The organism is Bacillus sp. FSL K6-1006 (assembly GCF_038593175.1).
GTDB lineage: Bacteria > Bacillota > Bacilli > Bacillales > Bacillaceae > Bacillus > Bacillus safensis.
Window position 1 is genome coordinate 2,014,472 of record NZ_CP151970.1, and the last position, 57,671, is coordinate 2,072,142.

A 57,671-nucleotide genomic window follows, 5' to 3' on the forward strand; every position below is an offset into this window, starting at 1 on the left:
GAAAGAATGCTGGTAGTAAGTTAAATAAAGAAGGGCATCAGCATCCTTCATATATTGAAAGGCAATCTCTGTGTGACGTTTATTCATACTGCTGGCGCCTGGTGTATCAACAATCGTCAGTCCTTTATCTGTTAAAGGTGTACTTAAATAGACCGTCACTTCCTTCACCACACAAGAAACAGCCTCTTCAGCCACATATGGCTTTAATTCTTGCAGGGTGACATTGAGCGGCGTTTGTTTTTGAATCGAATCACGGAACGTTTCATGAGCGTTTAAAAAATGGTCAACAATGATGCGGTGATCCTGTTCAAGCACTCTTTTTTTCAGCGTCCGCTCGAGTTTCGCTTGAAACGTATCTCCCTTTTCTTCTGTTATAGAATAACCGAGAATTTGATCGAGCTCCTCTAATATTTCCTGCTCGGTTTTAAACACCACTTTCACACTTTCATGCGGATGGTCTTCTGTCGGCCGGGTCAGCTTATTGATCGTGGCCGTCGTTGGTGTAGGAGATGATGGCAGCACCTTTCTCCCAACAAGGGCATTGGCAAACGAAGATTTCCCCGAACTAAAAGCACCGAATAAGGCAAGTGTAAATTCCTTCGCTTGCAGCCGCTTTATTCGTTTTTCAAAGGACTTTCTTTGAGACCCAAGCGCGTTTAATGGCATTAAAATTTGAGAAAGCTGCTCAAACTGGTCAATCGACTGCGCTGTCGGGATATGCTGTGATTGTCGCATTTGATCAAGCTTTATCTGCTGCTGATTTTCATTTTCGCTTTCTTCGGTATGAGTTGATGCTTGATTCTGATTTAGCTCGTCATGCTGCATTCGGTGTTTTTTCACATAAAACCAATCTTCTTCGATCTGCTCATTTGTTCCGTTTTGCCATATATCCCATACATGCTCAATATCTTTTCTGATTTGATCATTTTTTTCCATGCATTGCTCCAGCGCTTGGAGCTCCTGTGCTGCCTGGACCCATTTTTCTTGGTGCTTTCCCTCTTCATTCATGAGCTGGGTTTTCAGCATCTCGGTCATTTGTTCAATCAATGGTATTGCTTTCTGTTTCGTCTGTCTTTTCAGTGCTTCACCCGCATCTTTTGCATATTGCAAAACGTATTCATTTGAAAATGTCGCACCGTGATGGATCACGTTTTCGAGCAGTGATTCTTCTACAGGTGTTTCAAATGCCATCACTTGATTTAATAGCTCTTCACCAAGCTGATGTTTCTTGACTTCTTTTTTGAGCAGCTCAGCAATATGCCAGTCTACTTCTGCTTTCATTCTTGCTTTGACATCTGCTAAGAACTCGTTCGCCCGCTTTTCTTTTTCCTGCTCGGTTTTATTTTTAGCGAACAGCAGACCTACCTTAAAGCCAGGTGCTTTCGATTCAATATAATCACTTGCGAGCTCCCTCATTTTAAATGGGGTTAGATTTGCATTTTTTAAAATGTTCTCGACTTCAGAAGACACTTCATCTTCTAACTGTTTTGCTCCATTTTCAATGAAGCTGCTTCTCGCTTCAAGTTCCTTCACTTCTTTTCTTTTTTCTTGAAGCTGTAAATCCAGATCCTCTTCCTGCAGCTCTTCTTTTAATGAGTCAATATGTTCTTTTAAAACATGCTCTATTTTCTGCTCGGTATAGGCGCGAAGCGATGCTTTCGGCAATGTTTGTAATTCTTGCAGTTTCTCGATTAAACGAATCATTTCGTTTCTTGGATGCGATTCATCGGTTACAGATGTAAAGTATAGATGTTCTTCTTCAATGCCTTCTTTTTGAAGCATATCAACTACTTGATTTTTGTAGTCTTCAAATGCTGTCTCATGCTCATCATGTCGATCGACTTGATTGACGATGAAATAAAGATTTGGCACTTTCTCTTTAATGGAGCGAATGAAACGAATGTTTTCCTCAGAATGAACATGGTTGTAATGAACGACATAAAAAAGAGCATCTGCTTGATGAAGAATAGACGCAGCAGATAAAAAGTGAGCATGATCCGTTGAATCAATTCCGGGCGTATCAATCACTGCTACCTTTTCTTCCAGTCCTCTATAGTCCCCGCTAATTTCCACCATTTCAATCTGTTCTCCATCCTTACAAAAACGCTGAACTGCTTCTTTATCATAAGAACCGCTCATTTTTGCAAAGCGGCCATCTGAGGTGTGAAGCTTTACTTCACTCTTCCCTTTCCTCACGACGACCAAGTTGGCACTTGTTGGAATTGGACTCGTTGGCAGGATGTGATCATGAAGCAGATGATTCACAAGAGATGACTTTCCAGCTGAATAGTGGCCGGTAAATGCGATATACACTTCTTCTTCTGCTTCCTTTTTGATAATCGATGCAAGTTTGGCTGCGCGTTCATGATCATCCCTTTTAAGAAGGCTTTGATATAAAGCACCTGTAGTTTGAACGAGCGAATCTCGAATAGACAAGTCTTCCATGACGATAAACCCCTTTGTTTTTAGAAAAGTCAGTTATGTATGTGATACCATTTTACACAAAATGAAGAGATTTTTCTTCTGATCTGAGGAAATAAAAAAAATCTGCTTCCCGATCAGTCGCAATTGACTGCGATCAGGAAGCAGATTTTTTAGAAACACCTTTTAATACGAAGCCAATTAATAGGCTGTATACACAGACCGTACCGAGTAAGAAAACCATTGTCATGTGATCACCGTCCATCCTTCGTGATTGAGAATGCTTATCATTAATGAAAGTGTATCACAATTGATAATGATTTTCAATATTAATTTAACAAATACTGATTGAGCGCTTTCTCTTCTGTTTGAATTCTCACAGCCATCATCCATGCATTTAAACATGTGAACAAAATGGCGGTAAAATAAGCATTAAACAAAAGCGGGATCAGCAAAAGCTCAATCGCCACCACGACATAGTTAGGATGCTTTAACCAGCGATAAGGTCCTTTTTTCACCATCATCGCATTTGGTACAACTAAAATCTTTGTATTCCAATACGTCCCAAGAGAACATAATGCCCAGTATCGAATCAACTGTGCGGCCAGCAGAAAAATGAGCACCACAAGAAAATAGGGCGACGGCGGCCTGTTTAACCCCCATACCTCAACCATAAGTGAGACAAAAAAGCCCGCATGCATAGCGACCATATAAGGATAATGACTTGCACCAAATTCAATGGCACCGATCGCTTTTACTTTCTTTTCATTTCTTTTAGCCACAAGCATTTCAATAAGCCGCTGACAAACGAAGAAACCGATGACGAGCCAAATGATCATGATAAGACCTCCTCCCATTTCATGAGCAGCAGCTCTGAGGAAAAGCCCGGACCAAGCGCTCCGCAAAGACCCATATCTCCCGCTTCAGCGGATTGATGTTCAAGATAATGTTTGATCACATACAAAACTGTGGCAGAGGACATATTCCCGTGTTGTTTAAGTACTTCTTTTGATGAAAAAAGCTGATCCTCTTGTAAGGATAGACTTTCAATATAGGCATCAATCACTTTTTTTCCTCCAGGATGGGCAAGAAAAACTGATAGGTCTTCTGCCGAATACCCTTGCTGCTCTAAAAATTGATCGACTTGCTCTTTTAACCAGCCTGAAATAATGGAAGGAATGTCACGGGAGAAAATAACCCGAAAGCCGTCACTTGTAAATTCCCAGCCCATCACATCCTCAGACTCTTTCATTGTGACGGATTGTGTACCAATCACTCTAGGAACTGTTTTTAGATCGGCGTATTCAGATACACCTTTTTCTCCAGTTAAGAGTACCGCTGCTGTCCCGTCTCCGAACAAAGATGTCCCGATTAAATTGCTTTTTGATTGATCTTGCGGCTGAAAGGTTAAACTGCACAGTTCACAGGCGACAACCAGCACCTTTGCTTCTGGAAATGCCCGTATGTATTCGTAAGCCCGGGACACCCCTGCCGCTCCGCCCCCGCACCCTAACCCCCAGATCGGCACTCGTTTCGTATAAGGCGAAAAAGGAAGAACGTTCATTAGTTTTGCATCAAGACTTGGTGTCGAAAGTCCGGTGCTTGAAATAAAAAACAATGCATCGATCTCTTCAAACGGAATCGGTTTTTTCAGGAACGCCTTCTCATGAAGACAGTGTATGACTGCTTCTTTTGCATGAGCCAATGCTTTTTCCAAATAGAGATTGTTTTTCTCCTCAAAAGAGTGGTGCGTCTGATACCATTCAATTGGCTGCACAAACTGTCTGCTCTCGATTTCTCCGTTTTGAAAAGCTCTCAGCAGCCGGTCGATATCTTTAAACGATCGTTTAAATTGGGATCTAGCAAAATCAGCCGCCTTTTTCTGATCCACATGATGTTTTGGCAGACTCGTTCCAACAGAAAGAATGTACGCCATCGGCTTCACCTCTTTTTTCGATTAATATCCCCTATCGAAAAAAGGATATACATGCCAAAACGTCACAATTCAGTCAAAATATTTTCCTCCGGCTAACTTTTTGTCTTGACGACAATTGATAAATATTGGATAATATAGGTGAAAACATGATGTAGTTTTCCTCCTTCACAGGTTCGTTCTAAGCCAAGCGAACCTGCTTTTTTTATGCAAAAAAACACCTCTAAAAGAGAAGTGTTCAGACCCTAGAACCCCCCTTTACTTATACAACACTTTCATACGGAATCTCCCTTTCGCTTCGAATTAATGGTCAAATCCGCTGCTATCTTAGCGTATAAATATTAACGTTTCGATCATTATTCAGAATGAAATGAATGGGTCAACTTTTTTGCTGATCAACACAAAGTAACAACCATAAATTTCTAATTCATTTGAATTTTCTATATAAAAAGGATTTTTTCCACTATATATTTAATCAATATGAGTACCAGGAAAAACAGTGAAAAAAGAAAGAATCTACAACATGGTTCGGCTCAAAATTTAATTGACTGGAGTGATTGTAATGAAAAAGGTTTCCAAAAAAAAGACACCCTACAACACGATACTTCTCTCAAAGGTAATTGGTTTAGTGCTTCTTACACTGTTTCTCTTTTTTATCTGGGATATGTCTAAACCCCATTTGCAGGCGACCAATGGGCAAGCAAAAAATGCTGCCAGCAGTGACTTCCGTGACACAAGCATCAGTCTGAAAGCAAAAGATCAGTCTACAAGAACATTGGATACACATTTTAAGACCAATCCAAACCAAGAGGCAACGAATAAAACGGTCTTTTTAACATTTGATGATGGTCCTTCTGCTACATCAAATCAGCTGTTAAATGTATTAAAAGCACATCACGTGAAGGCGACGTTCTTCATGCTTGGACCGCAAATCCAAGCACACCAATCAGCTGTGAAAAGACTTTATCAAGAAGGACATCAATTAGGTCTTCATGGCATGACGCATGATATAAACCTCTTTTATCAGAACAGCGAGTCTCCCGCAAATGAAATGAGAGAAGCTCAGCGTATTCTTGCCTCTGTTACAGGCGTCTACAGCCGTCTTGTAAGAACCCCCTTTGGCAGTGTTCCAAATTTAACATATCATCAAAAAGTACGTTTAAACCAAAATGGCTTTATTTACTGGGACTGGACGATTGATAGTCTTGACTGGAGATATAAAAACTCACAATATGTTCCAGAGGTATTGAATCAATTGCAAATGTTTGAGAAAAATAAACCATGGGAACCAAAAGTTATATTAATGCATGATCAACCCTCTACCACAAACTATTTAGATAGCCTGATTATACAGCTAAAAGCAAGGGGCTATACATTTGCAGTCATTAACGAAACAATGCCGCCGGTACAACATTAATAGTGCTAATCACAAAAAGCCCGTATCCAAAAGATGCGGGCTTTCAGCTTGTAGACAAACCCTCACACGCTCCTTCCTAGGATCCTAGGACTTCAAAGGTTTTTTATCAAGCTAAAAAGAAGACAAAGAGCTAAAATAAAAGGTCATTTTAGCTCTTTGTCCATAATCTGAACCCCCTCTCCAAGAGAGGGGTTTACATAACAGATTGCTTAGGTTCTTCTACCAGGTCATGCCCGGCTTCTTTTTTAAAAGGAATCATGTGATAAATAATATGAAGCAAAATAGCGGTAAAGCTTCCGGCCACAATGCCGTTACTTGTTAATAATTTAATCGAATCTGGCAGATGCTCAAACATTTGCGGTACGACAGTAACTCCTAAGCCGATTCCCACGGAGCAAGCGACGATCAGCAAGTTCTCCTGCTTTGCAAAGTCCACGCGCGAGAGCATTTTAATACCGTATGCAATGACCATGCCAAACATGGCAACCATTGCACCGCCAAGAACTGATTTTGGAATAATCGTCGTAAAGGCAGCGATTTTAGGAAAAAGACCAAATAACATGAGCAATGCCCCTGTGACGACAATGACTTGGTTTTTCTTGACGCCTGTTAACTGGATCAATCCAACATTTTGCGAGTAGGCTGTATACGGAAAAGCATTAAAGATTCCGCCTAATAACACAGCAATCCCCTCTGCCCGATAGCCTTTAGCCAAATCCTTCTCTTTTAATGACCGGTTTGTTAAATCACCTAATGCGAAATAAACGCCTGTTGATTCAACTAATGACACAATCGCAACTAACGTCATGGTCATGATTGGTGCAAATTCAAAGGTCGGCATCCCAAAATAAAATGGCTCAATCATACGGAAAACCTGAGCGTTTGCCACCTCAGCTGTTTCCACTTTCCCCATAAACGCAGCAACTGCTGTCCCAAGAAGAATACCGATTAAAATGGCGATCGCCTTCATAAATCCTTTCGTGAATCGATAGAGCAGTACAATGATAAACAGTACAAGGAAAGCGAGTCCTAGATTTTCAAAAGAACCATAGTCTGCACTTCCTTCTCCTCCTGCCATATTGTTCATTGCTACAGGAATGAGGGTGATACCAATAATGGTAACGACAGAACCAGTGACAACAGGCGGGAAAAATTTCACAAGCTTTCCAAAGAAAAATGAAAGAAGAATGATAATACATCCTGAAGCGATAATACTTCCATAGATAGACGAAATGCCATACTTAGAGCCAATCGCAATCATAGGCGAAACCGCAGTAAATGTACAGCCTAATACAACAGGCAGACCGATCCCAAAGAAGCGGTTTTTCCATACTTGAAGCAATGTGGCAGCCCCGCACATGAAAATATCCGCCGAGATTAAGTAAGTCAGCTGTGCAGGCGTGAGCCCGAGCGCATCTCCAACAATGAGCGGTACAAGAACAGCACCGGCATACATCGCCAGCACATGCTGAATACCCAGTGAGAGCGTTTTGACTTTTTTAGCGGCACTCATGATTGTACCTCCCGTACAAACGTGACTTTCCCTTCCTCAAGTGATTCAATACGTGCGAGCGACTCAACGCGGTAGCCCATTTGCACAAGCGCATTTCTTCCAGGCTGGAATGATTTTTCAATGACAATGCCAAATCCGGCTACTTTCGCCTTCGCCTGCTTTGCAATCGCAGCAAGTCCTTTCGCAGCTTCACCATTCGCTAAAAAGTCATCGATGATTAACACACAATCATTTTCACTAAGATGCGTATTTGAGACCGCAATCGTGCTTTCTACTTTTTTTGTAAAAGAGTACACACTGGCTGTTAACAGGTTATCCGTTAATGTGAGTGATTGACGTTTTCTTGCAAACACAACAGGTACTTGAAGAGCAAGCCCAGCCATCACAGCAGGTGCGATGCCAGAAGATTCAATTGTGATGATTTTTGTAATGCCATCATGCTGAAATAATCTAGCAAACTCTTGTCCGATCTCATGCATTAACACAGGATCAATTTGATGATTTAAAAAAGCATCTACCTTTAACACTTGATTTGACAGAACGATTCCTTCGTTCTCAATTTTTTGACGTAACAATTCCATCATTCTTCCCCCTAGCATAATTGGCAAACATTCAATTTTTGGCATAAAAAAAGCATTGCTGTCCATGAGGAGCAAGCAATGCGAAAACGATCAACGGATCTTCAGCTCAAACAAGAGCTGTTTCATTTTGCTCACTCATAGTCGGACCTTATCGGTGTCCGGTAGAAACTTGCGTGCCATCATCACGCGATTATATGAGTGTTATAGTGTTCAAATTATAACAAGATTTCAGACGCTTGGAAAGCACTTTTCTAGAAAAATACCGAACTTAAATAATAGATCAGAACAAAATGTTCGTTTTTAGAATATTCAAGCATCAAAAAAGCACCCCTCTCATGAAAGGGTGCCCTTCTTTTATGATAAATACAGTTTTGTATATTTATCTGTTAAGTAGTCGATTAAATATTGAACATTTAATTCTTCGCCTGTTGCATCTTGAATGATTTCAGATGGCTTTTTCCGTTTTCCATGCTGGTGAACATGTTCCGTCAGCCATTCTTTTATCGGTGCAAAAGACCCATTTTGAATAAGCTCATCAAAATTTGGTAAATCTTTGATCATTTGCTGCTTTAATTGCGCTGCATACATATAACCAAGGGCATATGAAGGGAAATAGCCAAAGCTTCCATCAGACCAGTGAACATCCTGCAAGATACCGAGTGCATCATTAGGAGGCGTAATGCCAAGATACGCTTGATATTTTTCATTCCAAAGTGCAGGCAGATCTTCAACTGCTACTTCTTCATTGAAAATCGCTTTCTCAATTTCATAGCGGATGATAATGTGAAGCGGATACGTCAGTTCATCGGCTTCAATTCGAATGTAAGTAGGCTTCGATTCATTCACTGCATGCACAAAGTCTTCTAAAGAAACATCTTTAAATTGCTCAGGAGAAGCTTCTTGCAGCTTTTGATAATACGTTTTCCAGAAATCTTCGTGTCTGCCGATAAAGTTCTCAAAGAAAAGAGACTGTGATTCATGGATTCCCATCGAAGTCCCATCACATAAAAGTGTTCCGCTCAGTGCTTCATCAATGTTTTGCTCATAGATCGCATGACCACATTCATGAATCGTTCCAAAGATCGCCATTCGAAAATCATGCTCATCATAACGGGTCGTCACACGTACATCGCCTCTGCTTAACGTTACAGCAAATGGATGAACTGTTGTATCCAGGCGGCCTGCGTCAAAGTCATATCCTAATTCTTTTAAGAAAAAGAGACTCAATTCCTTTTGTTTATCGATTGGGAAGCTTTTCGATAAAAATGAAGTATCCGGCTTATTAGGTGAGGCTTCGATTTTTTTCACAAGAGGAACAATAGCGTCACGAAGTGCACCAAACTTTTGATCAAGCTGTTCAACCGTCATATCTGGCTCATAGTTATTGAGCAGCACATCATAAGGCGTTTTTTTCACGCCCCAATATTGGATGAAACGCTTGTTAAAGTCAATAAGCTGTTTTAAGTATGGTGCAAAGAGTGAAAAGTCTGATTTCTCCCTTGCTTCTACCCAAACATGCTCCGCTTTTGATTGTAAAATCGAGTATTCTTTAAATTCTTCTTTCGGAATTTTACTGTTTTCATCATACTCTTTTTGTGATAATTCGAGCGCCTTCTGTGTATCTTTTGACAGCTCATCTCGGTGTTTGTTTAATGCGTGAAGAAGATCTCTCATTTCGTCAGAAGTCTTCATATTAAAAATATCACTTGATAATTGACCGATCGTTTCAGCTCTAAAATCCGCACTTTTTTTAGGTGCTTGTGTTCTAGAGTCCCAGTAAAGTAAATGGAGCGCCTCTGTATAATGGGCGATTTTCCCTAGTAATTGATAAAACGCTTTCTCAGTTGCTTCAAGACTCATGCGTTTGTTCCCCCAATCAATAAAATATGTATGTACGTTTCAAGGCTACTTCAATGAATGTTCTTTTGTCAATGAAAAAGGAGGATACACCGTGGTATCCTCCTCATTTGCAAGTTTTCAGCTATTTAAGATGTGATGATGGGCTTCACTGGCAGAACGGATTCAATTTTACTTTGAAGCTTAGTATCTTCTTTACGATCAAAGTAAATATGAATGCTTCCTGCGTCTTGGCTTGTCCGGATCAGTCTTCCGATACCTTGGCGTAAGCGAAGCAGCATATACGGAAGGTCAACTTCAGCATGTGCATCCTTTGCTTCATTCCGTTTCGCTTCAAATACCGGATCATGCGGCGGATAAGGAAGTCCCCAGATGATCACATTCGTTAATGATTGACCTGGAATATCAAGCCCTTCCCACAGATGAACAGAACATAACACGGATGTTTCATCTGCTTGGAACTTTTGAACAATCGTGCTGATTTCCTCGTCTCCCTCAAAATATACGTCAAACGGCAGTGATTCATTTGCTGCTTCAAGCTGTTTTCTAAAGAAATGAAGTTCATCAAATGAAGGGAAGAGAATCAGAGATCGTCCTCCATTTTCTTTCAGCTGAGTGATCACTTGCTGTGCTTTTGCCTCTTGCTCAGCGAGCTGCTGAATACCATGGAAATAAATCTTCATTTGTTCATCGTAATCATACGGCGAAGCGACACTCATTGATAAGTAATCTTTAATCCCAAGACTTTCAGCTAAATAATCAAAGGATTGATTCTCAGACAATGTAGCGGAAGAGAAAATATATGGTCTTTTTTGCGAGAATACTTTTTCGCCAAGCACCTCTGCAACCGTCTTCGGCATCACAACAAATGTTGTATCTAATTCCTGTTTTTCCAGCCAGCTAATGGCATTTTTTTGATAAAGCGATAAAGAATACGCCATTTGTTCAATGTATTCTTCCACAACAGATAATTCGTATTGATCGATTGTATACATCTCAGATTCAAACACGAGCGCTTCTCCGATTTTTTCAAGCAAGTCACACAATTCATTTGCAGAACGCTTCACCTCATCCACACGCCCAATTTCAAGCCGGTGCGAGCCTTTGACTTCTTTGGCATGTGTTTTTAAGAGATAAAAGAACTCATCGTTTGTTGCAAGTGCATCTTCAACAAGCTCTGCAAATTCTTCGCGTATGTCGTTTTGCAAAAGACGTTCCAAAAATGTTTCGAGCGTTGATTGCTTCACTCGGTACGTTAACGCTTTTTGTGCGGCAAACTCGAGAAGATGTCCCTCATCAAATACGACGGAGCTATGCTCAGGAAGCAGCGGAAGCTGGCCCTCACGTTTCCGGGATTCCTTCGTCCACACATGCTCCATGTAAAAATCATGTGAACAGATGATGAGGTCTGTCGCTTTCCGGTAATGATCTCTTGATAAATTCAAACCACAGCGATGACGCATATCGCACGTCAGACAGTCCTGAAACGAGTCATAGCCAATTCGTGACCATTCATCATTTGATAACTCCGGATACTCTTTTCGATCGCCATACGGATAAAAGGTTTGCATGCCATGTGATTCATGAACAAATGAAGGCAGTGATTCATAAATATCGAGCCACTTTTCATCATCTTCACGCTGCATCGTTTTCTCCAGCTTTTTTAAGCATAAATATTGATCATGCGATTTACTTAATCTCGCATCTATTTGAATATCAAGGTGATTAGCAATTTTATAGATATCACCTTCTTGTTTAACGAGCTGTTCAATTAACGTTTCGTCTGCACATGCAATAATCGCAGGCTTCCCTGTATACCTTGCATATGTGACGGCAAATAATAGATAGACGATGGTTTTGCCTGTGCCTACCCCAGCTTCGGCAAACATCACACTTTTTTCTTTAAAGGCTCTTTCTAGTTGAAAAGCCATAAATATTTGTTCATCTCGAAGATCAAAGCCCTTTTCTGGCAAAATGTCATAAAACACATCACCAATCCAGTTGCCCAGTTCTTCGTAAAAATTGTGTTCTTTTGATAATGAAAAAGGCAAACGAGATGCTGTCACCTGCTTCAACCCCCAACTTTTGAATCATTCAGACATTCAATAGTACCATTTACGCTGGGGAAAAACAATCTTTTTTTATGAGCGCAGGCGATGTTGATAGCTTTCCTTCATTAAAAATGCATGCTCAGAACGTTCTATGTATGCCTGAGCCAGCGCCAAATCTTCGATGGCTGCCGTAAGCTGAGCAGATTGTCCACCTTCATGCCCTTCTATTTCTTGAGCAGTCGAATTGAGTGCTTTTTGGATTAACTGAATTTGATCATAATGAATCATGAAGACACCTCTTTTTTTAAAATCAAGTTCAGTTTATTCCGCCACGCGAGGAGTTATACCTTTTCAGCATAAAAAAGCCGCACCTTTTTTCGGTGCGGCCATTTATTACGATTCGGTTGGTTGCTTTCTAGGCGGGCGTTTTCCCCAATATTGATAATAGTCTGTTTTAATAAATCCATTAAACAGCTTTCTCTTTTTCGTCGCTTTTCTTCCGAAGCACTCTTCGAATTTTTCGTGTGACGTTAAGATGTAAATGGACCATGTATCTAGGTTCTTAAACGCTTCACCCATTCCTTGATACATTTTTTCAACAGCTGGTTTATCACTCAGTCGTTCACCATAAGGAGGATTTCCAACAATCACACCGTACTCTTCTTTTGTTTGTAAGTCTTTTACTTGCATTTGTTTGAACTCAATCAGTTCACTCAGTCCTGCTTCTTCTGCATTCATTTTTGCGATGTCCACCATACGATGGTCGATGTCACTTGCGATAATGCGGAGCGGCTGATCATAGTTTGCTTTTTCTTCAACTTCCACACGCGCTTTGTTCCATACGTCTTCACCGATCCATTCCCATGATTCAGACGCAAAATCCCGGTTAAATCCTGGGGCAATGTTTTGTCCTATCATCGCTGCTTCAATGGCGATTGTTCCTGATCCGCAGAAAGGATCAACAAACGGACGGTCAGGTGTCCAGTTCGTTAATAAGACGAGCGCAGCAGCAAGCGTTTCTTTAATAGGTGCTCCGCCTTGATCCATGCGGTATCCGCGTTTATGAAGACCTACACCAGATGTATCAAGCGTAAGAACCGCTTTATCTTTTAAAAGAGCGATCTCGATTTTATATTCAGGTCCCGTCTCTTCAAGCCATTCAGACTGAATGTTGTAGGAGGATTTAAGCTTTTGAGCGATGGCTTTTTTGACGATGCGCTGGCAGTCAGGCACACTGGCAAGCTGAGATTTCACAGATTTCCCGATGACAGGAAACGTACTGTTTTTTGGTAAAAAAGCGGCCCAGTCAATCGCTTTCGTTTGTTCAAAAAGCTCATCAAATGTTTTTGCCGAAAATTCAGCAACTTGTACCTTGATCCGGTCTGCTGTACGCAGCCAAAGGTTTGCACGGCAAATGGCAAGAGCATCCCCCTTGAAAATCACTTTTCCGTTGTCGACTGTGCACTCATAGCCAAGGTCTCTTACTTCTTTTGCAACAATTGCTTCAATTCCCATTGGAGCTGTTGCGATGAGTGTATAGGTTTTCATTGATTTATCACCTGTTTTCTCGTCCTTTTATGTATTCAAGATAAAAGCTCTCCATATGTTGAAATAGGAGAGCTTTGTTTCATCATGTTTATGATAACGGATTTAACGTTCTGTAAGCCATGTTTTGTTCCATCGTACTGCAAACGGCAAATGCCTCGTACTCAGGTGGTAATCATCTATCTACAGAATTCTCTGTCCTTCTCTCCGTTTGGTTCCTTTGAGAAAGTTCCCCTACCAAGTTTGGGTTTCTCGCTCGAGGGGTTTACCGCGTTCCACTCTCACCATTTCTAGTGAGACTTCGTCACTGTGGCACTTTCAAAGATACTTTGCCATATCCTAAAAAGGACGTAGGCATTTTTCCTGCCGTCAGCCTTTCCCAGGCTGCCCTGGCTTATTTTTTCGCCAGGCACGAACACTACGGGCATCTCAGCACCGTGCGAGCATGGACTTTCCTCTGCAATGCCCTAAATAGCATTACAGCGATTACCCGAACGTTAATCAATAAGCGTTATTATAAACGACAATGACATCTGACACAAGCTTTTTCAGCAAGACTCAATCATAAAGTTTGCTGCCGAAAACGTGTTTCTCAAGGTTCGATAGTCTTTTTAAAATATCAAAGTTTGTTGTATTAGACTGTGCAGGCTGTCTTTTCCCTTGTTCAACAGCTTCTTCAAGCTGTTTTGACAAGTGGAGGTTTTCTTGTTGAAGTTTTTCGATTTCTTGGTTGAATGTCTCATAGTCTTTAATGACCATATCTAAAAATTTATCGACTTCTTCTTGTTTGTACCCTCTGACACCTGTTTTAAATTCTTTTTCTAAAATTTCTTTCGCAGAAAGCTTTACTTTATCAGCAAGCATCTTTTTCACCTCATATCGTGAATTCATAGTATATTTTTTCAGAAATACGTGACGTTGTCAAATTTTCTCTTGCTTTTAATCAAAAAACGGATCTTCCGCCTCAACCTGCGCTCTTAGATCATCCATCGTGATGTACATAATGGGGTAATCGGTATAGGCTTCCGCCTCCCTGATCATATACTTCGGCGATCCCTCATGCTCGGGATCATATAAGACGAGAAGACCATCTGTTTTTTCAATAAAAAAGCGATTCTTTTGTTTAAATTGTGCCGGACTTTCGTACGGTCTATGCGTGACACTTTCTACAAAATCGGCCTGTGCAAGAATTCCTTCATACAACTCTTTGTTTTGTTCATTCCAGCGCTCTTCCTGTTCATAAAATGGCGTAATGACTGCAAGTTTTAACGCTGGATATTCCTCCTGAAGCTCAAACACCACTTCAGCTGTCCAAATTTCTGCCCCAAGCTGTCCTGATATGAGCACCCATTCCAGACCTTCTTCGATAAGGGCTGTCAGCCTTTTTTGAAGCTCCGCTTTTATGTATTGAAGTGCAGGCTCGTCTTGTTTGAATATCCCAAGCTCAAACGGCTTGTACCCTGTGACAGCAATAATTTTCATTTTTTCACCTGCTTTTAAAAAATGGGACTTATAAAAGTCCCATTCACTTTATCTGTTACAGCAAGGTCCACCGCAGTTAAAGTGTTGATGTGTTGTCGGGTCCACCTGAGAAAACGTATGCGGGAAGTAGTGAACATGTTTGAAATTATGGTGGTGAACATTTGTCACATGCTGCGGGTGGATATGCGGCACAATTGTTGTTGACTCGCTGTGTGTACAGCAATGATTCGTCGGATGAACAATTGGCTGTGTAACATTCGGATGGCAATGATGATGATGGTACATGTAGCATTCCCCTCTCCTTTATTTTCTTACATTATCAATGTATGAATTAAGAGGTGTACATGTACTAATGCATTAACCTATTTTAAAAGTTGGCAAGAAAAATATCTTTATAGTTTGAAAACACAAAAGCGACCAAAATGACCACAAGAAAAAACAAGTAGAAAAGACCCTTATACATGCTATACGCTCCTCATTCAATATCTAACGTTATTTTACAGGATTCGCGGACTTTCTACAATAAAAGTGCTAAACAATTTTTATTTTCGGCCGAGAGCCGAACGTTGTCATTTTTTGCGCTTTCCCGGGTAATAATATTTCATTGCCCAGCTTTTCTCAATAGCCGTTTTTTTCGCTTCTCAAGCTCTTTTGTGTCTCGCTCGCTTAACGATGAGAAAGATAATAAAGATTCCGTGATGGAAAGAGCTGACCTTGCATCTTTTTGGCGATGCTCTTTACACTTCGCAAGCTCTATACCCGCTTTTAATGCCAAATGGACATCACTTGATTCAAATAATGTTTCCCAAATTCGAACTGCTTTATCCCACTCGTTTAGCCGTTTATATTGTAATGAGAGATCAAAAGCCGCCTGATTGGCATGTTCAAAATCAGCACCTGTTAATTCCCGCAAATGCTTCGTAGCTTCCTGTACATCACGATGCGCAAGATGCCACCTAGCCAGCGCGTATTTCTCATCATGCTCCTTTACCGCATCCATAGATAGAATTTTTTTGGATAGATGGATGTAAAGGCTGATTAACGAAAGGACGTCTAATTCATTATGAGTCAAAATTCCTTCGATGAGCTTCGGTTTTTGTTCCTTTAAAAAGTGAAAATAGATCATCGGTGCCAAAAAACCCGGTGTGTCTCCTTCCCGGTGAACGTGCAGCTCTTCTTTTTCAACCACAGACAGTGCCATTCGTTCATATTTATGCTTCCACAATCGTCTTGACCCATGCAGAAGATCAAAGTGGCCAAACTCTGGAAGCGCAGGGATTTGATCTCGCAGCAAAGTATGTCTCGTTTTCACTTGCGGCCAATCGAATGATTTTCCATTATATGTAACGAGTGATTCTACGTTCACTTCATCGAGAAAGCTTTTATAAAGAGCCGCTTCATTTCCCGGATTTGTGAGCAGGTGCTGTTTCACCACTACTTTGTCAGCAAAAACCCGCGCATGTCCTAGCAAGAAGATCATATTTCCCGTTCCGCCAGATAATCCAGTTGTTTCTGTATCAAAGAAAAACAGTTCATGCGGCTTGTAACCTTTAGCCGATAAAGAATGCTGGATGCTGCTTTTGTTCCATGCCTCGATGACCTTTGGCAGTTCCGCAAACGAGTAGAGTCCATGCTTATCATCTAATGAATAGGTGACTTCTCGAATGAGACAAAAGGAATCCTCAAAGTGATAAGGAGCTGCATCCAATTGCTCCCATTCCTTTAAAAATGGAATGTTTTCGGCCGTCACAGGCTGAGGCTGCCCTTCCACTGTTTTTTGACGTTTTTCGTTTGGCTGGTTGTGCGATAGGTGCTTCTTCATTCGATTTAATTTCCCTTTTAAAGACATGAGTAGGTATCTTCCTCCTTCCTCTTAAAATGCAGACATCAATTCAACAATGCTGCTTTTTCCGCTCACCTCTTTCATTTCCATGCCAATGCAGGATGGACAGCCGTTCTCACAGCGGCACCGCTCTATCAGCTGAATGGCTGCACCTGCTATTTCATCGAAACGAGCTTGGACTTCTTTGCTTAAGCCGATTCCGCCAGGGTAGTGGTCATATAAAAAGACTGTCGGTTTACCGGTATGTGCCGCTTTAATTTGTGAAACAACATGAATATCTGAGCGGTCACACATCACAAAAGCAGGTACAATGTGCTGAAGAACATTTGCGATGCCAAGCAGGAGCTGTTCAAGTGTCTTCTCTTCAAATCTCCGCTCTGCCTCGTGTAATTCAAACCAAGCCGCACTCGTATGAATTTCTTCTTCCGGTAGGTGAATTGGACCAGAGCCGATATTTTCACCGGTACTGAGCCGGATTTTTTTGAAAATTGTTGGCATTGCGTTGACAGTCACATCACCGTAGTGAACAGATACCGCTTCTTTCTCTGTTGTTTGATCGATTTCCAGCACCTTGAGCTGAACAGCTAAATTAGCATCTGTATAGTATTCTACATCCACTTGTTTCACATAAGCCTTCAAATGCTCGTAATCTAACTTTTCTACTTGATATTGAACCCCTTCATGTAAATAAATTGCTTCATCATGCAGCAATGTCATTGCACTGAATCGATCCATCTCTCCAATAATCCGGACATTCGCTACGTCGGATTGATCCACAATCACCACATTTTCCTGGCTTGCAGATCTCAGGCTGATCCCATGCGCTGGGAACGATTGATCCGACCAATAATACCGGTTCCCGCTAAAATGAAGAACCCCTTCCTCATGTAAGTATTGCAAAATGTCTTCTACTTCCATGTCGCCAAACTGTTCATCCGTCCGAAATGGCAGCTCGTAGGAAGCACATTTTAGATGATCCACTAAAATAATGAGATTTTCAGGATTGATTCTGGCTGCTTCAGGCGGTCTATTAAAGAAATATTCAGGGTGTCTGACAATATATTGATCAAGGGGTGAGGAGCTTGCCACCATGATAATAAGCGCCTCCTCATGACGCCTTCCAGCACGTCCTGCCTGCTGCCATGTACTCGCTACACTGCCAGGATACCCCGTCATAATGCATACCTTTAGCTGACCTATATCTACCCCTAATTCTAGTGCGTTCGTGCTGACGACACCTAGAATGTCTCCTTCTCTTAACCCCTTTTCAATCACGCGCCGCTCTTTTGGCAAATAGCCTCCGCGATACCCGCGAATCGATTTTGGACCGATTTCTTTTTTCACAAGCTCTTGAATATGACTTAAAATCACTTCTACTCGTACCCTGCTTCTAGCAAAAACGATCGTTTGAATTTTTTCTTTTAAAAATGTTTTAGCCAATTGGTTGACGACAGTGGCAGCGCTTTGTCTAATATTTAATGGTTTATTCACCACTGGCGGGTTATAAAACACAAAATTCTTTTTACCGCTAGGCGCTCCGTTTCGTTCAATAAGATGCACTTTGCTCCCTGTGAGCTGCTGCGCCAGCTCTTTTGGATTCGCAATCGTTGCGGAAGTACAAATGAAAATTGGATCACTTCCATAAAATGCACAAATTCGCTTTAATCTTCGAATCACATTGGCCACATGACTGCCAAACACACCTCGATATGTATGAAGCTCATCAATGACAATATACTTCAAATTCTCAAATAAACTGACCCATTTCGTATGATGAGGCAAAATAGCTGAATGCAGCATATCTGGGTTTGTGATGACAATATGTCCTGCTTGTCTGACTCGCTGCCGAATGGCCGGAGAGGTGTCCCCGTCATATGTTTCACTATGAATCGGAACATCCATCTCGTGGATGATCTCGTTAAGTTCACTCTTTTGATCCTGTGCGAGCGCTTTTGTTGGGAATAAATAAAGAGAGCGGTTTGTCTGGTCTTCTGCAATCGACTGGAGAACAGGCAGATTGTAGCAAAGCGTTTTACCTGAAGCTGTTGGTGTAACCGTTACTACATGCTCACCATTCATTACTCGTTCAAAGGCTTCTTTTTGATGAATATACAGCTCTTTCACGCCTCGTTTTTCAAGCGCCTTTTTTAGCCTGTCGTCCACTCTTTCAGGAACGGGTGAGGTCTGTGCAGGCTTTGCTTCAATTTCATGCCAATGTTCTACCTGTTCGTCTTTCTTTAATTCTTCTATCAGTTCGTTCATTGTTTTCTTTTTCATATTGCGTCCACCTCTCATTCTAGTGTACCGAATATTTGTTTGCATGACTAGGCGGCAATTTTTTGATGCGGACTTATGAGCAAATACTTTGAACTGTTGTAACAGTATCTATTACACTTCTAAAGTGAAATGATTTTATCAAGGAAGAAGATGATCAGATTGAAAAACGAATTTAAGCCTTTATTTGAACCATTTACGTTTCCAGGAGGCGCCTCTATTGATGGCCGGTTAGTGGTTGCTCCAATGACACACTTCGGTTCTCATGACGACGGCACCATTTCAAAAGACGAAATTGACTTCATTACAGCTAGATCAAGTGAAATGGGTATGGTGATTACAGCATGTGCGAATGTGACTCCAGATGGGAAGGCATTTGAAGGACAGCCTTCTATCGCAAGAGATGAAGATATCCCTGGCCTGAAAAAACTGGCTTCATCTATCCAGGCAAAAGGAACAAAAGCCATTATTCAAATTCATCACGGCGGCTCTCAGGCTCTCCCTCATTTAGTTCCAAACGGTGATGTGGTTGCGCCAAATGATGTGTTTAAAGATGGAAAACAAATTGCACGCGCTTTAAAAGAAGAGGAAATTACGCAAATTATCGACTCCTTTAAAGAAGCAGCAAGACGAGCGGTTCAAGCAGGGTTTGACGGCGTGGAAATTCACGGGGCAAACGGTTATTTATTACAGCAATTTTACTCACCGCATAGCAATCAGCGTACAGATCAATGGGGAGGAAACGAAGAAAAACGTCTAGCTTTCCCTATTGCTGTTGTAGATGCAGTTAAAGAGGCCATCAAAGAGCATGCGGCTAAACCGTTTATCTTTGGATACCGGTTATCTCCTGAAGAGCCAGAAACTCCTGGTTTAACAATGACAGAGACGTTTACATTAGTGGATGTTCTCAAAACAAAAAGCCTCGATTATTTGCATATCTCTTTAATGGAGATTGGCTCTAAAGCAAGACGAGGCGCAGATTCTAATAAGACACGTATGGAACTGCTAAAAGAACGCTGCAGCGATGCTCTTCCGCTTATTGGAGTAGGCAGCGTCATTACAGCTGAAGATGCACTCCATGCTTACAATCAAGGAATTCCTCTCATCGCTGTCGCACGAGAGCTGATCGTCGACCCAGATTGGGCAAAGAAAATTAAAGAAGGCAGAGAACAAGAGATTGAAACCGTCATTAAACGCAGCCAAAAAGACAAGTATCTTATTCCAGAAGGATTGTGGTCTGTCATGGAAGCGAGTCAAGGCTGGGTTCCAATGGAGGATTAATGTCCTCACCTCAATAAAAAACTACCCTATCAATGGGTAGTTTTTTTCATGAACTATTTCATTTTCACTGTAAAGAGCTTGGACGTCTGCTTTTCTACAGAGCCTTTTGGTTCTTTATCAAGTCGTTCGATAAGGTCACCGTTCATAATCACAATCGGTGTCACTGTACTTGACGCTTTCTCTTCAATCAGTTCTAAATCACACGTAATAAGAGGATCCCCGATTTTCACCTTATCCCCTTCTTTCATGTGCGCTTCAAATCCTTCACCATTTAACCCAACTGTTTCAAGTCCGATATGAATCAGAAGCTCAAGCCCCGAGAGTGTTCGAATGCCAATTGCATGTTTTGTATGGAAGAGCTGAATGATTTCACCCTCTACTGGTGACACAATCGTCCCACTTTTTGGTTTTACTGCTACGCCGTCTCCCATCATCTTTTGAGAAAAGACGGGATCTGGTACATCAGTCATATCCATTAACTCTCCATCAACTGGAGAATAAATGACTTCTTCCTTTACATCATCTTGGTTTTTTCCGAAACCGAATAATTTTTTCAGCAATGTCAATTTGCTCCCTTCAAGCTTTGCTTCTTAAATCTATTTCGTGTATGAAACTTTACGCCCATACACCTTGCTTCATTCAACACTATTTAATCATAATTTTTTCCTCTCATCAATTGATAACCGCCTGAGCCCCCTCTGCATAGGCTGTAGATGAGAGGTGATTCAGATGAAACATGAAGGCGAAAAAAAACATGAAATGCTGGCAAATGAAGATATGCTATATGAAGCGATTGAACAATTTTTTGCATCCTCCCCGTTTCACGAGATATTAAATAGTGCAGAGGCACTCATGACCACATCGCATTCACTTGCATCCATTACGACCGGTGTGACAGAGGATGAACAGAATGTGTATATCGAGATTCAATTTCCAGACCATTTTGTCGAAGGAGACATTGCGCTAGAAGTAAAAGCCCAATATTTACACTTATCAGTACAGGAAAAAATCAAAACAGATACGACTTCTTCGTATTCAAGCTTTACCAAAACCATTTTAATGCCGGCAAAAATAGATGAAACGAAAATGAAGAGTGTGTGGAAAGATCAATCGCTTCATGTGTCTGCGCCAAAGCAAACAACCCAATAGATCAATCTATTGGGTTTTAGCTATGCTTTAAAAATGCTTGTAAATCCTTTCGCCAATGAGCCTACTTGATTCATTGTACTCATCATTTGGCCAGCTGTATCAAACATTTTGTTAAAATCGTATTGCCCATTCGTCTTTTTGAATTGTGACAGCACACTTTTAAATTGAGATGGCTGCTGTTTTTGCGGCCTTGGCAATGGATAAGGGTTCATAGGCGGCTGCATGGGCATCATGCCTGGAGGCGGCTGCATTTGGGGTGGATTCATCGCTTCTGGCGGCTGTAAAGGCGGCACGTTTTCTTGGTATCCATAAGGCGGCTGATAAACAGTAGATGGTGCCTGATTCATTCCCCCTCCACCTTGATACGGCGGCATGAAATAGTCTGGAGGCTGCGGAGGCTGCTGCTGCATCTCTGGATACGGAAAAGGCCTTTGCTTGAATTGATTGAATTCATAAGGCTGCTGGTTTGAATAAGGGAACATCTATCTCGCTCCTCTCGCTCTCAACACATATTGATGACACTCATATATTATGACCAAGAGCAGAAGATGTGCCTAAAGAAGCCATAAGAAAAACGCAGCATCATGTCTTTAGCTGCGCTTTTTGATTTCTTCTATTAAAATGTTCAGAGTGTAAACCACTGACTCAACTAAATTTTTTACACGGGGTGCGTGCTGTTTACCAAAATAAGATTGCAGGACAACCTCTTTTCCATTTTCTTTTACGGCTTCAAGCTGTTCTTGGTGTAAATATCTAGGATTGGCCTGCTCAATAAACGAGATGGCAGCGGTGAGCCACTCCTCCATTTTCTGATCAAATGTAACAACGGCCGGCTGAATATCCGTATAAAAATCATACGATGGGTACTCCTCTTCAGCCTTTCCCTTTTGGTACTGCTCATACGCTTCTTCGATCCATATTCTCAAGTTTTGTGTATGTTCAAGTAATGTTTGATTATCCAAAGTGTTCACCTCTATGAACCATCCTATCAAACGTTTACCTATTGCTCAAATAGAAAAGCTATCCGGCGTGATATGCCGGTCTTGCTGCCAGTTTATACTCGGCTGCATGAAGCTTCACTTCACAGTCCTTTACTTCTGATTCAAGCCGGTCAATCATTTGTTCTTGCTCTTCTATCGCTGCACGTTTCGTCTGCTTCACAGCAAGAGACAGTTCTTCCTCTACCGCATCAATTTTTCGCTCGATTTCCTCTAACAACTGCATAATGGATTCTTTTGATACAAATTCGCTCATCATCAGATTCCTCCTTTATCGTCTCTCGTTACATTCTCTTTTCTTTCTCACCCTCCTTCACACATGACAAAACTAGAAGCAAATCGCCAATCTAAGTGTAGATAAGCGCTATTTCTTCCTTTTCGACAGATGCTTGTCCTTCTTTGTATGATTGCGTCCGATTGTGTAAATTCTAAAGACAAAAGGAGGTAGATTTCATGAAAAAGCAGCCAGCACCAAAAGAGCAAAAGCCAAAAGGGAAAGAAAACAGTCCAGATCAGCTGGATAAAAAGCTCGGCGGTCCTAATCGTCCATCTACGTAAAAAAAGCAGGCACCCCCTGCTTTTTATTTATGCAAAAAATAGTGCTCTAATGAGAAAAGAAAACGAAGCTGTCTTTTTTTATGAAAATACCAGTCGGTCAGCTCAATCTGCTTTGGCAGCGGCTCTGCCTCAAATAAAGATGGACTCAATTTCTTTTGAAACCAATCTTCCCTTTGATCGTCTAATGAATGTGTCATCACCGGATAAACCGTCCGAAGAAAAGGTGTTGACCTTCTAGCGATCCCTAAAAAAGGTTCAAAATCAAACCGAGACCCCGTATGCGGAACGGTATGCAAAAAATGATAAAAATCCGAAAACAAATCGGCTCGAAATAATAGTTTCGCTAGTTTTTTACCTAATGTAATGCGATCCTTTACATTGGAAAACTTCCGTATGGTTAAGCCGTACAAATGCCCGTCCACCGTTGGAAAAACAACGGTTTGGAAATGTCCCCACTCGCTGAAAAGATATTGAATCGAGTGAAAAACATTCTTTTTCAGAAGAGGATTTTGTATAATAGGAGATTGTATAGTATATTGTTCATTTATGATGAGTGCATAAAGCAGACGCTCTGTGTCACGCTTTAGCCAGAAGCGTTCCCACTCAGCGCTCATAAAACGAGAAACGGAGAAATAAGGAAGCAGATGAAACAAAGGTTTACTGCATCGCTTAGACCATTCGTACAAAAGAAGCTGAGGGTAAGCATCCGAAAAGATCAGCCAATTCGCTCTTTCATATGCTGTGAAAAAAAGGTGCCCCTGCTGATCCGTTAAACCTGGATGGAAGAGCTCGCCTTTTAAATCCGTCATGGACCACCCAGCATTTCTCGAGACAAAGGAAGCGAGCAGCGACCATTTCATCTCTGGATGCCGGTCATAAAAGCGCTTGTAGGCATTTGTCCTCGTCAGGTTGTCTTTATTTTTTGCTTTCGTTTCACGCAAAATTTGCTGAGTGATGATATGCTCTTCTTGGGACAACATGGTGATCTCTCCAATACAAAATGCATTAAAAGGAGGCTGAAACTTGATGATTCGGTATCCAAACGGAAAATCGTATCAGCCCATACAACAAATTGGGACAAAAAAAAGAATCAGCGGCGAATCCTCTTATAGTAACCGCGGGATGACGCTTGAGGCTGATTTAAATGAAACAAACCAATACTATTTGGTCAACGGGATCGCAGTCATTCATAAAAAGCCTACCCCAGTTCAAATTGTGAATGTGGATTATCCAAAAAGAAGTGCTGCTGTCATTAAAGAAGCCTATTTTAAACAATCATCCACAACAGACTATAACGGGGTTTACAAAGGCCGCTATATCGATTTTGAAGCAAAGGAAACCAAAAGCACTACCTCGTTTCCGCTCAAAAATTTCCACGACCATCAAATTGAGCATATGAAACAGGTTGAAAAGCAAGGCGGTATTTGTTTCGTTATTATATCCGCTTTTGGCTCTGTTTATTATTTGCCCGCTTCAGATCTCTTTTTCTTCTGGGAGCGGCAGAAAAAAAACGGCCGTAAATCCATTAGCAAAGACGAATTAATGGAAGCTGGCCACATAATGACACTTGGATATTCGCCAAGAATTGATTATATTAAAGTAGTGGAGACACTTCATTTTTCGGATGAAAGCAATCAGCAATTACGTTCGAAAAAGGTTTAACACGAAAGGTTGAGATGTGATGTCTGATCAATTTACAAGTCGTGAACAGCGACGTAAAGCAAGTCAAGAAAACAATAAGAAGCAAAAGAACAAAAAAGGCAAAAAGAAAGCAGGTCTATTTAAAAAAATATTTTTATCTTTACTCGTGATCGGTCTACTTTGTTTAGTTGCCGGAATCACAACTTTTGCCGTTTTTGCATCAAGCGCTCCTTCTATTGATGATAGTAAGCTTAAAACACCATACTCTTCAAAGCTTTATGATAAAGACAAGAAAGTGTTTGCAGAAGTTGGTGCAGAAAAAAGAACGTATGTCTCGATAAAAGATATACCCGATGTAGTAAAAGACGCGTTTATTGCGACTGAAGATGCACGTTTTTATAAGCACCACGGGATTGATCCAATCCGTATTGGCGGTGCCCTTGTCGCAAACGTTGAGGACGGCTTTGGTGCTGAAGGCGGAAGTACCATTACACAGCAGGTTGTGAAAAACTCCCTCCTAAGCAATCAAAAGACGTTAAAACGGAAAGTACAGGAAGTATGGCTCTCGATTCAGCTTGAGCAAAAATACTCTAAAGATGAAATTTTAGAAATGTATTTAAACCGTATTTTCTTCTCTCCTTATGCTTATGGTGTTGGGAAAGCAGCTGAACAATTTTTCGGAGTCACAGATTTAAATAAACTAACCGTTGCACAGGCTGCTACACTTGCAGGTATGCCGCAGAGTCCTTCTGCCTATAACCCAGTGAAACACCCCGAGGCAGCGGAAAAACGCCGTAATATCGTTTTAAGCCTTATGAAAAAACAAGGCTACATTTCAGAAAAAGACTATGACGTTGCAAAAGCAACCCCTGTCAGCAAGACAGTTGTTTCAGCTAGTAAATATAAGAGCCAAAACTCTAGTAAGTACTCTGCCTACATTGAAGAAGTGATGGAAGAAGTACAGAAAAAAGCCAAAGTGGATGCATCAACTGATGGATTAAAAATCTATACATCACTTGATCGAAATGCACAGGATCATCTAACTGAAATCATCAATGGAGATTCAGTTGGATTTACGAAAGGGATGCAGGCGGGTGTGACTCTGCTTGATACGAAAAATGGTGAAATTCGCGCCATTGGCGGTGGACGTGATGTACCAGCCGGCGGCTTTAACTATGCGACGGATGCAAAACGCCAGCCAGGCTCCACAATCAAACCGATCTTAGATTACGGCCCAGTCATTGAAAACAAAAAATGGTCAACATATCAGCAAATTGATGATGCACCGTATACGTACTCAAACGGTACGCCGATTAATAACTTTGACAGAAGACACTTAGGGAAAATGTCGATGAGAAGTGCTTTGGCACAATCACGTAACATTCCTGCCCTAAAAGCTTTCCAAGAAGCTGGTACAGACAATGCCGTTCAATTCGCTAATAACTTAGGTATGGACTTACCTTCTGACATTCCAGAGTCCTACTCAATCGGTGGATTTGACGATGGTGTCTCCTCCCTTAAGATGGCTGGAGCATTTAGTGCATTCGGTAATAACGGATACTATAACGAACCGCATGCTGTCACGTCTGTTGAATTTAATGACGGGACAAAACTTGACCTTACGCCGGACTCAAAAGCAGCAATGAGTGATTATACAGCATTTATGATCACAGATATGCTGAAAACTGCTGTCCAATCTGGAACTGGTACACTTGCACAAGTACCGAACGTTCAAGTAGCTGGTAAAACAGGTACAACGAACTTTATAGAAAAAGATATTAAGACACACAATATCCCTTCTGGCGGTGCAAAAGATTCGTGGTTTGTCGGTTATACTCCGCAATACACAGCAGCCGTTTGGACGGGAATCGGTAATTCAAAAGATGCAGACGGCAAAGTATGGCTGAATGAAAACGAGCAGCGTGTTGCCAAAATTGTCTTCCAGCGATTGATTTCTCAAATTGATGATGGAAGCGGCTCATTTGAAAAACCAGACAGTGTCGTTGAAGCTACGGTTGAAAAAGGATCCGATCCTGCAAAATTAGCCGGACCGAATACACCAAGTGACAAGAAGACAACAGAATACTTTGTAAAAGGTACGGTTCCAACAAAAGTGTCTGACACTTTTGAGAAAAAAGAAGCCGATAAGCCTTCTGACTTAAAAGCGGTGTATGATGAAGAGAAAAAATCCATCACACTGACTTGGGGCTATTCTGACGACGCTGATGCTACATTTAATGTCAAGCAAGCGGTTGATAATGGCGGCTATAAAGAGATTCAAAACAGCTCTGCTAAAGAAGCGGTCATCTCTGATGTGAAGCCTGGCTCCACTTATAAATTCCAAGTGACAGCCACTGTAGATGATGTCACGAGTAAAGCGGCTTCTACCTTCCTCACCATTAAGGATGACGCAGATGAGGAAGAAAAAGCGGATGATGAGAATAAAGAAGAAGAAGAACCGCAGCAACCTGACGACGAACAGACAGACCAAACAGACGATAACAAAAATCAGCCCCCTGGCACTGATGAGCAAAAGCCTGATGACAAAAAAGATCAAGATAAGGATCAGGACCAAGGTGGAAATACAGAAAACGGAAATAATGGTTCTTCAGAAAATGGCTCAGACAGTACAAATGGGAACAGCAACTCGCAAACTGATAATAAAGATAAAAAGAAAGATGATGAGAAAGCCAACTCTCAAAGTTCCAATTCGCAATCAAATGCTACTTCTCGAAAAGAAGATGAATAATGAAAAAGCACTTGCCTCCTATGGCAAGTGCTTTTTTTAACGCTGCTGTTTGATTTTTTTAAGTGCTTCATATTTTCCATACTGCTTTTTTAATTCCCTGTATAGCTCGTCCAATTGAATAAAGCAGTGATATTGAGTTGGTTTTAGCAAGATGAACTCTAAACGTTCCGTCCAATTAATCGGAGCAACAGGAAATGTCTCTTGCTTGATATGTTCCCATTCAAACGTTTGGACACTCTCCCCTTTGATCCAGTAAAACATCGCAATCATACTGACGATTCCTTGCAGCATATCATCTTCTTCACAGCGGGATTTTCTTGTTTGGAAACGAGGAAGCATTTTTTCTTTTAATTCGTCCCACAGCTCAAACATCACAGGAACAAATTCTTCCGTTTCCTGCCATGGAAACTCGTCTGTTAAAACTTCTGAAGATAGATCATATGCGAGCGGATTGGCTCTCAGTATATCTACTCGATCACCTTTAATCTCTACCTTTTTTTCTTTTAGCTTTTCGACATATGAGGTGAAAACAGCTGCCCCGCTCATGCCAGCTTCACCAATCCTTTTTTCAGCCTCTTCTGCCCTTCTCTGCACATATCAAGAAGCGGACACGATTCGCACTGCGGCCGCTGCGCCTTACAATGATATCTCCCAAAAAAGATCAGGCGGTGATGCGTCACAGACCAATCTTCTTTTGGCACCTTTTTCATCAAGGTTTGCTCTACTTCAAGCACAGAATCTTTCCAGCGGCAGATGCCTAGACGTTTACTGACTCGTTCTACGTGTGTATCTACTGCTATTGCCGGTACACCAAAAGCGACCGAAACGACGACATTTGCTGTTTTCCGGCCAACCCCAGGAAGCTTAACAAGCTCATCCCGGTCCTTTGGTACTTCACCGCCATATTCTTCAATCAGCATTTTGCTCAACTTTTGAATGTTTTTAGCCTTATTTCGATACAGACCAATCGAGCGAATATCTTGCTGCAGTTCTTCAAGCGGTACACTTAAATAGTCTTCTGGTGTTTTATATTTTTGAAAAAGTGTTTTGGTGACCTTGTTTACAAGCACGTCTGTACATTGAGCAGAGAGTGCAACAGCAATCACAAGCTCAAATGGGTTGTCATGAACAAGCTCACACTCAGCCTCTGGAAACATATCTCCTATAATATCTAAACACTCATTGATTTGTTTTTTTGTTAACATGCCTTCTCCTTTATTGGTTATTGTTCCAGCCAATTATAAAAAGGAACTTGTCGTTTATAGGTGGACGTCTCTTCTTTTGAAGGCGGCGTTTTCTGCTGAGAACGGAAATGCTGGCTATGCTCTTTTGCTTCTTCCGCTGTTTTCAGCCCTTTCTTTTTCCACTCAAATAAAATTCGATCAATATAACGGAAATTTAATTTCCCTGATAAAACGGCTTCTCTTAGCGCTAGCCGAATCATCTCAGCATCATGATGGTCTTGATCCATCCAGATCGAAAGTGTTTCTCCTTCAAGAGGAGACAGCGGTCTGCCGAATTCATCTTCAAATAAAGCATATAAAGATTTTTCAGCCTGCACATGATGTTTTTGCGCTTCTTTCGCCTGTTTTGCTTCTAAAAAGTCATATAGCATGCCCCATAAAGGTTCTACTGAATAGCGGTCATGCTGAATACCAGACCTGTCTTCAAATGGCTGAATCGAGATAAATCCTTTTTGAATGAGATGCTGAACCATATACGCACACTCTTCCGCTGAAATGGTCATGCCTTGAGAAAGCTCTTCAAATGTTTGGAAGAAAACGCCTTGTTCTTCATTCATTTTAATTTTAAGCATCACCATCATCTGTGATTCATTCAGTCCTAACTGCTCATAATGAGCAATCAGCAAATTAGGCAAACTTGTCGACCCCATTTGCTGCATATTAATAAATTGCTGTCTATTCATCGGATACACCTCTTCATTTTAAGTATATCACGTTTTATTTCACGTGCCCCTCTAAAAAGACGTTTGAAAAAGCCTCCATTTGTTGGAGGCTTTCACGTCTTAAGGGTATAAACGGTTTAATAATCTTGGGAAAGGAATGGTTTCACGCACATGCGGCGCTCCGCTAATCCAAGCAACTGTACGTTCAAGTCCAAGACCAAAACCTGAATGCGGCACAGAACCGTATTGTCTTAATTCTGTATACCATTTGTAAGTTTCCTGATCAAGCCCATGTTCTTTCAATCTTGCTTCAAGAAGCTCTAAATCATGAACACGCTCAGAACCGCCAATAATCTCTCCGTAGCCTTCTGGTGCAATCAAGTCTGCACAAAGGACAACATCTTCACGATCCGGTGCTGGCTGCATATAAAACGGTTTTAATGATGTTGGGTAATGAGTGATAAACACTGGTTTATCATAGCTTTCGGCGATCGCTGTTTCGTGAGGCGCTCCGAAGTCATCTCCCCATTCGATATCATCAAATCCTTTTTCCTGCAAGAATTTAATCGCTTCATCGTAAGTGATGCGCGGGAATGGTGCTTTGATGTTTTCTAATTTCGCTGTATCACGGCCTAGTGTATGCAGCTCCACTTTACAGTTTTCAAGTACACTTTGAACAACATGAGACACATAATTTTCTTGATACTCAAGGTTTTCATTGAATTCGACAAAAGCCATCTCCGGCTCGATCATCCAAAACTCAATTAAATGACGTTTCGTTTTAGATTTTTCAGCTCTAAATGTTGGGCCAAATGAGAATACTTTTCCGAGTGCCATTGCCGCAGCTTCCATGTAAAGCTGGCCACTTTGAGAAAGGTATGCATCTTCATCAAAATATTTCGTAGCAAACAGTTCCGTTGTGCCTTCAGGTGCACTTCCAGTTAAAATTGGCGGATCTACTTTCACGAAACCTTCTTGATGGAAGTATTCATATGTAGCACGAATAATTTCGTTACGGATTTTCATAATGGCATGCTGTTTTTTAGAACGAAGCCATAAATGACGGTGATCCATTAAGAATTCTGTTCCATGCTCTTTTGGTGTAATTGGATAATCTGTCGCTTCATGAATCACTTCAATGGATTTCACTTGCAATTCAAAACCTAGCGGTGAACGCTCATCTTTTGTCACTTGACCTGTTACATAGACAGATGTTTCTTGAGTGACTGATTTCGCAAGCTTAAAGATTTCCTCTTCCACTTCTGCTTTTACTACGACTCCTTGAATAAAGCCTGTCCCGTCACGCAGCTGCAAAAATGCAATTTTTCCGCTTGAACGTTTATTGGCAATCCATGCGCCGATAGTTACTTCTTGATCGACGTGTTTGAACACTTGATTAATCGTTGTTTTCAACATAATTCCCTCCAAAGCCAGAAAGAAACTCACCTTTAGACAGGTGTGAATCTTTTTTCATACATTTTATTATAACCGTTCTAAATCAGCATGGTCAACGCAAGACAGGAGAAACTACGGTGTTAAATTTTTTTCCACGTGTCCTGTCGAGAAGTCGACATAGCTGAAGCTATATTGATTGTTCTCATTTAAGTATGTCACTTCCCAAAGAAGTACGTCACCTTCTCTCGCTAATTTGACTTCTTTTAGCTTAGAGACCGTGTTCTCCTTTTGAACGGCTTGTACTGCTTGATTCGAGGTAATGCCTTCTTTTGCTTTTTTTGCGATCACTTTTTCTTTTTTGCTGGCAGGAACCCAAACGTAGGTCGTTTCATTCTGTTTGTTTTTCCCTTCAACAATAAATTGTTTTTCTTTCCCGACAAAGGTTTCCACTTGCTCCACTTGTACGATATTTGCTTGTTCTTTTGCTCGTTCGATCGCTGCTTCATGCCCTTGTTCTCTTTGTCCCATGGCAATTTGATAAATCCACGTAAAGCTGATGGTGCCAATAAGCAGAACGAGAGCCACTACAGATGAAATAATCCAGACTATTTTTTTCATGTCAAGCTTCCCCTATGTGCGGTATATCGTAAATACCGCTTGATTTTGATCTTCTTGATCTAATGCTAATCCAAACATAAGATCTTCTCTTTTAAGCGTTCTGTTCAATAAGTCAACGATTTTGTACAGGTCTTCTGAATGCTTAATTTGAACAGTTGAAAGTACCTCTATTTTACTTTCCACTTCTAATTCCTCCTCGGTACGTAAATATTGTTAGTCATACTTTTCTGCACGGGAACCGATACTATTTTTACAACGGAACACAAAAAGCCGTTACGATAAATTAACTCCAAACCCACACCAGCTAAAGGCCGCTTATAACAGCGGCTTTTCGTTGTTAAGGTTTTCTATATACGCCTCAAGTGACTCTTTTGACATCTCGTGAACCGGCGCATGAGGGAGTGATTCTAAAAATAGTTTTCCATATGAAGCGGTTTTCACTCGGCGGTCTAAAATCAGCAATGTGCCTATGTCTTTTTCAGAACGCAGCAAGCGTCCAGCTCCTTGCTTAAAGGTTAACACAGCTTCTGGTAAAGCGACGGCTTTAAACGGATTTTTCCCTTGTTTTTTTGCTGCATCACATTTGGCTTCAATGAGCGGAGAATCAGGCGGCCGGAACGGAAGACGTGCCATGATGACTGTTGTCAGCTCTGAGCCCGGAAAATCAACACCTTCCCAAAAACTACCCGTACCAAGTAAAATGGCCTGCCTTGCTAATTTGAACATTTTCGTCAATTTTACGGGGCTTCCGCCTGTTAGACCTTGAGCAAAAAGGGCTGACTGCATCCCTTCTGTTTTTAGCTCTTCATAGACTGCTTTTAACATCTCATGTGAATTAAACAAAACCAATATTTTTGCATGCTGCTGCTTTTCCATGATCTTAATATATCGTGCGGCTTGCTTTACATAATCTCGTTCATCACGGTTTGTAATCGGCGGCATGTCTGCTGGAACAATGACCTTAAGCTGTTTTTCAAGTTCGAAAGGTGAATCAATTTGCACAAGATGAGGGTAAAAATCTTGCAGCCCAAACCGTTCCAAGCAATAATCAAAGCGGTGATTGATGGTGAGTGTCCCTGATGTGAGGACAACACTCTTTTTGTTCATAAAGAAACGATCAGCCAAAAGCTCCCCAGTATCTAACGGCTGTGCATGCATAAAGACTGCGTTTTTGGCACCTTTTGCATCAATTTCAATCCAAACCGTTTCATCGTTTTTCGGTTCAAAGATAAATCGGTACAGTGTACTGCAAAAGGTATGCATAAACGACATGACTTGGTCGTATTCCTCTGCTTCAAAGGCAAAGTGTTCTGTCAGCTGATTACTTTTTTGAAGAAGCTCATTTTTTTGCTGTTCATACAGCTTCTCACAAGCAATTAACAAGGAACAAAGCTTACTTGCCGTTTCTTTAATCCGTTTCCACTGAGCATGCTTTGAATGATGACGTACTCTATGAATGAGACGATTGATGTCGGCTTTTGGTTTTGTCCTTTTCACAAATGAATGGACGGTGCTAAAGAAAGCATCACTTTCCATTTGAAGCTGATTAAGATACTCATCCATTTCAATAAAGGTGTCTGTCTGTAACCCTGCATGATGAAATCTCTTTTTCAGTTTCTTTAACAATCCGCCTTGCAAGGAGCCAAGCTGTGTTAACTTCGCGTGAAGCTGGATATAAGACGCACTATCCCCTAGGGTTTCATTGGCTGTTTTCTCAAATTGATGGGCTTCGTCTATCACATATACGTCAGCATGCTGAAAGATAGACGATGCCTCCGTTTGTGATAAGAGCAGACGATGATTCGTTAAAATTAAATCAGCTGTTTTTGCCCTTTTTTTGGCGCGCTCATAAAAGCAATACTCTTTAAAACGGCGCTTTTTCGATGTAAACGGCATATGCACACAGGAAATGCGGTCTTTTATATTGGCAGCTCCTGACGGTAAATTCAGTTCAGATAAATCACCTGTTTCTGTTACAAGGAGCCACATTAAAATTTGCGCCTTCGTTAAGACGACATCATAGTTATCATCTTCCTCATGAAGCACATGCTCAAACTTATCTAAACAAATATAATGCGCCCGACCTTTAAATACACAGGCAGCAGGCTCAAACGGGAGCATTTGATTCAACATCGGCACATCGCGCTGAAGCATTTGCTGCTGCAAAAGTATGGAATATGTACTAATAATGACAGGTTTTCCTGATTTCCTCGCTTCTAGAGCAGCTGGGATGAGGTAAGCGAGCGTTTTCCCAATACCCGGTGCCGCCTCAATTAATGCATAGGCTCTTTCATGAAACACATCTCTCACTTTATTCATCATTGTAAGCTGGCCTTCTCTTACCTCATAGCCCTCTACCGTTTGCGGAAGCTTCTTTTTGATTTCCTCAAACAGCTGTTCATCATCTTCACCTACTGAATGTGTCGCCCTACTGATAGGATTGGTGACATCTTTTACAGCAAAAGAGCCGACTTCCACCAAAGAATCTTCCCGGCTAGCATGACTTGTTTCAAGCTGCTGAATTAAAAGTCCTATATCACTTAGGAGATAAGAGGATAATCTGCGCAGCTGCTTCAGCACAATTTTCGGTGTATGTTTTAATTGATGTAATAAAGTTAAAAATAACATGGCAGTAACTTCCGCATCACTATCCGCCCTATGCGGGTGGTCATGTGGAAGCATGAGCTCTTCACTTAATTCAGTGAGCTTATAACCTTCAAGCTCAGGATAAAGAATTCTAGAGATCTCAACTGTATCAATTGCTAGCACATCCAGCTCATGTTTCCCGCATGCTTTTAGTTCATCATTTAAAAAATTCAAGTCAAAATGAACATTGTGGGCAACAAAATAAGCACCCTGTATGAGATCATACACCTCTTGGGCAATGTCCTCAAAAAACACTGCATCGTCAACCATGTGCTGCTGAATGCCTGTCAGCTGTTCAATAAATCCAGGGATTGCTTTTCCCGGGTTCACATATTTTGAATACCGTTCGACAATTTGTCCATTTTCAATGACCACCGCAGCTATTTGAATGATTTTATCACCCTTTTTAGGTGAATTTCCGGTGGTTTCAATATCAACGACAACAAACCTTTGATCGGTCATAAAATGGACACCTCAATTCCTCGTTTCACCCTGAAGTGAAACACGCTCTGGACAAAATAGATGAAACAGAACAGCCTCTCTTCCTGAAACTGTTCTGTTTCCACGGAGTCTGCGTTATAAAATCGTTCTCGCAGGCTCTTGCCCAATCATTTGTTCAATTTGATTTTGTTTATTTAACACGACCACTTTTGGTGTATGTGTCTTAGCTTCTTCTTCTGACAGCATCCCATAAGCGATAATAATGACTTCATCCCCTGGCTGAACGAGTCTAGCCGCCGCCCCATTTAGACAAATGACACCGCTCTTTCTTTCGCCGGGAATAATATATGTTTCAAGTCTTGCGCCATTATGATTATTGACAATTTGTACTTTCTCATTTGCCATCATACCTGCCGCATCAAGTAAATCTTCGTCAATTGTAATACTTCCCACATAATGTAAGTTTGCTTCTGTTACCGTTGCTTTATGAAGCTTAGATGTCATAAAGGTTCTATACATGTTTTTCACCGCTTTCAGGAACATGGAAAATCACATTATCAATCAGTCTTGCCCGTGAAAATTTCACCGCAATCGCCATAATGACTTGACCTTTTAACTGCTCAAGCGGCTCAAGTTCTGGATATGAGTAGATCTCAATATAATCAATTTCTCCGCACGTCTGAACAAGTTCCTCTTCAATCAGCTGGTATACACGACTGACATCACGTTCACCTTTTTCAACAGCTGACCGTCCTTTTTTTAATGCGCGGTATAAAGCGGGTGCTTCTTGTCTTTCTTTTTCTGACAAGTACACATTCCTTGAGCTTTTCGCTAAACCGTCTTCTTCTCTGACTGTCGGTACAGATACAAGGTGAAGATCAAAGAAGAAATCCTTGATCATCGCATCGATCACAGCGACTTGCTGTGCATCCTTTAGTCCAAAGTAGACATTTGTTGGTGACACAAGATGAAACAGCTTTGTGAGCACAGTGACAACGCCGTCAAAATGTCCTGGACGTTTTTTTCCGCATAAGACATCCGTCCGCTTTTGAACCGTCATCGTAATAGATGGTTCATTTTGGTACATTTCCTTCACATCAGGTGTAAATAAAATATCCACCCCTGCTTGTTCTGCAAGACGCTGGTCTCTTTCCATATCCCTTGGATAGGATTCAAAGTCTTCATTTGGTCCGAATTGCAACGGATTGACAAAAATACTCATCACGACAATGTCATTTTGTCCTCTTGCCTCTTTCGCAAGCGTCAGATGTCCTTCATGAAGAAAGCCCATCGTTGGGACAAAGCCGATGGAATGCTGGTTTTCTTGATGCTGCTTAATTAATTCTTTTAGCTCGTGAATATGGGTGACAACGTTCATTTTTTGATTCCCCCATATAAGCCATCAAGGACCTCTTCTTTAATATGAAACGTGTGCATGTCCTCTGGAAATGTGCGTGCTTTTACTTCTTTCGTATATTGAATGAGCGCTTCTTCTAAAACAGTATCAATTTGCGCGTATTGTTTCACAAACTTAGGTGTTCTAGACACCCCGTATCCTACCACATCATGGTAAACGAGAACTTGTCCGTCTGCCTCAGCTCCTGCACCAATTCCGATCACAGGAATCTTCAGCATGTCGGTAATTCGTTTTGTCAGTTCGCCAGGTACGCATTCCAGCACAAGTGCGATCGCTCCGGCTTCCTCACATTTCAAGCTGTCTTCAATCAATTTTTGAGCACTTTCGTGGTCTTTTCCTTGCACTTTATACCCGCCAAGTACACCAACTGATTGAGGTGTGAGGCCTAAATGACTGACGACAGGAATTCCGCCTCTTGTTAAAGCTTGAATGGATTCAAATACTCCATCTCCGCCTTCTAGCTTTAAGGCATCGGCACCACTTTCTTGCATGATGCGTGCTGCATTTTTCATTGTTTCTTCTAACGAATAATGGTAAGACATAAATGGCATATCAGTCACAACAAATGTGTCTTTTGCGCCTCTTTTCACTGCTTTTGTGTGATGGATCATATCATCCATCGTGACTTGAACTGTGGAATCTAGTCCAAGTACAACCATCCCAAGTGAATCACCAACTAAGATCATGTCGACTTCCGCTTTTTCCGCTTGCTTTGCAGCTGGATAGTCGTATGCGGTCAGCATCACAATAGGTTCGTTTTGTTCTTTCATTTTGAAAAAATCTAGCTTTGTCTTCATTTGTTCCTCCTCATTCTGGAGAGGAGATGGCTTGCCTCACATCACATGCTTTGATTTCTCATGTGCGGCGAATCATCCCTCTGTCCAAGTCCCTTAGGATCAAGGCAGAAATTTATCGAATTTTTCTTCCTAACAGGTACAGTTCTTTGCAGATACTGCCCACACGAAGTATATCAAAAATGTGCCGGGTGTTCCACTCAAGTTGACTTGATCTCAATGTCTGCGGAGTAGATTTTTTGGATACCGTCCTCCGTTTCAAGCAATAAAACACCTTCTTCATTGATGCCAAGCGCCTTCCCCGTATATTGCCCATTGACGGTGCGGGCAACAATATGTTGACCGATCGTCATCGCAAACGATTCCCATAATTGTTTAATCGGCGCAAATCCTTGCTTCATGTAATCGTCATACCTTTTTTCAAAAGTGGACATCATCTGTTGTATGAGTGCAGCCCGATCCACTTTTTCATTCAGTTCCATCCGCAGACTTGTGGCGACATCCTTTAGTTCATCCGGGAAGTCATCAGCTGTTTGGTTCACATTAATGCCCGGCCCAATGATGACCGCATGAACCTGGTCAGCTTCTGCTTTTAATTCAGTCAGAATGCCAACGACCTTTTTTCCATTCAACAAAATATCGTTTGGCCATTTAATAGATGGATTGAGTCCTGTTTGCTGCGCAATCGCTTCTGCGATGGCTACAGAGGCCAAAAGCGTCATTTGCGGCGCTTTATGCAGCGGGATCTCAGGCCGGAGAATAAGACTCATCCAAATGCCTGTCCCATTTGGTGAATGCCACGTTCTTTGAAGACGCCCTTTTCCGTTTGTCTGATGATCGCTGACAACGATTGTGCCGTGGGGCGCACCTTCATTGACAAGATCATGGGCAATCAGCTGAGTGGAAGCGACTTCTTTCTGAAAGTAAATATGCCTGCCGAAGCTCTCTGTTTCCAGACCAAACAGAATTTCGTCCTCACTAATTTTGTCCGGTTTACGAAGCAGACGGTATCCTTTTCTTCTAACTGCTTCTACCTCATACCCCTCTTTTCGCAAGTCCTCCATATGCTTCCACACAGCTGTTCGGGAGCAGCCAAGCTCATCACAAATCTGCTGACTTGAGACAAAATCCTGGCTGGATTCTGTAAATAGTTCAATTAATCGTTTTCTAATTGCGGATCGCATGCTTTAAGCCACTCCTCTATGGCTTCTTTTCGGTTTTCTAAACGGTTTTGCAAAACGGCTTTTTTCACAAAATCAAGCTCCTCTGCAATCCATTTCCCAGACGGCTTTTGCCGAAAGGCCATTAAATCTTTTCCTGAAACAGCGAGGTCTTGGAGCTTTTTAATCGGAAGTGCATCATAAGAACGCTTCGCTGCCTCCAGCTCATCAAAGAAAATGCGGCGCTCATGTTTTAGCTGTGTAATCTTCAAACTAGATAAGAGCACGTGTTCACCAGCTTCAAACATGTTTTCCGCATCCCAGTCACAATCAACGTATTGACTAATAGCTACTGCGTCTTTCAAAAGCTTCGTTGACAGCTTCCATTCTTTTAAGAAGGCCGCAGCCTCCGCTTCATTTAAACCTAGCAAATGGATGCAAGCCCCCCATACCTCTTCTAGTCCATCCAGTAAGTAATATGGAAAGGCTTGAAAGGATTCATGAAGACGCTCCTCTTTGAGACCTGGCAATTCTTCATATAATTTGGTTGAAATGAGTACTTCAATGCCCTTCTCACAATGACGGCCTTTTAAAAGCTTCTCCATTTCAATCTTTTTGCGCTCAACTGATATGTTGGCAAGCAGATGCTTATCCTTTTTCATAGCTTCAGCTGTTTCATCAGCGAGTTCAAAGCCAAGCTGGCTTAAAAAACGGACAGCTCTCATCATGCGAAGCGCATCTTCTTGAAAGCGGCACGCAGGATCTCCTACGGTTTGAATTCGTTTCCGCTTAATATCCTGTTTTCCACCTACATGATCAATAATTTCCCCATTTATATCCATCGCCATCGCATTAATCGTTAAATCTCTTCTTAAAAGATCTTCCTTAAGCGACGTGATAAACGCCACTTCTTTCGGTCTGCGAAAATCTTCATATTCTGATTCCGTTCGAAACGTCGTGACCTCATAGCTGACACCATCATGCAACACAATGACAGTGCCATGCGCCTTACCGACATCTACTGTTTTTTCAAATAAGGACTCAACCTTATCAGGTGTTGCATCTGTCGCAATATCGATATCGCCGATTTCCCGTCCTAATAGAACATCTCTCACCGCTCCGCCGACAAAGTAAGCCTGATGCCCATGCTCGTGCAGTGTATGTAATATAGGGATCGCATGTGTGAATGGTTCATTCATCTTCATCATCACCTTCGATCAATTCTACGTAAAGCTTCTCATATTCACTCACAATCTTATCAGAGGAGAAATGAGCCTGAACACTAGACTGAGCTGCCGCTGACACTTTTTCATGAAGCGCTTCGTCTTTCAGCAGAGACACTGCGTGCTTTGCTGCTCCATCTATATCGCCGAGCGGGACAAGAAACCCTGTTTCTCCATGTGTAATGACCTCTGGAATACCGCCGACATCCGTACCGATACAAGGGACACCGCATGCCATTGCTTCAAGAAGCACAAGCCCAAAGCTCTCCTTCTCCGAAAGAAGCAGCTTCAAATCACTTATTGAATAAAGCTCCTCAACCTTCTCTTGCTTGCCTAAAAACAATACGCGGTCTGTCAGTCCTAATTTTTTCACGAGTTCACATACAACCGATTTCTCAGGACCATCACCAATGAGCAGCAGCTTTGCCTGCACCTGTTCAGAAATCTTTTGAAACACATGAATCACATCATGCACCCGTTTCACCTTTCGAAAGTTTGATACATGGATGATGACCTTTTCGTTCGGTAAAAGACCATAATGTGTCTTTAACAAATCGTGATCTTCACGCAAATACACCCGTTCATCAACAAAATTATGGATCGTATCAATTTTTTTATCTGGTTTGATGAGATCGTATGTCTGCGCAGCTAATGAATGCGACACCGCTGTTACGCGGTCCGATGATTCGATGGCGAACCGGATCACTTCTTTTAATGATGGATCATAGCCTAAAACCGTAATATCCGTTCCATGAAGCGTCGTAACGACTTTCACAGAGTGTCCAGTCATTTGTTTGGCTAGAAACGCACAGACAGCGTGCGGGACTGCATAATGCGCGTGAATAATATCAAGCTTTTCTCGTTTTGCGACTTCTGCCAATTTACTTGCCAGCGCAAGGTCATAAGGCGGATATTGAAAAACTGCATATTGATTCACATCCACCTCATGAAAATAAATATTCGGATATACTTTATTAAGCCTAAACGGAATGCTAGAGGTAATGAAATGAACATCGTGCCCTTTTTCAGCTAAACGTTTTCCAAGCTCCGTGGCGATAATGCCTGAGCCGCCGACACTTGGATAACAAGTAATTCCGATCTTCAGTTTTTTCATAATTACCCCCCAAGTAAGTCATCGTCCAACAAAAGTGGTTTCTTTGTGATAAACCCTTCTGCATAAGCTTTGTTGACTTCTCTTCCATACATAGACTCTCTCATTTTGACAAAATCAATATAACCGTTCACAAGAGGTGTCTCTACTGAGTTTGCCGATTTAACAAATTGGCTTTTATACGCGTGCAAGCTATCAATTTTTTGGTGCATTTCCTCAGAAATATCGATCACAAAATCTGGACGATGGTGCCCATTAATCATGTAATAATACATTTGGCTTATTTTATGCGCTGGCTGCTTGTATGAATCTTCAAATTTATGTATACCTGCAGAAAAAGCGGCCTCTTCTACAAGTGAGCCCGCATGGCCATGATCTGGATGCCGATCTTGGTGGTACGGAGCGAAAATCAGTTTCGGTTTGTATGTTCGAATCACGCCCGCAATTTCCTTCATCGCTTCGTCGTTTAGATAAAGCCCTCTATCTGGCAGTGTAAGCTGGATTCTCGCTCTGACACCTAAAATAGCGGCGGCGGCTTTTGCTTCTTCTTTGCGGCTCTCTACTGTTCCATTTGAAGATAATTCGGCCTGGGTCAAGTCGCAAATCCCGACGCGCGCCCCTTTTTTTACGTATTTTGCAATCGTTCCGCCCATTCCGATCTCTACATCATCGCTATGGGCACCGAATGCAAGGATATCAAGTCGTTTCATTTGTTCCTCCGTTTTTTGCTACATCTCGAAAATCAAACGTACCTTTATTTAAATTCCTGACTAAAATTTCAGCAGTTCCCATATTGGTGGCTAATGGAATGGTATACACATCGCAAAGCCGGATGAGTGCAGATACATCCGGTTCATGCGGCTGCGCAGTTAGCGGGTCTCTAAAAAAGAGCACAAGATCCATTGCATTATCAGCAATTAAAGCACCGATCTGCTGATCTCCCCCAAGTGGTCCTGATTGGAAACGATGAATGGGAAGCCCCGTCGCTTCTTTCACTCTCAAACCTGTTGTCCCTGTTGCGTAAAGTGTATGATCTGCCAAAATATCACGATACGCGGTGGCAAACTGAATCATGTCACTTTTTTTCTTATCATGAGCGATTAAAGCAATGTTCATCAGGAATCCACTCCTTATTAGTCGATGATATTTTCTAAACCATAAACGAGCTGATCAATGTGCATGACCTGCTCTACTGAAAGCTTCACGCCTGACATAAAGGATGCACGGTTATAAGAATCATGACGAATGGTGAGCGTCTGTCCGTCCATTCCAAACAGCACTTCTTGATGTGCAATCATACCAGGAAGTCTCACGCTGTGCAGACGGATACCATCATAATCGGCTCCTCGTGCCCCTTCGATTAATTCTTTCTCTTCTGGATGTCCCTGCTTTTTGCTTTCTCTTACTTCTGCAATCATTTCAGCCGTTTTTAAGCCCGTACCGCTTGGGGCATCTAGTTTTTTATCGTGGTGAAGCTCAATGATTTCAACGTCAGGGAAATAATTCGCGGCCATTTTGGCAAATTTCATCATTAAGACCGCACCGACAGCAAAGTTTGGTGCAATAATACAGCCTATGCCCTTTTCTTCTGTTAATTGCTGAAGCTCTTTTAGGTCATCTTCTGAAAATCCAGTTGTTCCTACGACTGGACGCACGCCATGTTCAAGTGCTTTTTTTGTATGTACTTTCCCGATTTCAGGTGTTGTCAGATCAATTAATACATCTGGTGCTGTTTCTGAAAGACACACATCAATATCCGTATAAATCGGTGCATTAGATGTCGTATGAATCACATCAGATAATTTTTTTCCTTCATGCGTGTGATCAAGTGCGGCCACCAGCTCAAAATGGCCTGTTTCTTCCGCCAGCTTCACAGCCTCTATCCCCATTCTTCCTCTTGCTCCAGCGATTACTACTTTGATGGTTTCGTTTGTCATCGTCTCTACTTCCCTTCTTTTTTCGTCCAGCGGTCTTTATCTCTTGTATTGAATTTATGCATCACACGATCATGTGCTTCTTCTAGTGAAATATCAAGTGAATTAGCGAGGCATGTTAACACAAACAAAACATCGCCAATTTCTTCTTCCATGCTTTTTTCTGTTTCCGTTGTTTTTTTCGGCTTTTCTCCATAGTAATGGTTAACCTCTCTTGCCAGCTCCCCTAATTCTTCTGTCAGGCGGGCCATCATCGCAAGCGGGCTGAAATAGCCTTCTTTAAATTGTCCTATGTAATCATCTACTTCTTGCTGCACGTGACGCAGCGTTTTTTCTTTCGTCATGAAGCTCATCCTCCTATCCATCTCTTACATGTTAGCGAAATCATAAATATTTGACAAATGTTTAAGACTCAGTTTGCTTGTTTCTCTCCCATACCATATAATATTATCGCTGTCTAAGCAAAAAAAGGAGTGGTCTCTTGCTAAAAGAAATTCGTCTTAAAAATATCGTATTTATTTTAATAGGATCTGCGATTTTTTCTTTCGGTCTTGTTCATTTTAATATGCAGAACAATTTGGCGGAAGGCGGATTTACAGGTATTACACTGCTTTTATATTTTCTATTTCACATTGACCCATCTATTTCAAACCTTGTCTTAAACATTCCGATCTTTTTTATAGGCTGGAAAATGCTTGGCAGAACGATGTTTACTTATACAATTGTAGGAACAGTGAGTCTTTCTGTCTTTCTTGCCATCTTCCAGCGCTTTCAAATACATATGCCTCTCCAGCACGATTTAGCCTTAGCCGCCCTCTTTGCAGGTGTATTTATCGGAACAGGCCTCGGGATCATCTTTAAATTCGGCGGTACAACAGGCGGTGTGGACATCATTGCAAGACTGATCAACAAGCATTATCAGGTGGCAATGGGACGAACGATGTTCATCTTCGACGCATGCGTCATTACCATCTCTCTGACCTACTTAAATTATAAAGAAGCGATGTATACACTTGTCGCAGTGTTTGTTGCTGCGAAGGTCATTGACTTCATGCAGGAAGGCGCTTACGCTGCCAAAGGCGCCATGATTATCTCTGAAAAAGATGACATCATTCAAAAGAAAATCACGGATGAAATGGAGCGCGGTGTCACCATCTTAAAAGGGGTCGGTTCCTATACGAAGCAGGAGCGCAACGTCCTTTATTGCGTCGTTCCGAAAAACGAGCTTGTCCACCTCAAAAGTGTCGTGACCTCAGTCGATCCTCATGCGTTTGTATCTGTCAGTGACGTGCATGATGTACTCGGTGAAGGCTTTACATTAGATGAACACAAAAAGCCGCTCAATCCACATTAAAAAAGAAGCACCAGTTTTGGGCTTCTTTTTTTATGATTTAGGATAATCAGCCTGACGTTTTTGTTTCTTTTCTTTTTCGGCACGATATTTCCGAAATCCAACATACGTTAACGTTAATAAAATGATACTCCCGGTTGTTAGGATGACCCATAAAAGCGATGGATCAGCTTCATCTTCATCGACGTGAGCAAACACACTCGATAAATCCTCTTCCAGCTTCGTGAGACGTTCAAGCTTTGTCCCACTTGATGCTTTTAAAAACTCACCTTGCTCAATTACTTCCATGTGCTGCTTAATTGTCTGCAGCTTTTCAGACGAAATATCAATGGTTAAACTTGGATAGATCATATCGTATAAAGAAACCAGCTCATTCCAAGTTTCATAAAATGTCGTCGATTCTGGATCTTTTACTTCTTTTTTCAAAGTAGGAAAAGACCCCATAATGGGCTTCTCCAGCGAACCCCAAAGAGGCTCAGAATCCGACTGGATCGCATCAAGCAGCATTCTAAATTGAGAGGCATAACGAAGCTTTTCGCGCTCATTCAATTCTTCTTGCGGCAGCCCTTTTATCATATCTTGATAGCCAAGTGTAATTTGCCGAATCTGCGTATTCGTCAAAGTTCCACGCCAATTCTCAGCTTTAAATGTCTTTTCAACATACAATGCGACTTGTAACGCCTCATCATATTTAGCTTGTCTCGTTAATTGAAAGATGGAATCTGATAGTTCCGTTAATTCTTGCAGCGTGTTAGCAGCTGTTTCCTCACCTTTGGCAACTGCTGGCTGTAATACGAGAAAAAATAATAGAATCATCGCGATTGGCTTTCGTTTCATGCAAGTCCCTCCTAGCCCTTCTCCTTACAGCGTATGAAGAAAAGGACAAGGTTAGACCAACATTGTTAAGGGAGTTCCAGCTTGACCGATTTTTTCGATAGAACGAGATAATACGAAACAAGAAGAACCGCAATACTTAGCCAAAACGTCACGTAGCCGATCTCGTTTGAGTAAGCAGACAGCATAGAATAACGGGGCATCATACCAAATACATAATCAATTACATCATTATGTAAGATCCAAATGCCTGCTACCACGAGATGACGCATTTGAAAACGATAATATGGCGCAAACAATACAGCCTGAACCGCCATCGCAAAGTGAGACCCAATCAGCATGTATCCTTCCCACGGAAAATCATCAACAGATAAAAGCACAAAGATATTCATTCCTACCGCCCATAACCCATATTTAATCAAGGTCACAAGAGCAAGTGCTTCAAAATAAGGAGCATTTCGTTTCATCAAAAACGCAAGTAATACAAATAAAAAGAAAAAGCTGGCCGTTGGACTGTCTGGTACAAAAGCTAAAAAGACAGCCGGTGTCTCTACGAGCTGCGGAATATACCAATAGTAGCCGTACACAGTGCCAAGGAAATTGATCATAAGCACCAGCACAAGCATGTAGCGCGTCGCTAGCAAATATTGAATCCATCTCATATGTCTCTTCACTCACGATCTGTTAAAATCAGAAAAAAGCTGACAGCGCCAGCTTTTTCTCTTTTGAGTATATCCTTGTACTTGCATTTAAACAACTGAATTATTTTGATTTGACCTCAGATAAATATTTAGAGAGCTTCTCGAGTTCTTCATCACTGCCTTTAAAAACACCCTTCGGCATGTTGCCTTTACCTTCTACAGCGATTTTAGCGATCTCCTCAGGCGAGAGACCGTTGTCAACGAGTGACGGTCCAGCTGCTCCGCCCTGCATGTTATCCCCATGGCAGGAGATACATGTCTGCTCTTGATAAATTTTATACTCTTCAGCTGAAGTATCAATCTCTGCTTCTTTCTTAATCTCACCTTGTTTTGCCGCTGCTTCCCAATCATGAGTTGCAACAGACTCCCACGTTAAATATGTTGCTGCGCCGACTGCAAGAATCATCATCCCGACTGCAATTGGTCTTCTATACGGTCTGCGTTCTGGACCTGAATCAAGAAATGGTGCCAGCAAAAGTGCACCAAACGCAATTCCAGGCATAATCATCGCGCCGACGACAGTGAAGTTTCCTGCAGCAAATTCATATTTTAATAACTGGTACAAAAATAGGAAATACCAGTCTGGCAGCGGAATATAGCCAGTATCTGTTGGATCAGCCATCCGCTCAAGCGGAGGCGCATGAACAACAGTTAGGACAAGAAATCCAATTAAAAAAACGGCACCTACAAGCCATTCCTTTAAAAGAAAGTTCGGCCAAAAGGCTTCTGTTTTTCCCGGATATTCGGAATAGTCTTTAGGTATGTTAGGTTTTCTTTCTGCCGGTATTCTGGAATCTCCGACAAACTTCATCCCTTTTCCCCTATGCAAAGTCATCCCCTCCTCATTGAACATTCATCAAACGCAGCATTTTAAAGCGGTCCAGAAATTCCTTGCTTACGAATCATAATAAAGTGGGCAGCCATCAGCCCAAATAATGCCGCTGGCAAGAAAAAGACATGGATAGCGAAAAATCTCGTCAGCGTTTGTGCCCCTACAATGTCAGGATGACCTGCAAGCAGCGTTTTGATCTCTTTACCAATGAAAGGTGTTGCTTCTGCTATTTGAAGACCAACCTTAGTCGCAAACAGCGCCTTCATATCCCATGGTAAAAGATAACCTGTAAAACCAAGTCCAAGCATCACAAAGAAAATGAGCACACCAACAATCCAGTTCAGCTCTCTAGGCTTTTTATACGCCCCTTGGAAAAAGACCCTTAGCGTATGTAAAAACATCATCACAATAACTAAACTCGCACCCCAGTGGTGCATCCCTCTGACAATCTGGCCAAATGCCACTTCATTTTGCAAATAATAGACAGATTCCCAGGCATTTTTAATATCCGGCACGTAATACATCGTTAAAAACATGCCCGAAAGGACTTGAATGACTGTCACAAAAAACGTTAAACCGCCAAAACAATACACAAAAGCGGAGAAATGATGTGCTGGGTTGACGTGCTCTGGCACCTCGTGATCCGCAATATCTCTCCATATTGGTGTAATGTCCAGCCGCTCATCTACCCAATCGTAAATCTTGTTAAGCATCGTTACCCTTCCCCTTTCGGCACAGCTTTTCCAAGATAGAGGTATCCGTCCTTCACTTGCTGCTTATAATGGTCAAGCGGTGCAAGCGGTGGAGTTCCGGGTACGTTTGTACCATCCTTGTCGTACAGCCCATAATGGCACGGGCAGAAAAATTTGTTTGGATTTTTCGGATCACTGTTCCAGTTCACTGTACATCCTAAATGTTTACAGATTGGCGATAAAGCGACAATTTCATCCCCTTCTTTGTACACCCATGCTGACCTAGATTCCTTTGACTCGTACCATGCATCTACTTGATCAATTTTAAAGTCAAAGCGCTTCGGTTCCTTTGTCAGTTCATCTACACTGACAACTTGAACCATATCCTGATCCTCTGTTCCTTTTAGCACAGGGTCAAGCGCAAAGCGAACCATAGGCATGAGCATTCCAGCGGCCATAAATCCCCCCACGCCGGTCAACGTGTAATTCAAAAATTGACGCCTGGACACTCCATGTCTCTTCTCGCTCATTTTTTTCTCCCCCCCTCAGGTCGTCAGCTACTTTATAACTGAATTAGAAAAAATTTCATAAAACTAGGACACCCTCATAATATATCAATCTATTCACAAGGTCAACATCCTAAAAAGCTATGTACAATGCAAATGTAAGGGTTTTTATGAAGGGTTCCATTTTTGTAACAAAAAGTTCAAAATTTGTTCTACACTGTCTTGAATCACTTTTTGCTTTAATTCAACCTTCAAATGCTCCAGCGGAACCGGCTTGAGCAAAAATAGCGATTCACTGATCTCAGTATGCTCTTTCCACTGGTGATCAGATGTGATCAATACGACATGCTGAAAATGATCTTTGAGCGACTGCTTCATTGTGAGTATGTCTTCTTGTTTCCGGTCACTCACTTCCAAATATGTATGTGGCGGAAAAAGAAAAACCCGCCCTTTTAACTGTCTTTCAAGTTCATCTGCTACAAGAATAGTAAACTCTCCTAAAGACACGGTTTGTTTCATTTGATCGGCATCAATCCCAACTAATGGAATGATAGCGGTATCAATGTAAGCTTTAGATTGCAAAAAGCGATCCGCGTCCTCTGCTTGAAACTTCATCAATTTCCCCTCTTTCATGACATAAGCCCTGCCTGTATAGGGCAAGGCTTATTCGCTCAGTTTATGACAATAGGCTTAATTCTTTTGCCAGCTTATTAAATGTTTCTTGATCATGACGGTCAAGTGCTTCATCTATCTCTTTCATGAGCCGTTCTTTTTGGAAAGTTGCGATTGAGTGCTCAAGCACTTTCTCAGCAAGATCCTTATCTTTTTCGTTCTCATAAAGATCCTTTGGAATATGAGGATTTGTTTCAAGAACAGCTGCATATTCCGGCGAACGATAAGCAGAACGGAAATTCAATTGAATAAACAAATCCTGCTGTTTATTCAAACGAATATCATGAAATGACTTTTCAGCATCTGTCGTCATGATGTTTTCTTTATAAAATCTAAAGGGAACTTCATCCACACAGTGTGTTGACATGATGATTCCCCTTGGGCAAAATTCTGCTTGCTCTACAAAATGAACCTTTTCCATCAAAGAGTCGTGACTCATTAAATAATTTAATATCCAAACACACTCTCTTCGCTTTAGCTGATAATGGTTTAAGAACCACCGGATAAATTCCTTTTTTTCATTGACAGAAACAGGGGTCTGCATGTTATTCCCTCCTCTATCGTAAATTAAATTGCTATACATGAATTATTCAACAAACCAGTTCTTCATTCCTGCAAACTATAAGGAAATTTCGTCTTCAATTCTTAAAATCGTTTCTTCAATTTCTTCATTCGTGCCATCTTTCTCTAGAACTTTGCGTAATAACGGCAATGCTTCTTTTTGTCTGCCCTCTTCTAAAAGGAACGAAGCGTATTCATATAAAAAGTCACGTTCCTCATCAAAATCAGGCAGGGCAAGCTTGAAATACTCGGCAGCTTCTTTGTATTCTTCTCGCCCGACAGAAGCAGATGCAGCATACCAATTCCATTTTGGATCATCTTCCCCAAAGCTTTTAACCTCTTTAATAACATCCAGAATTTCATCAAACAGCTCTTCATTTAAATAGATCGCCAGCAATGTTTGAACTGCTTCAATATAACCCGGATCGAGAGCAAGTGCTTCTTGAAGCAGTTTTTTCGCATCTTCTGAATCCCCATTTTTCAAATCAATCTTGGCACCATATAAATATAATTCTTTGTTATACTCATCAACTTTAATACCCTCTTTTACTACCTCTAAAGCCTCGTGATATAGTCCTTCTTCCTCATAACTTTTCGCTAAAGGCATATAAAGTGACGAATAGGAGGGATCAATATCTTTCAGTTCTGTAAGCTGCTGAATGGCTGTTTTCGTTCTGCCAGCCCTCATTGCTGTAAATCCGTAGCCAAAAAGAGTATTCGGGTCTGCTTGATCTTTTACTGCCTTTTCATACCATTCAAGTGCATCCTCAAATTCTCCAGCTGTGCTGAGCGATTCAGCGAGCCGCTGATACACATTGACACCGCCAACCTCATGCTGTTGATCTGCCACTTTGTAGAAATAATCGGCCGCTTTCTTTGAAAGACCTTGAGAAAAATACAACTCACCTAATGCAAAATCGATGATGGCTTCATTCGGAAGTAGTTCTTTCGCTTTTAAAAGCTTTTGTTCACTGACTTCAAATAGTCCTTGCATTTGATACAAATCTGCCATTAACAATAAACTCTCTGGGTACGCATCATCATCTTCAGGAATCGTTTCTAATACTGCAATCGCCTTCTCTTCATCATCAGAGTCAATCAACAGCTCTGCATAAAAACACGTTAAACCTGTTTCCTCTGGATATAAATCATGTAAATCACTGATGAGATTCCGTGCTTTATCGATATCTCCCCAATCATAATATAATTGAGCCGCTTGCGCCTTTTCTTCATCATGCAAATGCTTCTCTGCTTGAGCAAGTGTTTGGAGTCCTTTTTCAGTCTCACCCGCCTCAACTAATTTTATGGCTTCTTGTAATGAACTATTCAAATCAAACCGTTCCTTTCTGTTTCCAAAAACCTAAACTATTGTTACTTCATATCATAATCGACAGGTACACATCCAGCAAATATGTTGCTCTTTTAAAATGAACCCATTTTTGTGTTTTAAAGACTGTTTTTCATTTCATCCTATACGAAACTGATGATTTGTAAACTGCAGACACTATTTTTATCGGACAAAATGTTTTTTTTCAAGGTTTCACCTTGAGACAAGCTATGCTATATTTCTGACAAATATGCAAAAGGAAAGAAAAAGCCTGAGGACCTCCTCAGACTGTTTTCGTTAAATATTCAATGTGTTCAAAGAAATTCGGGTATGAGACACGAACAGCATCTGTATCTTCAATCTCAATTGCTTGCTTTGTCACACATGCGGCAATTCCCAGCATCATACCGATACGGTGATCTCCGTAGCTTGAGACGACTGCGCCGCCTTGAAGCGTAGTTTTACCATGAATCTTCATACCATCATCTGTTGCTTCAATATCAGCACCGAGTTTTTTAAGTTCTGATACGACTGTATCAATTCGATTGGTTTCTTTAACTTTTAACTCAGCAGCATCTTTAATGATCGTTGTTCCTTCTGCTTGGGTCGCAAGAAGCGCAATAATCGGAATTTCATCGATGAGTCTTGAAATCATGTCACCAGAAATTTCAATCCCTTTTAATGATGAAGTAGAAATCGTTAAATCACCATACGGTTCTCCGCCTTTGGCATCTACTTCATTAATCTCAAGGTTTGCACCCATAAGTTTCAGCACATCAATAATACCTGTTCTTGTTTTGTTTAACCCGACATTTTTTAAGACAATCCGGCTGTTAGGAACGATTGATCCAGCTACAAGGAAAAATGCAGCTGAAGAGATGTCTCCTGGAACAAATATATCTGTTGCTGTTAATGTCTGGCCGCCTTCAATGGAAACACTTTGTTCATCTTCATCTAGTTTTACACCAAACATAGAGAGCATTCTTTCTGTATGATCTCTTGATTTATGAGGTTCAGTTAAAGTCGTTGTTCCCTCTGCTTGAAGTCCAGCTAAAAGGACAGCCGACTTAATTTGTGCACTTGCCACCGGGGACTCATAAGAGATTCCTTTTAAATGACCGCCACGAATAGACAGTGGTGTAAACTCGCCATTTGCTCTGCCGTCTATTTTGGCTCCTAGTTGTTTAAGCGGACCCGTCACACGTTTCATTGGTCTTTTGGCAATACTCTCATCACCGATTAGTGTACTGTGAAACTCACAACCAGCTAATATTCCCAACATTAATCGAATGGTTGTACCAGAATTGCCAACATCGAGAATGTCAGACGGCTCCTTGAGCTCTTTCAGTCCTTTACCATGAATGACAACATCTGTCCCTTTTTGTTCAATTTCAACGCCCATCTTTCTAAAGCAATCAATCGTACTTAAACAGTCAGCTCCAGGAAGAAAGTTTTTCACTACTGTGGTCCCTTCAGCAATTGCACCAAACATCACTGATCTATGTGAAATAGATTTATCACCTGGGATATGAATTTCTCCATTCATAGGAGCATTTTTATGAATTTTCATGTTTGTCACCTCAGTCAGCATAAAATGTATCGTAATTCGCTCTATTTTTTATACAGATTTCTGCACGCTTGCGGTCGTCGTCTGTTTGAAAACTAATGCGTAAAATCCCATTAATGTCTTCCCGCGTCTCAATAATACGGATATTTGTAATACTAATGTTTTCACTTGCTAGATGCCCTGTAATCTCCGAAATGACCCCAGGGTGATCCGGAACATCGACATACAGATCATAAAAAGCAGGAATGGCTCCTTTTTTCCTTAGAGGAAGTCCATCGCGATATTCCTTAGCATCTTGAAAATAAGAGAACAATCCTTCAGCATCTTCTTGCTCTACGAAGGTTTCAATGCGGTTAATCTCTTTTTTCCATTCATGGAATCGGTCTAAAATCTTGTGTTTATTGTGCAGCAGGATATCCCTCCACATTGCAGGATTGCTTGAAGCAATTCGTGTGATATCACGAAAGCCTCCAGCAGCAAACCTTTTAACAAGTGGGAATTGTTCTTCAAAATGATGTGCTTGATGCACAAGGCTGGCTGCAACAATATGAGGGAAATGGCTGATAACACTTGTCACAGCATCATGTTCTTCTGGTGTCATTTCGATGAAATGAGCATGTGTCCCCTTTAACAAATCCATCAACCGATCAACAGCTTGACGTTTTGTTTCCTTTGCAGGCGTTAAAATATAGAACGCATTTTCAAATAAAAAGTCTTTCGCTGCAATAACACCTGACTTATGAGAGCCTGCCATTGGATGTCCACCAATAAATTGGTACTGCTCAGGCAGCGCTTTTTCAGCAAAATGGACGACCTTTTGCTTTGTGCTGCCGACATCAGTGATTGTGAGCTCTCTTTCAATTCCAGAGTCTGCAATATCACTAAGCATCTTTATTGTTTGCTGGACAGGAGTTGCCAAAATAATGGTCGAAGATTCTTCTAAACCAGCCAAAAACGAATCAGCTGTTGCATCAATAATTCCCAGCTTTGTTGCAGCAACCATTTGTTCTTTGGAAACATCAAATCCTACAATTTTTTTATGAGGATGCTCTTTTTTAATTGAGAGTGCAATGGATCCCCCAATTAAACCGAGTCCAGCGATTAATATTGTTTCGTTTGCATCATTCATATTCATCACCTGATTTTTCGCGAAAATTAAACAACCTATTTCAACAGCTTATATGTATTGAGGTTGGTACAATGAAAGCCATATCCTGCCTTAGGATATGACTTTCTGGTTATGCTACGCACGAATGCCTTGCAGTAAATCGGCAAGTGTGCTTAGAATGTCTTCATTTTGCTCTTTTGTTCCGACGGTAATACGTAAAGAAGTCGGAAAACCAAGTGCTTTACCGGAACGAACAATGTAACCTTTTTTCAATAATGCATTGAACAATTCATCGGCATCTCTTTTAAAATCAATCAGCACAAAGTTTGTTTGAGATGGATAGATATATAGTCCAAAACGGTCAGCAAAATCTTGATATTGCTTGAGACCTGCTTCGTTTTTCTGTCTGCATGATTGTATGAAATCTTGATCTTTGATCGCTGCACGAGCAGCTGCCTGAGCGATACGGCTGGTATTAAACGGCTCTCTCGCTGGTTCAATGGCAGTAATCAGCTCTTCTGATGCAATTCCGTAGCCTACTCGAAGCGCTGCAAGTCCATATGCTTTAGAAAACGTTCGAAGTACAATGACATTTTGATAATTGTGTAATAAAGATAAACTGTTTGGAAAATCTTCCGCACGAACGTATTCAAAATACGCTTCATCTAGTACAACAAGCACGTGAGCTGGCACTTTATCTAAAAACGCCACAATCTCAGATTCTGACAAATGATTTCCTGTCGGGTTATTTGGATTACATACCCAGACAACCTTCGTGTTTTCATCGATCGCATCCAGCATGCCCTTCAGATCGTGAGCTCCTCCTTCTAAAAGAGGCACTTCTCGAATTTCAGCATGTTCAATCACTGCATTGTGACGGTATTGCGGAAACGATGGAGATGGGATGACGGTATTTGTATGTTGGTCAAGGAATGCTCTCGCAATAATTTGCACAAGTTCATCTGAGCCATTCCCGAAAATTAATTGTTTTTCACTTACTTGAAGAAACTCAGCAAGCTCCGTTCTTAAACTTGCGCTGTATCCATCAGGATAAATCGCTAGATGTTCGAGCTCGGCTTGTATTGCCTCTCTTGCATGTACAGAACATCCAAAAGGGTTTTCATTTGAAGCCAATTTCACAATTTTGTCTAATTGATATTCTTTTTTGACCTCTTCAATTGGTTTCCCAGGTTGATACGGTTTTAGCTGTTTTAATTGATCTTTGATTTGCAAAATGTTTCACCTCATTTGAATGAATAGAGGGGACTAAATGTTTTTGCATATGTTTCAAATTCTCTTAAAGCCTCTTGACGTGTATCACTTGCCAGCAATTGTTCTTGAAGCTCTTCAATTTTTTTCACAAGTGCACTTCCGACAACAACACCGTCACTCAGTTTATTCATTGAGTCTACCTGCTCTCTTGTTGAGATGCCAAAACCGACAGCAACCGGTATGTGACTCAGCTGTTTCACTTGTTGAATAAAATCTGTAATTGACGCGTCAAAGGATTGCCTGACACCTGTTACACCAAGAGATGAAACACAATACACAAAACCTTCTGCCTGCTCTACAATGTTTACTAATCGTTCCTTGCTTGTTGGTGCAACGAGTGAAATATATGAAATGCCATGTGTTTGACAGTTCTTTTGCAGCTCGCTGCTCTCTTCAAACGGCAAGTCGGGTGTTAAGAGTCCCGAAATATGATTTTTGCGCAGTAAAGCGAAAAAGTATTCTGTGTCTAATTGTAACACAGGATTATAATACGTAAATAGAATTACAGGAATTTTTACTCCGTTTTTTTTCATCTTCCCTGCTAATTCTATCGCTTTTACGATATTCATGCCATGATTTAGAGCTCTTTTGGAGGCTCTTTGAATGACAGGACCGTCTGCTAATGGATCGGAATAAGGAACACCGAGTTCAATCGCATGTGCACCGGCTGCTTGAAGGGAGACAGCTAAATCAATCGTAATGACTTCTGATGGATCTCCCGCTGTGATAAATGGGATAAATAATTTTTCGCCTTGCTCTAATTGAAACGTGATCATTTTGTTTTTCCCTCACTTTCAAGCACGTTCATTAATGTATGCACATCCTTATCGCCTCTTCCTGACAGGCAGACAAGAACAATTTCATCTTCATTCATCGTCTTGCTTACCTCAAACGCCTTGGCTAACGCATGTGCAGTTTCAATTGCTGGCAGAATTCCTTCTTTTTCAGTCAGCAGTTTTAGGGCATCTAGTGCTTCTTGATCTGTCGCACTCACATATTGAACCCGCCCGCTCGCATGTAAATATGCGTGCTCTGGTCCAATTCCCGGATAATCTAAACCAGCGGAAATCGAATATGGCTCAATAATTTGGCCAAATTCGTCTTGGATTAAGTATGTCAAAGACCCGTGGATCACACCTTTGGTTCCTTTCGTGATGGTTGCAGCATGGAGCGGCGTATCGATTCCTTTTCCAGCTGCCTCTACACCAATGATATCTACCTCTTCATCTAAGAATGCCCGGTACATTCCAATGGCATTACTTCCGCCGCCAACACAGGCAATGACTTTATGAGGAAGCCTTCCTTCTTTTTCAAGCAGCTGCTCTTTTGCTTCATCACCAATCATCCGCTGGAACTCACTGACGATTTGAGGATACGGATGAGGGCCTACAACGGAGCCAATCATGTAAAAATGATCACTGCAGTGCTGAACCCAATAGCGGATAGCTTCGTTGGTTGCATCTTTTAGTGTGCCATTCCCGCTTGTGACAGGTATGACTTCAGCGCCAAGCAGCTTCATCCGAAAGACATTGAGTGATTGTCTTTCCACATCTTCTTTTCCCATAAATACCGTGCAGGATAACCCGAACTTTGCGGCCACCGTTGCAGCAGCTACTCCGTGCTGGCCCGCGCCTGTTTCCGCGATGATGTTTGATTTCCCCATTTTTTTCGCAAGCAGGGCCTGACCAAGCGCATTGTTAATTTTATGAGCACCCGTGTGGTTTAAATCTTCCCTTTTTAAATAGATCTTTGCGCCGCCGAGGTATGCTGATAATTGTTCAGCATATGTAAGCGCAGTTGGTCTGCCTGAATAGTTTCGAAGTAGTGATACATATTCTGCTTGAAAAGCAGGGTCTTCTTTTAATTCACGAAATGCCTGCTCGATTTCTGCAAGTGGCTGCATGAGCGTTTCCGGGACAAATTTCCCTCCGAATTCTCCGTATCTGCCAATCTCATTTGGATATGCGTACATCATTTAACATCCTTTCTTCGAGCGCTTCGATCTTAGCGCTGCTTTTCTTCCCGTTTTCTTCTATACCGCTTGAAAGATCGAGCGCTTCTGGACCATAGGCAAGGAGCTCTGCTACCGTTTCTGGTGTGATACCGCCTGCAATTATGCAAGTTTTCTCAAGCCGTTTTGCATGCTTAACGTATGCAGGCACCGCCTCCCAAGCAAAAGCTGTTCCAGAGCCGCCTCTCATCCCTTTTACTTTCGCATCTATGAGGAAGCCATCGACAACAGGCGCAAATGCCGTCATTTTTTCGAGCGTACTTGTGACATTGGGCTCGTGATGGAACACTTTCCAAACGACAACCCCTGTTTGATGTTTAATTTCTTTTGCGTCATCCAGTGTTTCATCTCCATGAAGCTGTACGATATCTAAAGGAATATGTTTAGTGATGTCACACACTTTTTGTATCTCTTCATTTACAAATACACCGGCGATCTTTTTCTCACACTTTGTTTGGATGAGCCATTGTTTCACTTGATCTGGCTGGACTTGTCTTTTACTGGAAGCAAAAATAAATCCGATGGCATTTGCGCGAGACTGCGCAATACATTCCACATCTGCTTGTGACACTGCCCCGCAATATTTTACATAAGGCTTCATCCTGTTCATTCTCCAAACAATCTCTGAACGGCTTTTTCTTGTGATTGTTCTCTCATTAAGGATTCTCCTACAAGAACTGCACCCGCTCCATGTTTCTTCACAAAGGTTAGATCATCGAATGTTTGAATACCGCTCTCACTCACTAGTAAGACATCGCTTGGAACGAGTGGTGCGATCTCTTTTGTTTGTTCAACTGTTGTTGTAAATGTATTTAAATTCCGGTTGTTCACTCCAATGATTTCAGGAGTGAACAACTTTAAAATATTTTCGAGTGTATCTGCTGCATGTACTTCGACAAGGACATCAAGGCCTTTCTCTTTTGCTTCAGCATAGAGCTCGTGCAGCTTTTGCGGCTCAAGTACTTCTCCGATTAATAAAATGGCATCTGCTCCTATACGTCTTGACTCTTCTACCTGTATGGAGTCAATGATGAAATCTTTTCTTAAAATCGGACGATCTACGTGTTTTTTAATGAGGGATAAGTATTCGTTTTTTCCTTGAAAGAACGGTTCATCCGTTAAAACAGATAAGCAATCAGCGTTTGATTTTTCGTAAGCTTTTGCTGTTTGTAAAGGATCAAAATTCGGTTGAATGATTCCTTTGGAAGGAGACGCCTTTTTCACCTCCGCAATGAGACCAATTGAGCGATGAGGATTCATGAGTGCTTCTTTAAATGATCGTATTTCAAAATGTCCATCTACTGGTAACTGCAATGTTTGAATATGTTCTTTTTTGCGGGCAATGATTTGATTAAGCATAGATCTCTTCCTCTCTCGTTTTTTGTTTTAAACGAGCCAATTGTTCTTTGGCTGCGCCGTTTTTAATCGTTTCAATCGCTTTTAATGTTCCGGCCATGAGGCTTTCTGACTTTCCTGCGACATATAAAGCCGCTCCAGCATTCAGGGCTGTAATATGAAGCGGCGCCCCTCCTGTTTGATGATTCAATATATTCTGAATCAATTTAGCACTCTCTTCCGGTGATTGGACCTGAATATCTGATAAATATCCTTTTTGCAGCCCAAAGTCTTCTGGATTGAGTGTATATTCTGTCATGACATCTTTTTTGAGTTCAATCACATATGAATTTGCTGTAATCGTTAATTCATCCAGCCCATCTTCTCCGCAAACAAACAGCACATGTTCTGGCTCTAACGGTGCAAGGGCTTTTGCCATTAATTTCGCCTTTTCCTTTGAGTAAACGCCGATGATTTGCTTTTTGGCTTGCATTGGGTGGCAAAGCGGGCCTAATAGATTAAATACCGTCCGGAAGCCGAGCTGCTTGCGGACTGCGGCTACTTGTTTCATAGATGAATGATACAATGGGGCAAATAAAAAACCCATGTTTTTCTCTTGTATTTGTCTTCTTGTTTCTTCTGGTGTGGATTGAATATGAATCCCAAGACACTCAAGTACATCGGCACTCCCGCTTTTAGAAGAAACTGATCGATTTCCGTGTTTGGCGATTTTGGCTCCAGCAGCGGAAGCGACAATGGCGGCGGCAGTTGATATATTAAAGGTGGAGAGTCCATCGCCTCCTGTGCCACAAGTGTCAACAACATCAAGCGATCGTTCCATTGGTGCTGCATTTTGCCGCATGGCTTTCACAAAACCCGTCATTTCTTCAGCGGTTTCTCCTCTATGCGCTAAAATCGAGAGACTAGCAGCGACTTCAGCATCTGTTAAAAAGCCGCTCATCAT

At 41.5% G+C, this 57,671-nt stretch carries 60 protein-coding genes, 1 other RNA gene and 1 riboswitch (2 of these 62 running past the window's edge); of the genes, 7 read left to right on the forward strand and 54 right to left on the reverse strand.

Annotated elements, in window-relative coordinates; all coding sequences use genetic code 11:
* The 4 genes from NSS65_RS10285 to NSS65_RS10300 all read right to left on the reverse strand — a co-directional run.
* Nucleotides 1–2,445 carry the 5' portion of a dynamin family protein gene (locus NSS65_RS10285; RefSeq protein WP_144496171.1) on the reverse strand. It extends 1,152 nt beyond the left edge of the window, so only the first 2,445 of its 3,597 coding nucleotides appear in the window; its start codon is at nucleotides 2,443–2,445; its stop codon lies beyond the left edge, outside the window.
* Nucleotides 2,446–2,578: 133 nt separating this feature from the next.
* Entirely contained in the window at nucleotides 2,579–2,686 is a 108-nt protein-coding gene (gene fbpC / locus NSS65_RS10290; protein WP_306299200.1) for a Fur-regulated basic protein FbpC, read from the reverse strand.
* A gap of 64 nt (nucleotides 2,687–2,750) precedes the next feature.
* Nucleotides 2,751–3,260, reverse strand: a complete 510-nt coding sequence (locus tag NSS65_RS10295; protein WP_029708080.1) for an isoprenylcysteine carboxylmethyltransferase family protein — start codon at nucleotides 3,258–3,260, stop codon at nucleotides 2,751–2,753.
* The gene (locus NSS65_RS10300) at nucleotides 3,257–4,357 is read right to left on the reverse strand and encodes a 3-oxoacyl-[acyl-carrier-protein] synthase III C-terminal domain-containing protein (RefSeq protein ID WP_111926525.1); all 1,101 of its coding nucleotides are present in this window, start codon (nucleotides 4,355–4,357) and stop codon (nucleotides 3,257–3,259) included. The genes NSS65_RS10295 and NSS65_RS10300 overlap by 4 nt, the downstream gene beginning before the upstream one ends.
* Nucleotides 4,358–4,916: 559 nt before the next feature.
* Between NSS65_RS10300 and NSS65_RS10305 the strand changes: the two genes are divergently transcribed.
* Nucleotides 4,917–5,771, forward strand: a complete 855-nt coding sequence (locus tag NSS65_RS10305) for a polysaccharide deacetylase family protein (protein ID WP_034280497.1) — start codon at nucleotides 4,917–4,919, stop codon at nucleotides 5,769–5,771.
* A gap of 193 nt (nucleotides 5,772–5,964) precedes the next feature.
* Here the strand turns inward: NSS65_RS10305 and pbuX are convergent, their stop codons facing one another.
* The 12 genes from pbuX to NSS65_RS10365 all read right to left on the reverse strand — a co-directional run bounded on the left by pbuX (nucleotide 5,965) and on the right by NSS65_RS10365 (nucleotide 18,920).
* Complete coding sequence (gene pbuX / locus NSS65_RS10310) at nucleotides 5,965–7,284, reverse strand: xanthine permease PbuX (protein ID WP_149126519.1); 1,320 nt, start codon at nucleotides 7,282–7,284, stop codon at nucleotides 5,965–5,967.
* A complete protein-coding gene (gene xpt / locus NSS65_RS10315; protein ID WP_125587080.1) occupies nucleotides 7,281–7,865 on the reverse strand; it encodes a xanthine phosphoribosyltransferase in 585 nt (194 codons plus the stop codon). The genes pbuX and xpt overlap by 4 nt, the downstream gene beginning before the upstream one ends.
* A gap of 118 nt (nucleotides 7,866–7,983) precedes the next feature.
* Nucleotides 7,984–8,083: riboswitch (purine riboswitch) on the reverse strand.
* 136 nt (nucleotides 8,084–8,219) lie between these two features.
* The gene (locus NSS65_RS10320) at nucleotides 8,220–9,725 is read right to left on the reverse strand and encodes a carboxypeptidase M32 (protein WP_024428121.1); all 1,506 of its coding nucleotides are present in this window, start codon (nucleotides 9,723–9,725) and stop codon (nucleotides 8,220–8,222) included.
* 125 nt (nucleotides 9,726–9,850) lie between these two features.
* Nucleotides 9,851–11,788, reverse strand: a complete 1,938-nt coding sequence (locus NSS65_RS10325; RefSeq protein ID WP_144496174.1) for an ATP-dependent DNA helicase — start codon at nucleotides 11,786–11,788, stop codon at nucleotides 9,851–9,853.
* 75 nt (nucleotides 11,789–11,863) lie between these two features.
* A complete protein-coding gene (locus tag NSS65_RS10330; protein WP_024428119.1) occupies nucleotides 11,864–12,061 on the reverse strand; it encodes a hypothetical protein in 198 nt (65 codons plus the stop codon).
* A 105-nt stretch (nucleotides 12,062–12,166) separates the two neighbouring features.
* Complete coding sequence (locus NSS65_RS10335) at nucleotides 12,167–13,321, reverse strand: class I SAM-dependent RNA methyltransferase (protein ID WP_144496175.1); 1,155 nt, start codon at nucleotides 13,319–13,321, stop codon at nucleotides 12,167–12,169.
* Between the two features lie 108 nt (nucleotides 13,322–13,429).
* Nucleotides 13,430–13,816: RNase P RNA component class B (gene rnpB / locus NSS65_RS10340), an RNA gene on the reverse strand.
* Nucleotides 13,817–13,876: 60 nt separating this feature from the next.
* Nucleotides 13,877–14,182 (reverse strand): cell division regulator GpsB, encoded by a 306-nt coding sequence (gpsB, locus tag NSS65_RS10345; RefSeq protein ID WP_012010336.1) that lies wholly within the window; start codon nucleotides 14,180–14,182, stop codon nucleotides 13,877–13,879.
* Nucleotides 14,183–14,257: 75 nt separating this feature from the next.
* Nucleotides 14,258–14,800 (reverse strand): DUF1273 domain-containing protein, encoded by a 543-nt coding sequence (locus NSS65_RS10350; protein WP_029706022.1) that lies wholly within the window; start codon nucleotides 14,798–14,800, stop codon nucleotides 14,258–14,260.
* A 48-nt stretch (nucleotides 14,801–14,848) separates the two neighbouring features.
* Complete coding sequence (locus tag NSS65_RS10355) at nucleotides 14,849–15,085, reverse strand: CotD family spore coat protein (RefSeq protein ID WP_080652975.1); 237 nt, start codon at nucleotides 15,083–15,085, stop codon at nucleotides 14,849–14,851.
* A gap of 316 nt (nucleotides 15,086–15,401) precedes the next feature.
* The gene (locus NSS65_RS10360) at nucleotides 15,402–16,649 is read right to left on the reverse strand and encodes a ribonuclease H-like domain-containing protein (RefSeq protein ID WP_144496176.1); all 1,248 of its coding nucleotides are present in this window, start codon (nucleotides 16,647–16,649) and stop codon (nucleotides 15,402–15,404) included.
* A 24-nt stretch (nucleotides 16,650–16,673) separates the two neighbouring features.
* Nucleotides 16,674–18,920 (reverse strand): DEAD/DEAH box helicase, encoded by a 2,247-nt coding sequence (locus NSS65_RS10365; protein WP_144496177.1) that lies wholly within the window; start codon nucleotides 18,918–18,920, stop codon nucleotides 16,674–16,676.
* Between the two features lie 159 nt (nucleotides 18,921–19,079).
* On the opposite strand from NSS65_RS10365, the gene NSS65_RS10370 reads away from it, so the two are divergent.
* The gene (locus tag NSS65_RS10370) at nucleotides 19,080–20,198 is read left to right on the forward strand and encodes an NADH-dependent flavin oxidoreductase (RefSeq protein ID WP_326134798.1); all 1,119 of its coding nucleotides are present in this window, start codon (nucleotides 19,080–19,082) and stop codon (nucleotides 20,196–20,198) included.
* Nucleotides 20,199–20,251: 53 nt separating this feature from the next.
* Here NSS65_RS10370 and NSS65_RS10375 read toward each other — a convergent pair whose 3' ends face one another.
* The gene (locus tag NSS65_RS10375; protein ID WP_024422767.1) at nucleotides 20,252–20,758 is read right to left on the reverse strand and encodes a PTS glucose transporter subunit IIA; all 507 of its coding nucleotides are present in this window, start codon (nucleotides 20,756–20,758) and stop codon (nucleotides 20,252–20,254) included.
* A 169-nt stretch (nucleotides 20,759–20,927) separates the two neighbouring features.
* Here NSS65_RS10375 and NSS65_RS10380 point away from each other — a divergent pair, with 169 nt between their 5' ends.
* Nucleotides 20,928–21,347 carry an Hsp20/alpha crystallin family protein gene (locus tag NSS65_RS10380; protein ID WP_034280483.1) on the forward strand — a complete coding sequence of 140 codons (420 nt, stop codon included), beginning with the start codon at nucleotides 20,928–20,930 and terminating at the stop codon, nucleotides 21,345–21,347.
* Nucleotides 21,348–21,367: 20 nt separating this feature from the next.
* Here the strand turns inward: NSS65_RS10380 and NSS65_RS10385 are convergent, their stop codons facing one another.
* From NSS65_RS10385 to NSS65_RS10395, 3 genes are all read right to left on the reverse strand, one after another.
* The gene (locus tag NSS65_RS10385; RefSeq protein WP_061109277.1) at nucleotides 21,368–21,829 is read right to left on the reverse strand and encodes a YppG family protein; all 462 of its coding nucleotides are present in this window, start codon (nucleotides 21,827–21,829) and stop codon (nucleotides 21,368–21,370) included.
* 108 nt (nucleotides 21,830–21,937) lie between these two features.
* A complete protein-coding gene (locus NSS65_RS10390) occupies nucleotides 21,938–22,318 on the reverse strand; it encodes a YppE family protein (protein WP_260983447.1) in 381 nt (126 codons plus the stop codon).
* Nucleotides 22,319–22,367: 49 nt separating this feature from the next.
* Complete coding sequence (locus tag NSS65_RS10395; protein ID WP_224426684.1) at nucleotides 22,368–22,601, reverse strand: DUF5446 family protein; 234 nt, start codon at nucleotides 22,599–22,601, stop codon at nucleotides 22,368–22,370.
* A 197-nt stretch (nucleotides 22,602–22,798) separates the two neighbouring features.
* Here NSS65_RS10395 and sspM point away from each other — a divergent pair, with 197 nt between their 5' ends.
* Entirely contained in the window at nucleotides 22,799–22,903 is a 105-nt protein-coding gene (gene sspM / locus NSS65_RS10400; protein ID WP_024422772.1) for an acid-soluble spore protein SspM, read from the forward strand.
* A gap of 23 nt (nucleotides 22,904–22,926) precedes the next feature.
* Here the strand turns inward: sspM and NSS65_RS10405 are convergent, their stop codons facing one another.
* Nucleotides 22,927–23,883, reverse strand: coding sequence for a DUF2515 domain-containing protein (locus NSS65_RS10405; protein ID WP_061109278.1), 957 nt, complete (start codon nucleotides 23,881–23,883; stop codon nucleotides 22,927–22,929).
* Between the two features lie 46 nt (nucleotides 23,884–23,929).
* Here NSS65_RS10405 and recU point away from each other — a divergent pair, with 46 nt between their 5' ends.
* A complete protein-coding gene (recU, locus tag NSS65_RS10410) occupies nucleotides 23,930–24,565 on the forward strand; it encodes a Holliday junction resolvase RecU (protein WP_044333249.1) in 636 nt (211 codons plus the stop codon).
* 19 nt (nucleotides 24,566–24,584) lie between these two features.
* Nucleotides 24,585–27,293, forward strand: a complete 2,709-nt coding sequence (locus NSS65_RS10415) for a PBP1A family penicillin-binding protein (RefSeq protein ID WP_144496180.1) — start codon at nucleotides 24,585–24,587, stop codon at nucleotides 27,291–27,293.
* Between the two features lie 36 nt (nucleotides 27,294–27,329).
* On the opposite strand, the gene NSS65_RS10420 is transcribed toward NSS65_RS10415, so the two are convergent.
* From NSS65_RS10420 to NSS65_RS10500, 17 genes are all read right to left on the reverse strand, one after another.
* Nucleotides 27,330–27,839: a YpoC family protein gene (locus NSS65_RS10420; protein ID WP_111926517.1), complete on the reverse strand. Its 510-nt coding sequence runs from the start codon at nucleotides 27,837–27,839 to the stop codon at nucleotides 27,330–27,332.
* Entirely contained in the window at nucleotides 27,836–28,498 is a 663-nt protein-coding gene (gene nth / locus NSS65_RS10425) for an endonuclease III (protein ID WP_034280464.1), read from the reverse strand. Before nth ends, NSS65_RS10420 begins: the two co-directional genes overlap by 4 nt.
* 17 nt (nucleotides 28,499–28,515) lie before the next feature.
* The gene (locus NSS65_RS10430) at nucleotides 28,516–29,220 is read right to left on the reverse strand and encodes a DnaD domain-containing protein (RefSeq protein ID WP_144496181.1); all 705 of its coding nucleotides are present in this window, start codon (nucleotides 29,218–29,220) and stop codon (nucleotides 28,516–28,518) included.
* Nucleotides 29,221–29,319: 99 nt separating this feature from the next.
* Nucleotides 29,320–30,612: an asparagine--tRNA ligase gene (gene asnS / locus NSS65_RS10435; protein ID WP_095409371.1), complete on the reverse strand. Its 1,293-nt coding sequence runs from the start codon at nucleotides 30,610–30,612 to the stop codon at nucleotides 29,320–29,322.
* Nucleotides 30,613–30,726: 114 nt separating this feature from the next.
* A complete protein-coding gene (gene tseB / locus NSS65_RS10440) occupies nucleotides 30,727–31,212 on the reverse strand; it encodes a cell wall elongation/penicillin-binding protein regulator TseB (protein ID WP_111926513.1) in 486 nt (161 codons plus the stop codon).
* Between the two features lie 12 nt (nucleotides 31,213–31,224).
* A complete protein-coding gene (locus NSS65_RS10445) occupies nucleotides 31,225–31,395 on the reverse strand; it encodes a YpmA family protein (protein WP_065214698.1) in 171 nt (56 codons plus the stop codon).
* A gap of 132 nt (nucleotides 31,396–31,527) precedes the next feature.
* Nucleotides 31,528–34,320 (reverse strand): ATP-dependent DNA helicase DinG, encoded by a 2,793-nt coding sequence (gene dinG / locus NSS65_RS10450; protein ID WP_326134800.1) that lies wholly within the window; start codon nucleotides 34,318–34,320, stop codon nucleotides 31,528–31,530.
* A 114-nt stretch (nucleotides 34,321–34,434) separates the two neighbouring features.
* A complete protein-coding gene (gene panD, locus NSS65_RS10455; protein WP_024422780.1) occupies nucleotides 34,435–34,818 on the reverse strand; it encodes an aspartate 1-decarboxylase in 384 nt (127 codons plus the stop codon).
* On the reverse strand, nucleotides 34,811–35,677 hold the full coding sequence (gene panC / locus NSS65_RS10460; RefSeq protein WP_041117799.1) for a pantoate--beta-alanine ligase: 867 nt from the start codon (nucleotides 35,675–35,677) through the stop codon (nucleotides 34,811–34,813). Before panC ends, panD begins: the two co-directional genes overlap by 8 nt.
* Nucleotides 35,674–36,513, reverse strand: a complete 840-nt coding sequence (panB, locus tag NSS65_RS10465; protein WP_024422781.1) for a 3-methyl-2-oxobutanoate hydroxymethyltransferase — start codon at nucleotides 36,511–36,513, stop codon at nucleotides 35,674–35,676. Before panB ends, panC begins: the two co-directional genes overlap by 4 nt.
* Before the next feature lie 197 nt (nucleotides 36,514–36,710).
* Nucleotides 36,711–37,694 (reverse strand): biotin--[acetyl-CoA-carboxylase] ligase, encoded by a 984-nt coding sequence (locus NSS65_RS10470; protein WP_061109284.1) that lies wholly within the window; start codon nucleotides 37,692–37,694, stop codon nucleotides 36,711–36,713.
* A complete protein-coding gene (locus NSS65_RS10475; RefSeq protein WP_061109285.1) occupies nucleotides 37,667–38,869 on the reverse strand; it encodes a CCA tRNA nucleotidyltransferase in 1,203 nt (400 codons plus the stop codon). The genes NSS65_RS10470 and NSS65_RS10475 overlap by 28 nt, the downstream gene beginning before the upstream one ends.
* Nucleotides 38,862–40,007, reverse strand: a complete 1,146-nt coding sequence (bshA, locus tag NSS65_RS10480) for an N-acetyl-alpha-D-glucosaminyl L-malate synthase BshA (RefSeq protein ID WP_061109286.1) — start codon at nucleotides 40,005–40,007, stop codon at nucleotides 38,862–38,864. Before bshA ends, NSS65_RS10475 begins: the two co-directional genes overlap by 8 nt.
* Before the next feature lie 2 nt (nucleotides 40,008–40,009).
* Nucleotides 40,010–40,714, reverse strand: coding sequence for a bacillithiol biosynthesis deacetylase BshB1 (gene bshB1, locus NSS65_RS10485; RefSeq protein ID WP_024422785.1), 705 nt, complete (start codon nucleotides 40,712–40,714; stop codon nucleotides 40,010–40,012).
* Nucleotides 40,701–41,120: a methylglyoxal synthase gene (gene mgsA, locus NSS65_RS10490; protein WP_034280445.1), complete on the reverse strand. Its 420-nt coding sequence runs from the start codon at nucleotides 41,118–41,120 to the stop codon at nucleotides 40,701–40,703. The genes bshB1 and mgsA overlap by 14 nt, the downstream gene beginning before the upstream one ends.
* A gap of 17 nt (nucleotides 41,121–41,137) precedes the next feature.
* Nucleotides 41,138–41,941 carry a 4-hydroxy-tetrahydrodipicolinate reductase gene (dapB, locus tag NSS65_RS10495; RefSeq protein WP_034280443.1) on the reverse strand — a complete coding sequence of 268 codons (804 nt, stop codon included), beginning with the start codon at nucleotides 41,939–41,941 and terminating at the stop codon, nucleotides 41,138–41,140.
* 5 nt (nucleotides 41,942–41,946) lie between these two features.
* Nucleotides 41,947–42,282 (reverse strand): nucleotide pyrophosphohydrolase, encoded by a 336-nt coding sequence (locus NSS65_RS10500; protein WP_024422788.1) that lies wholly within the window; start codon nucleotides 42,280–42,282, stop codon nucleotides 41,947–41,949.
* 137 nt (nucleotides 42,283–42,419) lie between these two features.
* Here NSS65_RS10500 and NSS65_RS10505 point away from each other — a divergent pair, with 137 nt between their 5' ends.
* A complete protein-coding gene (locus NSS65_RS10505; protein ID WP_024422789.1) occupies nucleotides 42,420–43,292 on the forward strand; it encodes a YitT family protein in 873 nt (290 codons plus the stop codon).
* Between the two features lie 30 nt (nucleotides 43,293–43,322).
* Here the strand turns inward: NSS65_RS10505 and ypjB are convergent, their stop codons facing one another.
* The 16 genes from ypjB to trpD all read right to left on the reverse strand — a co-directional run.
* Complete coding sequence (ypjB, locus tag NSS65_RS10510; RefSeq protein WP_061109287.1) at nucleotides 43,323–44,126, reverse strand: sporulation protein YpjB; 804 nt, start codon at nucleotides 44,124–44,126, stop codon at nucleotides 43,323–43,325.
* Between the two features lie 65 nt (nucleotides 44,127–44,191).
* Nucleotides 44,192–44,785 (reverse strand): DUF1405 domain-containing protein, encoded by a 594-nt coding sequence (locus NSS65_RS10515; RefSeq protein ID WP_024428102.1) that lies wholly within the window; start codon nucleotides 44,783–44,785, stop codon nucleotides 44,192–44,194.
* Between the two features lie 100 nt (nucleotides 44,786–44,885).
* Nucleotides 44,886–45,653: a menaquinol-cytochrome c reductase cytochrome b/c subunit gene (locus tag NSS65_RS10520; RefSeq protein ID WP_024422792.1), complete on the reverse strand. Its 768-nt coding sequence runs from the start codon at nucleotides 45,651–45,653 to the stop codon at nucleotides 44,886–44,888.
* Between the two features lie 41 nt (nucleotides 45,654–45,694).
* Complete coding sequence (gene qcrB, locus NSS65_RS10525) at nucleotides 45,695–46,369, reverse strand: menaquinol-cytochrome c reductase cytochrome b subunit (protein WP_003215804.1); 675 nt, start codon at nucleotides 46,367–46,369, stop codon at nucleotides 45,695–45,697.
* A gap of 2 nt (nucleotides 46,370–46,371) precedes the next feature.
* Nucleotides 46,372–46,878 carry a ubiquinol-cytochrome c reductase iron-sulfur subunit gene (locus tag NSS65_RS10530; RefSeq protein WP_007500911.1) on the reverse strand — a complete coding sequence of 169 codons (507 nt, stop codon included), beginning with the start codon at nucleotides 46,876–46,878 and terminating at the stop codon, nucleotides 46,372–46,374.
* 144 nt (nucleotides 46,879–47,022) lie between these two features.
* Nucleotides 47,023–47,469: a YpiF family protein gene (locus tag NSS65_RS10535; RefSeq protein WP_034280438.1), complete on the reverse strand. Its 447-nt coding sequence runs from the start codon at nucleotides 47,467–47,469 to the stop codon at nucleotides 47,023–47,025.
* Nucleotides 47,470–47,530: 61 nt separating this feature from the next.
* Complete coding sequence (locus NSS65_RS10540) at nucleotides 47,531–48,070, reverse strand: ReoY family proteolytic degradation factor (protein WP_008344562.1); 540 nt, start codon at nucleotides 48,068–48,070, stop codon at nucleotides 47,531–47,533.
* Nucleotides 48,071–48,145: 75 nt separating this feature from the next.
* A complete protein-coding gene (locus NSS65_RS10545) occupies nucleotides 48,146–49,417 on the reverse strand; it encodes a tetratricopeptide repeat protein (RefSeq protein WP_034280436.1) in 1,272 nt (423 codons plus the stop codon).
* Between the two features lie 280 nt (nucleotides 49,418–49,697).
* The gene (gene aroA, locus NSS65_RS10550) at nucleotides 49,698–50,984 is read right to left on the reverse strand and encodes a 3-phosphoshikimate 1-carboxyvinyltransferase (RefSeq protein ID WP_034280435.1); all 1,287 of its coding nucleotides are present in this window, start codon (nucleotides 50,982–50,984) and stop codon (nucleotides 49,698–49,700) included.
* Nucleotides 50,985–50,994: 10 nt separating this feature from the next.
* Nucleotides 50,995–52,110, reverse strand: coding sequence for a prephenate dehydrogenase (locus tag NSS65_RS10555; RefSeq protein ID WP_034280434.1), 1,116 nt, complete (start codon nucleotides 52,108–52,110; stop codon nucleotides 50,995–50,997).
* Nucleotides 52,111–52,224: 114 nt separating this feature from the next.
* Nucleotides 52,225–53,322: a histidinol-phosphate transaminase gene (gene hisC / locus NSS65_RS10560; RefSeq protein WP_024428097.1), complete on the reverse strand. Its 1,098-nt coding sequence runs from the start codon at nucleotides 53,320–53,322 to the stop codon at nucleotides 52,225–52,227.
* An 11-nt stretch (nucleotides 53,323–53,333) separates the two neighbouring features.
* Entirely contained in the window at nucleotides 53,334–54,137 is an 804-nt protein-coding gene (gene trpA, locus NSS65_RS10565) for a tryptophan synthase subunit alpha (protein WP_034280433.1), read from the reverse strand.
* Nucleotides 54,134–55,333: a tryptophan synthase subunit beta gene (trpB, locus tag NSS65_RS10570; protein ID WP_034280432.1), complete on the reverse strand. Its 1,200-nt coding sequence runs from the start codon at nucleotides 55,331–55,333 to the stop codon at nucleotides 54,134–54,136. The genes trpA and trpB overlap by 4 nt, the downstream gene beginning before the upstream one ends.
* Nucleotides 55,314–55,982 (reverse strand): phosphoribosylanthranilate isomerase, encoded by a 669-nt coding sequence (locus NSS65_RS10575; RefSeq protein WP_176967028.1) that lies wholly within the window; start codon nucleotides 55,980–55,982, stop codon nucleotides 55,314–55,316. Before NSS65_RS10575 ends, trpB begins: the two co-directional genes overlap by 20 nt.
* Nucleotides 55,979–56,731, reverse strand: coding sequence for an indole-3-glycerol phosphate synthase TrpC (gene trpC, locus NSS65_RS10580; RefSeq protein WP_176967027.1), 753 nt, complete (start codon nucleotides 56,729–56,731; stop codon nucleotides 55,979–55,981). The genes NSS65_RS10575 and trpC overlap by 4 nt, the downstream gene beginning before the upstream one ends.
* A protein-coding gene (gene trpD, locus NSS65_RS10585) for an anthranilate phosphoribosyltransferase (RefSeq protein ID WP_061109290.1) crosses the window boundary here: on the reverse strand, nucleotides 56,724–57,671 show its 3' portion. 75 nt of this gene lie beyond the right edge of the window; only the last 948 of its 1,023 coding nucleotides appear in the window; its start codon lies beyond the right edge, outside the window; it ends in the stop codon at nucleotides 56,724–56,726. The genes trpC and trpD overlap by 8 nt, the downstream gene beginning before the upstream one ends.

Bases quoted from the DNA above. Each gene is read 5' to 3' on its own strand.
- fbpC (WP_306299200.1), bottom strand. From the start codon at position 2,686: ATGGACGGTGATCACATGACAATGGTTTTCTTACTCGGTACGGTCTGT.
- NSS65_RS10295 (WP_029708080.1), bottom strand. From the start codon at position 3,260: ATGATCATTTGGCTCGTCATCGGTTTCTTCGTTTGTCAGCGGCTTATT.
- NSS65_RS10300 (WP_111926525.1), bottom strand. From the start codon at position 4,357: ATGGCGTACATTCTTTCTGTTGGAACGAGTCTGCCAAAACATCATGTG.
- NSS65_RS10305 (WP_034280497.1), top strand. From the start codon at position 4,917: ATGAAAAAGGTTTCCAAAAAAAAGACACCCTACAACACGATACTTCTC.
- pbuX (WP_149126519.1), bottom strand. From the start codon at position 7,284: ATGAGTGCCGCTAAAAAAGTCAAAACGCTCTCACTGGGTATTCAGCAT.
- xpt (WP_125587080.1), bottom strand. From the start codon at position 7,865: ATGGAATTGTTACGTCAAAAAATTGAGAACGAAGGAATCGTTCTGTCA.
- NSS65_RS10320 (WP_024428121.1), bottom strand. From the start codon at position 9,725: ATGAGTCTTGAAGCAACTGAGAAAGCGTTTTATCAATTACTAGGGAAA.
- NSS65_RS10330 (WP_024428119.1), bottom strand. From the start codon at position 12,061: ATGATTCATTATGATCAAATTCAGTTAATCCAAAAAGCACTCAATTCG.
- NSS65_RS10335 (WP_144496175.1), bottom strand. From the start codon at position 13,321: ATGAAAACCTATACACTCATCGCAACAGCTCCAATGGGAATTGAAGCA.
- gpsB (WP_012010336.1), bottom strand. From the start codon at position 14,182: ATGCTTGCTGATAAAGTAAAGCTTTCTGCGAAAGAAATTTTAGAAAAA.
- NSS65_RS10350 (WP_029706022.1), bottom strand. From the start codon at position 14,800: ATGAAAATTATTGCTGTCACAGGGTACAAGCCGTTTGAGCTTGGGATA.
- NSS65_RS10355 (WP_080652975.1), bottom strand. From the start codon at position 15,085: ATGTACCATCATCATCATTGCCATCCGAATGTTACACAGCCAATTGTT.
- NSS65_RS10360 (WP_144496176.1), bottom strand. From the start codon at position 16,649: ATGTCTTTAAAAGGGAAATTAAATCGAATGAAGAAGCACCTATCGCAC.
- NSS65_RS10365 (WP_144496177.1), bottom strand. From the start codon at position 18,920: ATGAAAAAGAAAACAATGAACGAACTGATAGAAGAATTAAAGAAAGAC.
- NSS65_RS10380 (WP_034280483.1), top strand. From the start codon at position 20,928: ATGAAACATGAAGGCGAAAAAAAACATGAAATGCTGGCAAATGAAGAT.
- NSS65_RS10385 (WP_061109277.1), bottom strand. From the start codon at position 21,829: ATGTTCCCTTATTCAAACCAGCAGCCTTATGAATTCAATCAATTCAAG.
- NSS65_RS10395 (WP_224426684.1), bottom strand. From the start codon at position 22,601: ATGAGCGAATTTGTATCAAAAGAATCCATTATGCAGTTGTTAGAGGAA.
- sspM (WP_024422772.1), top strand. From the start codon at position 22,799: ATGAAAAAGCAGCCAGCACCAAAAGAGCAAAAGCCAAAAGGGAAAGAA.
- NSS65_RS10405 (WP_061109278.1), bottom strand. From the start codon at position 23,883: ATGTTGTCCCAAGAAGAGCATATCATCACTCAGCAAATTTTGCGTGAA.
- recU (WP_044333249.1), top strand. From the start codon at position 23,930: ATGATTCGGTATCCAAACGGAAAATCGTATCAGCCCATACAACAAATT.
- NSS65_RS10415 (WP_144496180.1), top strand. From the start codon at position 24,585: ATGTCTGATCAATTTACAAGTCGTGAACAGCGACGTAAAGCAAGTCAA.
- NSS65_RS10420 (WP_111926517.1), bottom strand. From the start codon at position 27,839: ATGAGCGGGGCAGCTGTTTTCACCTCATATGTCGAAAAGCTAAAAGAA.
- nth (WP_034280464.1), bottom strand. From the start codon at position 28,498: ATGTTAACAAAAAAACAAATCAATGAGTGTTTAGATATTATAGGAGAT.
- NSS65_RS10430 (WP_144496181.1), bottom strand. From the start codon at position 29,220: ATGAATAGACAGCAATTTATTAATATGCAGCAAATGGGGTCGACAAGT.
- tseB (WP_111926513.1), bottom strand. From the start codon at position 31,212: ATGAAAAAAATAGTCTGGATTATTTCATCTGTAGTGGCTCTCGTTCTG.
- dinG (WP_326134800.1), bottom strand. From the start codon at position 34,320: ATGACCGATCAAAGGTTTGTTGTCGTTGATATTGAAACCACCGGAAAT.
- panD (WP_024422780.1), bottom strand. From the start codon at position 34,818: ATGTATAGAACCTTTATGACATCTAAGCTTCATAAAGCAACGGTAACA.
- panC (WP_041117799.1), bottom strand. From the start codon at position 35,677: ATGAACGTTGTCACCCATATTCACGAGCTAAAAGAATTAATTAAGCAG.
- panB (WP_024422781.1), bottom strand. From the start codon at position 36,513: ATGAAGACAAAGCTAGATTTTTTCAAAATGAAAGAACAAAACGAACCT.
- NSS65_RS10470 (WP_061109284.1), bottom strand. From the start codon at position 37,694: ATGCGATCCGCAATTAGAAAACGATTAATTGAACTATTTACAGAATCC.
- NSS65_RS10475 (WP_061109285.1), bottom strand. From the start codon at position 38,869: ATGAATGAACCATTCACACATGCGATCCCTATATTACATACACTGCAC.
- bshA (WP_061109286.1), bottom strand. From the start codon at position 40,007: ATGAAAAAACTGAAGATCGGAATTACTTGTTATCCAAGTGTCGGCGGC.
- bshB1 (WP_024422785.1), bottom strand. From the start codon at position 40,714: ATGAAACGACTTGATATCCTTGCATTCGGTGCCCATAGCGATGATGTA.
- mgsA (WP_034280445.1), bottom strand. From the start codon at position 41,120: ATGAACATTGCTTTAATCGCTCATGATAAGAAAAAAAGTGACATGATT.
- dapB (WP_034280443.1), bottom strand. From the start codon at position 41,941: ATGACAAACGAAACCATCAAAGTAGTAATCGCTGGAGCAAGAGGAAGA.
- NSS65_RS10500 (WP_024422788.1), bottom strand. From the start codon at position 42,282: ATGACGAAAGAAAAAACGCTGCGTCACGTGCAGCAAGAAGTAGATGAT.
- ypjB (WP_061109287.1), bottom strand. From the start codon at position 44,126: ATGAAACGAAAGCCAATCGCGATGATTCTATTATTTTTTCTCGTATTA.
- NSS65_RS10515 (WP_024428102.1), bottom strand. From the start codon at position 44,785: ATGAGATGGATTCAATATTTGCTAGCGACGCGCTACATGCTTGTGCTG.
- qcrB (WP_003215804.1), bottom strand. From the start codon at position 46,369: ATGCTTAACAAGATTTACGATTGGGTAGATGAGCGGCTGGACATTACA.
- NSS65_RS10530 (WP_007500911.1), bottom strand. From the start codon at position 46,878: ATGAGCGAGAAGAGACATGGAGTGTCCAGGCGTCAATTTTTGAATTAC.
- NSS65_RS10535 (WP_034280438.1), bottom strand. From the start codon at position 47,469: ATGAAGTTTCAAGCAGAGGACGCGGATCGCTTTTTGCAATCTAAAGCT.
- NSS65_RS10540 (WP_008344562.1), bottom strand. From the start codon at position 48,070: ATGCAGACCCCTGTTTCTGTCAATGAAAAAAAGGAATTTATCCGGTGG.
- aroA (WP_034280435.1), bottom strand. From the start codon at position 50,984: ATGAAAATTCATAAAAATGCTCCTATGAATGGAGAAATTCATATCCCA.
- NSS65_RS10555 (WP_034280434.1), bottom strand. From the start codon at position 52,110: ATGAATGATGCAAACGAAACAATATTAATCGCTGGACTCGGTTTAATT.
- trpA (WP_034280433.1), bottom strand. From the start codon at position 54,137: ATGATCACGTTTCAATTAGAGCAAGGCGAAAAATTATTTATCCCATTT.
- trpB (WP_034280432.1), bottom strand. From the start codon at position 55,333: ATGTACGCATATCCAAATGAGATTGGCAGATACGGAGAATTCGGAGGG.
- NSS65_RS10575 (WP_176967028.1), bottom strand. From the start codon at position 55,982: ATGAACAGGATGAAGCCTTATGTAAAATATTGCGGGGCAGTGTCACAA.
- trpC (WP_176967027.1), bottom strand. From the start codon at position 56,731: ATGCTTAATCAAATCATTGCCCGCAAAAAAGAACATATTCAAACATTG.